The organism is Paraburkholderia sp. LEh10 (assembly GCF_017814945.1).
Taxonomy (GTDB): Bacteria; Pseudomonadota; Gammaproteobacteria; order Burkholderiales; family Burkholderiaceae; genus Paraburkholderia.
Genome location: NZ_JAGIPX010000006.1, coordinates 171,957 through 229,627 on the forward strand (window position 1 = coordinate 171,957; position 57,671 = coordinate 229,627).

A 57,671-nucleotide genomic window follows, 5' to 3' on the forward strand; every position below is an offset into this window, starting at 1 on the left:
TGCGATCGACTTCATCGACCAGCGAATTGACGGAAGCTTGACCTTGGCGGAATTAGGCGGCGCAGTCGGACTCTCGCCGATGCATTTTGCCGCGCGGTTCAGAGCCGCGACGGGGACTTCTCCTCATACCTTCATCTTGCGCAGACGGGTCGAACACGCGAAGACGCTGCTTGCCACCACGAGATCGACCGTTGCCGATATCGCGTTCAGCGTTGGATTTCGTACCCAGGCTCATTTCACAACGGTGTTTCGACGTCACGTCGATGACACACCTCATCGGTGGCGGGCCAAACACGGCAGATCCGAGAGCGTAGCGGCGCGAGGCGTATGAAGTATTGTGATCGATCGGAAGCCGGCGGCGCGGTCCGCCGGCGATTCGCGTTTGAGTCTCATACCAGAGCGCAATATTTATCGCGCACTGCCGAACGTGGCGAAAAATCGATTAGATCTTTCAACAACGCCAGAGTGCGAGGACGTCAATGATGCATCGCTGCTGCAACGAGGAAGTGAAAAGGCATGGCGAGCAGCATGGTTCCAGCGAACCCGACTAGCCAAAGAATGACAAACCACATCATGCGTTTGCCGACCGTCGTGGACTCGGAGTCGGAAGTTGGATTGGACATGATTGATCCCCTTCAATGGTATTGGCTTCCCGCTTCCAGTTTTCCGCGGAAAACCCAATAGCCAGCAGTGGTGTACACCACGATGATCGGGATGATGATCACCGCACCGACAAGGGCAAAAAGCTGGCTCGTCCGAGGCGACGCAGCGTCCCAGAGGGTGACGCTGTTGGGTATGGCATAAGGCCATATGCTGATCAGAAGGCCGATGTAGCCAAGCAAAATGAGAACCAGGCACAACACAAACGGCGCAAGATCCGAGCCGCGTTTTACCGCGATGTACATCAGCGCAGTTGTGATTGCGACGAGGAAGGGCACGGGATACAACCTGTAGCGAAACGATGATTCGAACCAGCGCGCTGCAATCTGCGCATCAGTCAGCGGTGTCCAGATACTGACGGCTACGATAAACCCGAGCAAGGCGATCGTCAGCGGCCATACCAGCGCACGGAGGCGATCCTGAAACTCGCCATCTGTCTTGAGCACCAGATAAGTCGCCCCTTGCAGCGCATAGGTGACCATCAAACCCATACCCGTAAAAAAGCTGAACGGTGTCACCCAAAAGAACGGATCGCCGGAAAAGACTCCGTTCCTCACGGGAATGCCGTGGAGATAGGCGCCCAGAATCACACCTTGAAAAAACGCAGCGCCTGCGGAACCGCAAATGAACGCAAGGCTCCACATGTTCTTCGTGCGACTGGCCTTGCCGCGGACTTCGAACGATACGCCACGAAAGATCAGGCATACCAGCATGAACGTAACCGGCAGATAAAGTCCGGATAGAGCGACCGAATAGACCATCGGAAAAGCCGCGAACAACGCTGCCCCTCCCAACACCAGCCAGGTTTCATTGCCGTCCCAGACGGGCGCGATGCTATGCATCATCATGTCTCTCTCGCTGTCGACCGGGAAGAACGGAAAGATCATTCCGATGCCCAAGTCGAACCCGTCAAGAGCAATGTACATAAAGAGGCCGAGTGCGATGATGGCGGCCCAAACTACGGTGACGTCCATGCGATGCTCCGGGTGCGTGAAGGATATGGATTGCGGGGAACTATTCCGTTGCGGCGGCGAGAGGACGCCGCCCGGTCGCTTGTGCAGGATCGACGGGTTCTGGCGCTGGCGTGTCATGCTCCGCATGCCCCGGTCCGGCGTGAATGAGCTTCATGATGTAGTAGATGCCCGTGCCGAACACGAGAAAGTAGACCATCACGAAGACAAGCAGGGACACGCCGGCGCTTTGTGCTGTCACGGGCGAGACGGCATCTTTCGTTCGCAGCACACCGTAGACGACCCAGGGTTGGCGGCCGGCCTCGGTGGTGATCCAGCCTGCAATCAGCGAGACGATGCCCGCCGGTCCCATCAGCACCGTGAGCCATTGGTAAGGACGGAACTCGAAAAGCATGCTGCCTTTGCGCAGGATGACGCCGACGATCGCAGTCAATATCATCAACACGCCAAGACCCGCCATGATGCGAAACGTCCAGAAAATGAGCGATGAGTTCGGACGATCTTCTTTGGGAAATTCCTTCAGTCCACGAATTTCGCCATCCCAGCTGTGCGTAAGAATCAGACTGCCGAGATGCGGTATCTTGATTGCGTAGCGGGTTTCTTCGGCCTGCATGTCGGGAAAGCCAATGAGGTTCAGCGCAGTGCCGCCTTTCTCGGTCTCCCACAGCCCTTCGATAGCGGCGATCTTTGCCGGTTGGTAATGACGCGTGTTCAGCCCGTGCTGATCGCCGACGAACGCCTGGATGGGGGCAAGAAACAGCAGCAACCACAGCGCCATCGAGTACATCGTTTTCACTTCGGGATCGCGGCGTCCGTGCAGCAGATGCCAGCCTCCCGTTGCTGCGACGATAAGCGCGGCGACGATAAAGGCGGCCATCGTCATATGCGCCAGCCGATACGGAAAAGATGGGTTGAAAACCACGGCGAACCAGTCGGCAGGCACGACGTGTCCGTGCTCGACGGAAAAGCCTTGCGGCGTTTGCATCCAGCTATTCGAGGACAATATCCAGAAGGTCGAAATCAGCGTGCCGATCGCGACCAGTACCGTGGCGGCGAAATGGGCCTTCGGTCCCACTTTTTGCCAGCCGAAGAGCATGATTCCAAGAAACCCTGCCTCCAGGAAAAAGGCGGTCATCACCTCATAGGTCAGAAGCGGACCGGTGATCGGTCCTGCGAAGCTGGAGAAACCGGACCAGTTGGTCCCGAACTCATAGGCCATGACAACGCCGGACACCACGCCCATTCCGAAACCAACGGCGAAGATCCTGGACCAGTAAATGCACAGTTCCTTGTAGTGCGGTTTGCCCGTTTTCAGGTAGCAGCCTTCGAGCACTGCCAGAAAGCTGGCCAGCCCTATGCTGAGTGCCGGAAACATGATGTGGAAGGAGACTGTGAAGGCGAACTGAAGCCGTGAAAGATCGAGCGCATTGGCATCCATCGAAATCACCTTTAACCACGCGCGCCTGTGTTCCGGGACGTAACACGCTCTTTTCCAGAGGTACGTGCGTGCGTCGCAAGAAAGTACGGCGTCGCTCAAAGATTTGTGCCGCCAGTTTCAGAGATCGACTTTCCGCTTTGGAGACGTCGGGGTCGAAGGTTCCTCGAGAGGGAAAGGTGTAAGGTCTGCCCGGAATGCGAGTGCTCTCGATGGCAACACACTAGCGCGACAAACCGGTGCGGGAAAATAGTACTGCGGTATGGGCGCGCCTTAAGGTGGCATCGGAACCCTATACCGTCGTATAGATTTGGACGTGAGCAGCGTCGTGCCATCTCGGGCGACGGGCCCTGCAGTGTTACATTCGTGCACGCAGCTATGGCTTACCCACCGCTTGCTGAATCCTGGCGAGTATCACGTTCGAATCGAGAGGCTTTTCCAGGTATGCAATCGCACCGTTGGCAAGCGCCACGGCCTCGTCCTGCACATTCGGATATCCCGTGATGAAAATCGTTGGAGGCGCGATTCCTCCGGAAGCCAGTTGCGCGTGCATTTCAATGCCCGACATCCCCGGCATGGTGACATCCGAGATCAGCAATCGCGTATTCCGGGCGGCGCCAGAGCGAAGGAACGCATCGGCGCAATCGAAAGAGGCGACATCCCACCCTATGGAGCGAATGAGATTCTCGATCGCCTCTCGAACCGATTCGTCATCTTCTACTATCGAAACAATAGCGGTAGGCGTCACGGAAGCCCCTCGGACGGGTTTCACAGGTGGACTGCACGGCGACCCTGTTGGTGTGGACGGTTATTTTTCTAGAATAATAGGCCCCCTTCGGTGCGGTAACCATACATTGGTATAAAAATACGCATGGTTTATGTAAGACCTTGCAGGCAAGGTGTAATCAATATCGGTGCCAAGCGATCGCCCGTGTATTGACAGAGCAGCGACAGTCAACGAAACCGGCCCTTACGACGTGAAGCGTTGCATTTGGAGCCGTCCGGCGCAACACCCGCATCGAGCGGATAATTGGACGACAAATGTTGTGAGAGGGGATGCAAATGACGACCACCGGCAAATCGACTTCGGGTGATGGCGACGGTTCGCTGACGCCGTCGATCGTCTACATCATCGACGACGATGAAGACGTGAGGGAGTCGCTAGGCAGTCTGTTGCGCTCGGTGGGGCATCGCGTCGAAGCCTTCAGCTCCCCAGTCGAATTCATCGCGTTTCGTCGAGAGAATATTCCAAGTTGCCTGATCCTCGATGTGCGGCTGCGCAGTGAAAGCGGACTCGCTTTCCAGCAGTCGATCGCAAATCTCGCGCCCCATATTCCGATTCTTTTCATCACAGGTTTTCCAGACGTCGAGATGTCGGTCAAGGCGATGAAGGCGGGGGCGATGGATTTCTTCTCCAAGCCTTTCCGCGAGCAGGATATGCTCGACGCTGTCACCCAGGCGCTGCGTCGCGATGCCGAACGTCTGGCATTCGAGTCTTCCATTGCCGAATTGCGCGGCCGGTACGAATCGTTGACGCCCAAAGAGCGCGACGTCCTCGAGTATGTGCTTGCCGGGCTGCTCAACAAGCAGATCGCGGATGAAATGCACCTCAGTGAAATCACGATCAAGCTGCATCGCGGCCAGGTGATGCGCAAGATGGGTGCGCGATCAGTGGTTGAACTGGTTCGCCACGCGCAGGTGCTGGGTGTGAATCCCCGGGCGCGCCGCACCTGACTTCCGTGCCTGTCACGAAGCACTCCGTCAAGGCTCACTAACCAAAAGTATAAGGTCCAGCCATTTTCCTCACGAGGCGCAACCCTTTGTAGGTCTGGCATCGCTCGCGATGCGGCGATATCTTGAATGGGCCGCGTTCGCTTCATGCAGTGCGCCCGCAAGGCCCGCCCGAAGCCGAAATCGCGTTTGATCCGCACCACGACCGCGACGGATCATCTCCGCGACAGCGCGCGGCCCCGTTTGAAGGGGAGGCTGTGTCAGCGGCTCACGCTTCGTGATTCCGCCGACATCGGAATGCAAGTGTCGAATGGAGGCGCAGATGCTGCTAGACGCAAACCTCGTCGATCCGTGGACCCGGACAATCAATCTTCTGTCTTTGCCTTCGGATCCACCGTGCACGATTGAAGAGCCCATTGACCAGCCTCCACGGCGCAGGGCGCCCACCGAGAGCAACGCCGCGACATGGGAACCAAGCGTGAGCGTCATCGATCGACCAAGTGCATTGACCGTCGTGCTCGATTGGCGTGATCCGACAAAGTGCTGCTATCGCGAGCAGCTATGGGTAGCCGCGCGTGCGCGTGTGTCGGGCCGCTGCGCAATGACAGGCGCCGCGATCGAACCGGGAGACGACATCTTCCGTCCACGCCCGGCGCGTCCCGCGCCGCGCAACGTGACGGCAATGGTGCTCGCGTCGGCGGTGGAAGCGCGCGCCGCTTCGCTGCCACCGTTGCTCGAGCAGCGCTGCGGGCCGTGTTCCGCCGAAGATGTGCGCCGATATGCAGAAGAGCCGGCGCTAGACGCCGCCGGGTGAAACGCTGTCGTCGGTTGATTAAGTGGAGAGGCACAGACGCGATTCTTCGCACATTAGTCTGCCGCATTAAACATGCGCTCAGCGTGTATGTAAATGAGGGTGCCTTCGGGAATTTTTATCTGTCTCCAGACGCATTATTCGGAAAATAAAGTGGTCCTGCTGCGCGGCGGTGAGTAGTATTAGATTGGGATCGTTTCACGGGACAAGACAGTGAACGGCAATCTGGCGGGTCAGCGTGCAACCGAAAATCCAACCGTGTTCATCGTCGACGACGACGAAGACGTGCGCGACGCGCTGCAGCAATTGTTGAGATCGGTTGGCACCAAGGCTAGCGTCTTCTCCAACGGAGAAGCGTTGATCGAGGCGCTGAAAGACGGAGCTCTGAATGACGCACCCGCGTGTATCGTGCTCGACGTTCGTCTCAAAGGCCAAAGTGGTCTGATGGTGCAGCAGGAGCTTGCACGACGCGGCGTGTCTCATCCAGTGATTTTCCTGACTGGGTACGGCGACATCGTCATGACCGTCAAGGCAATGAAGGCGGGCGCGGTGGATTTCCTCACGAAACCATTGCGTGATCAGGATCTACTCGACGCGATCGCGGAAGCGATCAGCCTGGACCGCTTGAGGCTGGCCGATGCGTCGGCCTTGCAAGACCTGCAGGACCGCTGGATCGAGCTGACACCGCGGCAAAAACAGGTGATGCATCGTATCGCGCGCGGCATGCTGAATAAACAGATAGCCAGTGAACTCGGCGTCAGCGAAATCACTGTGAAGATATACCGCGGGGAAGGCATGAAGCGCCTCGGAGTGAAGACGCTCGGAGAGTTCATCCAGAAAGCAAAACTGCTGGGACTCGCCGTTGCGCCATCCGAGTCCGCATCGTGGGAAGGCGCTGATCGCTAAGGCTCGGGCGGCGAGTGAGACACGGTGTCGCTATCATAGTCGTCGCCAACGCGATCCAGCATGAACGAAAACCGGCTTCCGTGAGGCTCGGCGTTGTCGTGCCATAGTTCACCGCCGTGTGCTTCGATGATTCTCTTGCACACGGATAGGCCAATTCCCATACCAAGCGTTTTCGTGGTCACGAAAGGGAGAAACAGCTTCTCTCTGCGCTCCTGAGAAATGCCGAGCCCTGAGTCGGCGACAGAAATGACGATCGCTTGTCCGCGTCCGGCTTCCGATGAAATCGTGACCACCCGCGCGCGGTCGGTGACGTGAGACATTGCATCGAGCGCGTTGGCCAGAAGATGCTGGACGACCTGTTGAATCTGCAGGCGATCACCCAGCACGGATCGTATGTTATCCATGCCGGTGAGCGTGACTTCTGCGCGATGATCGTCGATGCGCTTGCGTGATAGCAGCACCACTTCGCGTATCGCAGCGTGGATATCAAATCTCTGGAACGATCGATCAGGCTGCCGGATCAGCGCGCGAAGTTCGTCAATCGATTTTTTCGCTCTTGCCGTGCAGCTTCGAACCTTGTCAAGGCTGACCTTGACCTCATCGAGGTTGGGCACATCGCGCTGGAGCCAACGGAGCCCGGCGCCTGTCGAGGCGTCGATAGCGCTGAGCGGTTGGCTCAGTTCGTGAATGATCGACGCGAGAAGTTCGCCCATGTTCGTTTCGCAAAATGCCTCGAACAGTTCGTCGCGTGCATGATGCAATTGATTTTCTGTGTAACCCAAAGGGTGCTTCTGAGCGTCGTGTGCCGGCTTCACGATTGCATGTGCGAGAGAAGTACCGATTTGCGACGCCATGCGTTCTATCAGGGCACGCGTATCGGCGGAAAAGGCGGCATTAGATTCGTTGCTTTGCAGGTAGAGAACAGCGATGAGATCGTGCTCGCAATATAGCGGAAGGCCGAATCCGGTATGCGGAAGGCAATCTTGAGCAATGTTGCCGCTGTTCAGTTGATTGCATTGAGCTCTCGCATCGACCATTGATGTCATCCCGGTGCGCAGTACTGAATGTCCGATAAAAAGGCTGAGTGGTTCCGGTTTGATCGATGAGCCGAATTCGACGACGATGTCGTGCTCCTGTTTCGCTCGTGCCCGCACACACAAGCCGCTCTCTGCACGGAACATCAATTGACACACGGTGGCACCCGTGCTGACAAGGACCATGCGCATGATCGTTTCCATCACGCGTTTGAGTGCGATATCATCGGACTGGTCAGCCTGAACCGTAGCGGGCGCTTCTGTGTTTGCTTCACGGTAACTCGACATGTCGCCGCCCTCCCGATCCAGAAAAATCAGCACCTTTGCATGCGCCGCCTGCTTTCTGCTTCCGCTCGTTCGCTTGCCATATTGCAAATCATTTGCCGAGTATAGATCGCTTGAGTCGACCGTTAGTTCTAGTGTGTTGGTGAGTCCACGTTAAGAATGAAGACACTTGAATACCGTGACGCAGAGGCTATACACGGCATTACCGCTTCCGCCGCTGATAAAGACGTCTGGAACATACACATATCCGTGCGCATTGAAAAAATCACGTTTCATATCAGATCGATTTTCATCAACAACAATGGCAATCTCTCTCATGTGGATCGTTTGATCGATGACGAGAAAGCGAAATGCACGTACCTGTCAATTCAGACGGAGTTACCCATCCAAAGAGGTGCGTATGGACAAGCTTCGGAACATGCGAGTTTTTGCACGGGTGGTCGAAATGGGCAGCTTCACGAATGTGGCCAGACAGCTGAACAGCACTACCGGTAACGTATCGAGAGCGGTCACGGAACTCGAACAGGATCTCTCTACGCGGCTCATACAGCGAACAACAAGGCGTCTCGCGGTGACGGAATCCGGTCAACGCTACTACACGAGATGCAAGAAAATCCTCGAAGAAGTCGACTACGCCGATGCGGAAGCGCGCGAAGCGATAAGCGAGCCGCGTGGCGTGTTGAGGGTGCACTCGATTCCCGGTCTCGGTCAAAAACACGTGACAACGGCGATCATCGCGTATCGAAAGGAGCATCCGTCCGTTTGCGTGGAGCTGACCCTCACTCAGGACATGCCGGATCTGGTCAGCGACGCGATCGACGTGTCGATTTTCTCTGCGATTACGCTGCCCGACTCGGCGAATGTCGCGCAGATCATTGGTTCGAGCCGTTCAGTTCTCGTTGCATCGGCGGACTACATCGCCAGAAGCGGCGCGCCTGAAACGCTCGATGATCTCTCTCGGCACACCTGTGTGCGCATCAATACGCCGCCCTATCCATCGGACGACTGGATTCTGTGCAGCGCTTCCGAAGAGTTCGTTTTCACGCCATCGGATTCGTATTTCTCAGTCAATGATCATGAAGCGATGTCTGTTGCTTTACGGGCAGGCGCAGGTATCGGCTTGTTGTCCGTGTACTCGGTTATGGAGGACTTGCGCCTCGGGAGTCTGGTGCGCGTCCTGCCGGAACTTTCCACGCATCCACGCTTTGTCTACGCGATATACCCGTCACGACAATACCTTGAAGCGAAGATCAGAACGTTTGTCGAATTCATCAAACAGAGCGTTGGGCATAGCCTATCCGAGGAAGAAGACGCCATCGGCGCATGGTCGAACGATAAAAGCGCGAAAGAATAATCAGTGATGCCGGAAAGTCCAGGCTTGGCTCGACTGCTTTGCGCTTTCGCCCATATCTGAGCTTGACGCAGCAACGCCACCGACATCGCCCGCGTAACTGCTTCGTTCGTTCATACGCTCAACCGCGAGCGTCTGCGAGTTCTGGCCGCTCTGCGATGCCGGTGCGCCGACATAGGGCCGATAGAATGGCGCTGGCCCATATCCGCTCCCGAACGCAGAAGGGGCGACGGAAGTCGCCGTTGCAGCGATGATGAGTCCCGCAAACAATGCTCGTTTCATGATCGACTCCGGAAATGCTATCTGGGACCATGGAATCGCGGTCCCACTCACGACAATCCCATCAATCTCGATGCTTCAATTGCCGGGTTCGGAAACGTGTAGGTCGTTTGTCACGCCCGTCACGCCCGCGACCTTGCTGGCAGCCGATCCCGCTGTCTGTATTTGCGAAGCATCCGGTACCTCACCCAGCAATGTGACTTCGCCGCCGCGAGCCAGAATCATGACGCCGGAAGAGTCGAGATGCTTGGTCGCGGTCAACGCATGTCGTACCTTTATTTCCAGTTGGTGATTCTGCTTTCTGATCGCTTTTTTAGTCGGTGGAGCAGTGGCGGCACTCGCTGCTGCAGTGTCGGTCTGTGCATAAGCGGGCGCCACGCCAGCCATAACCGCCGTAACGACCACGACGATGATCGAGTTCTTGATGGAAGACATAGCGATTCTCCCTCGTGTCGGGTTGAAATCTGCAAATCGGCACAGCGCGTGCATGAGCCCGCCGTATTGTCCGTCGAATGCATTGTCCAGGACGCGAGATTGCGACGTCTTTTCTGAACACACGTTATTTACATTCGGGCATTGAGTGATTGCATGCCTCGACCCTAGAGCATCTTCAAGCGGAGATTAACGAGGGATTCGCGATAGAAGACTTGCCGATGGAGAACAAGTAGCGCGCGACTAACGTCTATATGAATCCACCGTAGCATTCACATCAAACGCATATCGAATCCTAGTTTGCTGTGGAAAATTTCCGTGCGGAGGCGAAAGAATGGGCAAATCCGCAGCGTTAATATGAACCGCGCACCGCGTCAGGCGATACGGTCGGCATAGGCGGCGGCATCCCACAAAAATTCGATGCGACAAGGTCGAACGGACATGATTGCGACTCTCCGTGGTCTTTTGAAAGAGGCCGTTGTCTATCGAAACGATGATTTCCCGCGTTTTCTGCATGCATTCAAAGCTGCGTTGGCGATCATCCTGAGCATGCTGATCTGCATGCGGCTGGAACTGAGAGCGCCCGGAACATCGATGGTGTCCGCTGTAATCGTGATGTTGCAGCAGCGCAGCGGAATGGTCATTGCGCGCGGCTTCTATCGGATGCTGGGGATCGCGTGTGGAAGTTTCGCCGGATTGACGCTGATCAGCCTTTTTTCGCAGCAACCGTCGTTGTTTATCGTCGGCCTGTCGATATGGGTGGGGCTGTTCGTTGCGGGGTCGTCTTACTACAAGAATTATCAGTCGTATGGCTTTGTGCTGTCGGGCTACGCTGCGTGCATTACGACTATCCCCGAATGGTCCGTTCCGTATGACGTCGTCACGAACCTGATTCACATCGTCAGCGAGGTCATGATAGGCGTTGCGACGGGCAGTCTCGTGAGCGCGCTCGTGTTTCCACAGAGAGTCGTCCCTGCATTGGTCATCTGGCGGCAAACCGCATTGGCCAAACTGTTGCCCGCGCTACGCGCCGCAGCTTTGGGCAATAGTACAGACGATCCCGTCGGAAACTACATGAAGCTCATACACGAGAGTGTGTCGATCGAGGAATTGCGCACGGCTGCCGTGTTCGAAGATCCCGAGATGCGTCTGCGCAATGATGCATTGACAACGCTCGATAGCACTTTCCTTGACGCGGTCACACGCCTCTACGCGTTGGACCGTGCGAGGCATCTCACACAGCATCTCCGTGTCGAGGTGCGGGATGAGATCAACAGCATGTTCGCTTTGCTAGCGAATGTTACAGTCATCGAGGATGCCGATGTTCAGCAGAGCGAGTACCGGTTGAACGAACTTCAGAGCCGGCTCTCTTCGATAAAAGACGCATTGCCCGAACTAGTGGGGCTCCAGCTAGGCAAGGTGAGTGCCGATAGCGATGATTTCCGTTTGATAGAAATGGCAGGAGCCCAAGTCTATACGGCAACGACTTCGCTATACGAGTTCTGCTGCGCATCCAGCATCGTACTGAGTCCGCCGAAGATCCAGTTGTCGTTGCCGATTGTGCAAGCCATTGCATTCATGCGTAATGCACCGATCCGGTGCAGTGGTCTGTCGGCGTTGCTGTCGGGACTGCGCGCGGCTGTCGCGACGGGCACTGTCGGGGCAGCGTGGATCGCCTCGGGGTGGACCAACGGATACATTGCCGTCGTGTCCGCGGGCATCACGAGCGGATTTTTTTCACTGAGCGCAACACCCGTCGCCGCGAGCTGGCAAGCCTTCGCAGGCTGTGCAATCGCGTGCGTGGTGGGTTTCGTCGTCAACTTTATACTGATGCCCGGCTTTGGTGACGTTTCGCTACTGGCGCTGTGCTTTGGCATCCTGTTGTTCTTCAGCAGCTACGCCGCCACGTTTCCACGCTTCGCGAGCATGGGCGCGGGCTTCAGCATTTACCTGTGTTACCTCCTGACGCCAACGAACGTGGCCGTTTATGATCCGCCTTATCTTCTTGATCGCGGATTTGGCTTGCTGATCGGGATCGGCGTGGCGGCGATCGCGTTTTCCCTCGTCGCGCTCAAGGAAGGCGAATGGCTAACGAAGCAATACGCGCGGCGCATCGGGGACGTTCTGTCGCATGCTGCGACCGCTCCGGTTGATGCAGGGACATCGAGGCAATTGGGTATGTCGATGCGCGATCTAATTGTGCGTATCGTGACTGTGCCGGGCGTGTCGCAGGCGTATCGCGAGAAGAGCGCGAAATGGGCTTTCGGCCAGCTCTGGATTGCCAACGCGTTAAATCATGTCAGGGCATTGGCTGAATCGGAAGCGAATGCGTTGCCACGCGCATGGGAAGCAGCGCAGCGCGAATGGCTGTACGCAATGGAATGTGTGGCAGCAAAAGATGACGTCGGTGCACTAGAAGCAGCACTCTCTCAAACCGAACATGTGCTCGACCTGCTAAGAAGGCATGCGGGCTTGCGGTCGACGGGCAGCAGCCGCGCGATATTCGAAATGCGAGCAGGACTCTATTCCACGCGAGCCGCCTTGATGGACCAATTGCCGGGCGCAGCGAAGATTCAGGCCATCGCGTCATGAAAGCGCCCGTTCGACACATGTACGACGTATTGAGCCTCCCACTCGTCCTGACTCTGACGTTGCCGTTCCTTGTGAGTTGCATTAGCGGTGCCGGCATCAAGCCGGAAGCATCATTCATCGACCCGGCATCGATCGACGCCGGCGCTGCGCTGCGCGAGACTCAAAGCGACGCGAATTGGCCCACGAAGGAATGGTGGCGCGCCTGGCACGACCCGCAACTCGACCGGCTGATGGCGCAGGCGGTCGCAGGGAGCCCGACATTGGCGATTGTCAGGTCGCGCGTGACGGCCGCGATCTGGCAGGCGCGCGCGCTGCGGGCCAATGAACTGCCGGATGTCGAGGGTGACGCTGCGCTTGCGCGCACCCGTTTCCCGCGCTACGCAACGCCAGCGCCGCCTGGCGGAACGACGGTCTGGGACAACTCGGCGGCGGTCACGCTCTCTTACGACCTCGATCTTTGGGGAAAAAATCGCGCCATCGAAAAGGGCGCGCTCGACGCGGTGCAGGCATCGGCAGCCGATGCACAATTCGCGAAAGTGGAACTACAGGTTGCCGTGGCTCGCACCTATACGCAGCTCGCGCTTCAGCACGCTCTGCTCGACATCTACCAGTCGATCAATGAAGAGGAGCGGCGCAATCTCGATATCGCCACGAGGCGCCGTCAAGCCGGAATTGTCGGCGAAATCGATGAAAGCCAGGCAAGAACACAGTATGAGGCTGGCATTACCGATATTCTTCGGGCCAGGGACGATATCGCTCTCGCCCGGCTTCAGATTGCGTATCTCGTCGGCGCAGGGCCGGGCTTTGGCGACGAGTTGACGCGTCCGGCTTTGCCGTCTGATGTTAGCGTCGCGCTGCCGACCTCGCTGCCGGCGGAAATCATCGGGCATCGTGCCGATGTCGTCGCACAGCGCTGGCGCGCAGCGGAAGCGGCGAAAAAGGTAGAGGCCGCGCACGCGGACTTCTATCCCAACATCAATCTCGTCGCGAGCGCGTCGCTTGCTTCCGTGGCGCCATTCGGCGGGTTTTTCAATTTCATCAACAGCGATGCGGTGGGGCATAGCGTCGGGTTGGCGGGGTCGTTGCCGATCTTCGACGCGGGGCGCCGTCGCGGCCGCTTTGGCGTCGCAACGGCTGAATACGACGATGCCGTGTTGAAGTACAACGATACCGTGTTGTCGGCGATGCAAAACGTCGCGCAACAGGTGACATTGCTGAGGTCACTCAAGGAGCAGGAGACCTCTGCCTATGTCGCACTGAAATCATCGATGCGTTCATACGATCTTGCGAACCGTGGCTATCGCGGTGGCATTACGGAGTATCTCGACGTACTGGTTGCACAGAAAGTCATGCTTCAACAACAGCGGGATCTCGCGCTGATCCGAGCCCAGCGGGTCGATGCATGGGTGCTACTGATGAAGGCGCTTGGCGGCGGCGCCGATGTCGATGCCGCGCCAGCGAATATCGATCGAGGTGAAGACGATGCCCGTCGAAATTGAGCTGTTCGGATTCTTTGCGCCCGTCCTGTTGCTTGTACTCGTTGCGTGCGTGTTCGCTTTCATCGCATTGGATCTGCTGCTCGCAAGGTGGGGTGTTTATCGGCTTGCATGGCACCCGGGGCTGTTCAGAGTCGCGCTGTTTGCCGTGCTGTTTTGCGGTGTCGCGCTACTGGTCCAAAGAACATGACCGCGAGCCGCGCAAGGGGCGTCATCTACAGCGAACGGGGGCGAAAGATGAATAAGCAGTATCTCATTCGAATCGCCATGACGCTGGTCGCGGTGATGATCGCCCTGTGGCTCATGCACGCAATCTGGTTGCGCTATATGTATTCACCGTGGACGCGCGACGGACGCGTCCGCGCAAACGTCATCAATCTTTCTACCGATGTCTCGGGACTGGTCAAGGAAGTTCGCGTCAAGGATAACCAGTGGGTGCGCAAGGGCGATGTGCTCTACGTGCTCGATCCCGACCGGTTCAGGTACGCCGTCGATCAGGCCGATGCGGACGTCGCGCGAGCAACGGCGCAGTTGCAACAGGCCGAGTCGCAGATGAACGCGAGCCTGTACGAATCAAAAATGCGCAAGAACCAGGCGTCCCGGCGGGAAAAGCTGTCGGGCGACGTCGTATCGGAAGAAATCCGGACGGACTATGCATTGCAGTCGCGGCAATCGCAGTCGTCGCTGGAGGCTGCTCGGGCCGCCTATACGGCAGCGCAAGCAGCGCTGAAAGGGGCGCTTGCCCGCAGGGAAACGGCGCATCTCGATCTGGTGCGAAGCGAAGTCCGTGCGCCGACCGATGGCTACATCGTAAATCTCAACCTGTATCCAGGCGACTATTCGAGCGCGGGCGTGGCGCGCATCGCGATGATAGATTCGAACTCGTACTGGGTTTATGGCTATTTCGAAGAGACGAAGATCCAGGGTGTGCACGTCGGCGATCACGCAGTCGTGCGCCTGCTCGGCGGCAACGTCGATATTGGCGGACACGTCGACAGTATCGCGAGCGGGATCGTGGATCGGGACAATCCAACGGGTTCAGGCGAGCTGCTCGCCAACGTCGATCCGATTTTCACCTGGGTGCGCCTTGCGCAACGCGTACCCGTGCGCATTCATCTGGACAGCGTGCCAAAGGGCATCCATCTCGCGATGGGCATGACGTGCACGATCACGCTCAGTGCCAGACGATAAAGGCGTAACGGTCGCATGCTGGTCGGGTCGATCCGTGGATACTGAATATCCGCACGCTTTTCTGGAAAGACACCCATGCACGCGCTGATTACTCTCGATGCGTGATCATGTCGACAGAAGGGGAGCGCGTCATGTTGCAGAAGAGTTATCCGTATTACCTCGCCAATGAAGCCGTCGCGGCGAATACCGATCTCGAAGTGACCGACAAGTTCAGTGGCGAAGTGGCAACCCGTGTTGCGCTGGCTGACGCTAAAGCGATCGACAAGGCGATTGGCTTCGCCGTCGAAGCAACGCCCGAGATGCGCGCGTTTCCGCCGTTCAAACGTCAAGCCGTGCTGGAACATTGCGTCGCGCGCTTTCGTGAGCGTTTCGATGAACTCGCGATGGCGCTGTGCATCGAAGCGGGCAAGCCGATCAAGGATGCCCGCGGCGAAGTCTCACGGCTCATCGATACATTCAAGGTAGCAGCGGAAGAGTCGGTGCGCATTGGCGGGGAAATTCTGAATCTCGAGATCTCACAGCGTGCAATGGGTTATCACGCTTACGTGAAGCGGGTGCCGATCGGCCCGTGCTCGTTCATCTCGCCATTCAATTTTCCGCTCAATCTTGCGGCGCACAAGGTCGCACCGGCGCTCGCAGCAGGCGTGCCGTTCGTGCTGAAGCCTGCAAGCCGCACGCCCATCGGTGCGTTGATCATCGGTGACGTGCTGGCTCAAACCGATCTCCCGAAGGGCGGATTCTCGATTCTCCCGGCCCATCGTGACGGCGCCGATCTTTTCACCACCGACGAACGCTTCAAGCTCATGTCATTTACCGGTTCACCCGTTGTTGGCTGGGATCTGAAGGCGCGAGCCGGCAAGAAGAAGGTCGTGCTCGAACTGGGCGGCAATGCGGCTGTCATCGTCGATGGCGACCAGGGCGACAAGCTCGACTATGTCGTCGAGCGTCTCGCGTTCGGCGCGTTCTATCAGTCGGGGCAAAGCTGTATTGGCGTGCAGCGCATTCTCGTGCACGCATCGGTCTACGATGCGCTGCGCGAGAAGCTGATCGCGAAGACGAAGTCGTTGAAGATGGGCGACCCGAAGAACGAAGACACGTTCGTCGGGCCGATGATCTCCCTGTCTGAATCGCGGCGGCTCGCGGGCTGGATGGAAAGGGCGGTCGGGGCGGGCGCGAAGATCATCGCGGGCGGCAGGGTCGATGGCGCGATGTTCGAGGCGACGCTGCTGGAGAACGTCGGGCACGACACCGATCTGTATCGCAAGGAAGCGTTCGGCCCGATTGCGATCCTCGAAAAATTCGACGACTTCGAGCGCGCCATCAAGACGGTCAACGACAGCGATTTCGGCTTGCAGGCAGGTGTCTTCACTGACTCGCTTGCGCATACGCATCTCGCCTGGGACGAACTGGATGTGGGCGGTGTGGTGATCAACGATGTGTCGTCGTTCCGCGTCGACAACATGCCCTATGGCGGTGTCAAGGACTCTGGTATCGGACGGGAAGGCGTGCGCTACGCAATCGAGGACATGACGGAATTGCGCCTGATGGTGGTGCGTCAACTGTAAACAGCGACACGCGCTCGGTCCGACAGGACGGGCGCGTATGAACTGGTCGGCGAACAATCAGGCAGCACGCATGGGAGCAATCAGATGACCCAACTCAACGTCAACGGTCAGTCGCACGATATCGATGCGCCGCCCGACATGCCTGTGCTCTGGGTGCTGCGCGACATCATCGGTCTGACGGGGACCAAATTCGGTTGCGGCATCGCGCAGTGCGGCGCGTGCACGGTTCATCTGGACGGCGTTGCCGTGCGCTCGTGTGTGCTGCCCATTGCGGCTGTCGGCGACAGAAAGATCACGACGATCGAAGCCATCGGCGATACACCCGTCGGCAAGCGGGTCCAGGTGGCGTGGCGCGAACTCGACGTCGTGCAGTGCGGCTACTGTCAGTCCGGACAGGTGATGCAGGCGGCCTCGCTGCTCACACAGAATCCCAGGCCAAGCGACGCCGACATCGACGCCGGCATGGCGGGCAATATCTGCCGTTGCGGCACGTATAACCGCATCCGCGCAGCCTTGAAGCAGGCCGCGAAGGAGGCGTGACATGTCGCAAGGATTGCTCGAAGCACAGAATGGCAAAACGCCCGACTGCGCGTCGGCCCTCGTCACACGCCGCGCGTTTCTGAAATTCAGCGCAAGTGTCGCAGCGATGACGGGCGGCGGCCTGTTGCTGGCTTTCACCATGCCCGCGCGCGGGCATGGTGACGTGCGTAAGACGGTCATCGGCGGCGACGGCGTAGAGACGCCGCAAGACGGCGTGTTCGCACCGAATGCGTTCGTGCAGATCGACAGGGCAGGCAAGGTCACGCTCATCGTCCCGAAAGTCGAAATGGGTCAGGGCGTGTACACGTCGATTCCGATGCTGATCGCGGAAGAACTCGAAGTGCCGCTCGACAACATCACGATCGACCACGCGCCACCCGACGAGAAGCGTTTCATGGACCCGCTGCTCGGCGGTCAGTTGACGGGCGGCTCGACGTCGATCCGCTACGCGTGGGAACCGATGCGGCGCGCGGGCGCGACTGCGCGCGTGCTGCTGATCAACGCGGCCGCGCAGCAATGGCAGGTCGATCCCGCGTCGTGTCGCGCGGAAAATGGTCAGGTGATTCATGCCGACACGAAGCGCAGCGTCTCATACGGCGAGCTGGTCGATGCAGCCGCGAAACTATCCGTGCCGCAGAACGTACCGCTGAAAGACCCGAAAGATTTCAAGCTGATCGGTACCCAGGCAAAGCGTCTCGATTCGCCGGAGAAAGTGGACGGCAGCGCGGTCTTCGGCTTCGACGTGCGTCTGCCGGACATGGTCTATGCGGCGATCGTGAATTGCCCTGTGTTCGGCGGAACGCTCGCTAGCGTCGACGATACGGAGGCGAAAAAGATTCCCGGTGTGCGCCAGATCGTGAAGATCGACAACGGCGTCGCTGTGATCGGCGATCATACGTGGGCCGCGAAACGCGGCGCGGCGGCGTTGAAGATCGCCTGGAACGAAGGCGCTGGCGCGACGGTGTCGACGAAAACAATCGTCGATGATCTGGCGGTCGCGTCGGAGCGCGATGGCGCCGTCGCGCGCAAGGACGGCGACGTGAGCAACGCGTTCACAAAGGCGAGTACACGCGTCGATGCCGTCTATCAGCAGCCGTTCCTTGCGCACGCGACGATGGAGCCGATTAATTGCACGGTGCATGTGAAGCCCGATAGCTGCGAGATCTGGGTCGGCACACAGGTGCCGACGCGCGCGGTCGATGCCGGCGCGCAGGTGACAGGGCTCGCGCCAGACAAGATCGTCGTGCACAACTTTTTGCTAGGCGGCGGCTTTGGGCGCAGGCTCGAAGTGGATGGCGTCACGCAGGCCGTGAAGGTGGCAAAGCAGCTGAACGTTCCCGTCAAGGTGATGTGGACGCGCGAGGAAGACATCCAGCACGACATGTATCGGCCGTACTACTACGACAAGATCTCGGCGGCGCTCGATGCGAATGGCAAGCCGGTGGCCTGGCAGCATCGCATCGTCGGATCGTCGATATTCGCGCGTTTCGCACCGGGCGCGATGAAGAACGGCGTGGACCCGGATGCCGTCGAGGTCGCCGCTGACCTGCCCTACGATGTCCCGAACCAATTGATCGATTACGTGCGGCAGGAGCCGCGTGCGATCCCGACGGCATTCTGGCGCGGCGTGGGGCCGACGCGCGGCACATTCGTCGTCGAGAGCTTTATCGACGAACTGGCGGCGCAGGCGAAGATCGATCCCGTCAAATACCGGCGTGACCTGCTCGGCAAAACGCCGCGTGCGTTGAACGTGCTCAACGTCGCGACGCAGGCCGCCGGTTGGGGCGGCACGATGCCGAAGGGACAGGGGCGTGGCGTGTCGGTGATGCATGCGTTCGGCAGCTTCTTCTCGATGGTCGCGGATGTCACCGTCGATCAGGGTGAAGTCAGGGTGAACCGGGTGGTGTGCGCGGTCGACTGTGGGATGGTGGTGAATCCGAATACCGTCGAAGCGCAGATCCAGGGCGGTGTCATCTTCGCCATTACGGCGGCGCTCTACAGCGAGATCACGATTGATCGCGGCCGCGTGCAGCAGAACAATTTCACCGACTATCGCATTCTGCGCATCCACGAATCCCCGGTGATCGACGTGCACATCGTCAAGAGCAGCGAGGCGCCGGGCGGCATCGGCGAACCGGGCACAGCGGCGGCGATGCCTGCCATCGCGAACGCGATCTACGCGGCGACAGGTAAGCGCTTGCGTCAGTTGCCGGTTGGCAACCAGCTTGTCAGTGCATAAGCGGAGGCCGACGATGAAAACCACATTGAAGGTGGCCGCGCGTATCGCTGCCATGCAATCGATGATTGCCATCTCCGCGCACGCGGCCGGCGCCGATGATGCACTCATCAAACGCGGCGAATATCTCGCGAAGGCGGGCGATTGTATTGCATGTCATTCAGCGCCGCATGGCAAGCCGTTTGCAGGGGGCTTGCAAATGTTGACGCCGATGGGCGCGATCTACTCGACCAACATCACGCCCGATCCGGACACGGGTATTGGGCGCTATAGCGAGGAAGAGTTTGGGCGGGCGTTGCGCGACGGCGTCGCGAAGGACGGTCATAATCTGTATCCCGCCATGCCGTACCCGTCGTACGCGAAAGTCAACAACGACGACGTGCACGCGCTCTATGCCTATTTCATGCACGGAGTCGCATCTGTCAGGCAGCCGAACCGCGAGCCGGATATCAAATGGCCGCTCAATATGCGCTGGCCGCTGAAATTCTGGAACATGGTGTTTCTCGACAAGGGCGTGTATCAGGACAAGCCTGGCAAGGACGTGGCATGGAATCGCGGCGCCTACCTGATCCAGGGCCTCGGGCATTGCGGCTCATGTCATACGCCGCGCGGCATCGCGTTTCAGGAGAAAGCGCTCGATGAAAGCGGCAGCGCATACCTGTCGGGCGGCCCCGTCGACAACTGGTTTGCGTCCAATCTGACGGGTGCGCATAACGCGGGTCTTGGACGATGGTCTGAAGCCGATATCGCGCAGTTTCTGAAGACGGGCGCAAACCCGCATGCATCGGCGTTCGGTTCGATGACGAGCGTGATCAACAACAGCACGCAGACCCTATCGGATAGCGATCTTGATGCAATTGCGCGCTATCTGAAGTCGCTGCCCGCCGTGAACGATTCCGGCACCACCGCGTATGCCTATGATGCAAAGGCGACGAAGGTCTCTCTCAACCGCCCGGCGAACGACGCGGGCGGGCGCGTCTATACGGCTTTCTGCATGCATTGTCACGGTGTCGATGGGCGGGGTTTCGCACCACTGCTTGCGCCGCTCGCGGGCAATCCGAACGTGCTGGAGAAAAATTCGCTTTCACTGATAAACGTGACCTTGAACGGCACGGAAGATATTGTCATCGGCGGCATTCCGGCTGCGTATCCGATGCCGAAATATGCACCCGTTCTGAATGATCAACAGATCGCCGACGTTTTGACATTCATCCGTGCCGGTTGGAACAACGGTGCGCCTGCAGTCAGCGCCAGCGAGGTTGCAAAATTGAGGAAAGCAACGCACGCGCCGTGATCGGTCACAAAACCCACGTGCCCTTTTTCTGGGGCACGACGCAATACCATCATGACGAATCCGTGTTTGCGCAGGCTTGCTCCTGTTAACGGCGGCGCTCGCGCCGGCGAGAAGTACTATCCCGCCCTGTGCTGCGCGCACCACCCCACCTGAACGACCTTTACCATGTTTAACCACGCTTAAGCAGCGGCTAGCCAGCGCTCGTGCCAAAGTATAGCCATGGAGCGTGGCGTATCTCTGTCGGACATACACACGGATTAACCGACATACGCCTCTTCCTGGTTACGCAACGACTGGCCGTTCGAAAGCACATCGCGGTACAAGCCGCATCAACGCGCCTTTCATCATACGTTTGGCTGACTTTTCGACAGACGTACAAAAAGGATTGTTCATGATCAAGCTCGTTCACCACGTGAAGAGAATCTCGCCGGAGCTGGACGTGGGTCGCATCGACATCAACCAGAGCGAGTTGCGCGCGGACATCATCCTCGACCACCCCCTGTTCAATCTCGTATCGGGCATGCAATGGGAACAGTTGCGTGCCGCATTCGAAGTACTGGACGACGACCCGAGAGTGCGGGTCATTGTCGTGCGCGCGCAAGGCGAACACTTTTCGAGCGCAAGCGATATCGACGATGCGACGGGTGCGTCACCCGAGCATATCGCCAGATTCATATGGAACATCGAAGCGCCCGCGCGTTGCAGTAAGCCCGTCATTGCGGCGAATCGCGGCTATTGCTTCGGCGCAGGCTTTGGGCTTTCGTTGGCATGCGACTTTCGCATCGCAACCGAAACCACGATCTACGCGCTGTCCTCGCAAAACGCAGATCAGGTGCCCGGCGCCGACGCCTTGGCGCGGCTTCAGAAACTGGTGGGCGCCGGGCGTGCAAAAGAGATCGTTATGCGCTCCCGGCAGATTCGCGGGGCGCAAGCCTACGAGTGGGGCATTGCGACGGAATTTGTCGTCGACAGCGACCTGGAGATGCTCACCGACAGCCTGGTGCGAGAACTCGTGGCCGTCCCGCAGGATGCACAACGCAAGGCTAAAAGGCTTTTAAACGCTATCGAAGATATTCCGCTGCCGGCGCTAACGGAAGCCGTCGAGCGCGGCCATCCGCTGTATCTGAATGAGGCTGCCAACACGAGACGGGCAGCATTCATGGATGGAAAATGATGAATGGCGTGATACACAAACCCACGATTGAAGATGGATTTAAACGGTGCGCGCACCAAGCGAGCATCCCATTTGAATTGCGCGTAGAGTAACGCGGAGGTCAATGCTTTGTCGTCGTTTGCGACGATTGCCGTCTTCGATGATTCGTCGGCACTGAGTGCACCATCGCACCGATTAGCGACCGAGCGGCAGGCGCACTGTCGTTTGCGGCCCACGCCGGGAAGGACCGCAGCCAAAATTTCGAAGGCCGCCGCACCCTACGCCATTGCGCGCCGCTGCTCTCAGGGAGTGTTTGTTGAATCTTCTGACCCCTCCCTCCGATGCCGTCGCCGTCGAACTCCTTGCGGATTCATGGGAAGACGGCGAATACATCATCTGTCGAGGACGACGTCGAACGGATGACGGCAGCTTCGAGGCTGTGCGCGTCGTGCGGCCCGCACGGGCGCATCCGCCCGCTGAGGTCATCGACCGGCTTGCGCACGAATTCGCGCTTGCAGACAAGCTGGATGCTTCGTTCGCGTTGCGCCCGCTGCAGCTACTGCGGGAACAGGGGAAAACAGCGCTTCTGCTCGAAGATTGGGTTGGCGAGCCGCTCGAACGACTCCCTGCACCATTCGATCCCGTCAGCTTCCTTCGCTTTGCCATCAATATTGCTTCGGCCGTCGGCAAGCTTCACGCGCGCGGACTTGTGCACCGCGACCTCAACCCGATGCATATCCTGGTCGAAAGAACGAGTGCCGTTGTTCGCCTGACGGGACTGGGCATTACGTCCGCGTCGCGTCAGGAGCGGCAGTCGCCAGATCCGCCGGAATTTATCGCTGGAACGCTTGCATACATGGCACCCGAGCAGACCGGCCGCATGAACCGCTCAGTCGATTTGCGCAGCGATCTGTATTCGCTGGGCGTCATCTTTTATCGGATGCTCACGGGGCGCTTGCCGTTCGGTACGACGGATCCGATGGAACTGGTGCACTGTCACATTGCACGGCGGCCCACCGCGCCCGTGGTGTTGGCGCCGGCACTGCCGCGTGTAATTTCGTCAATCGTGATGAAACTGCTCGCGAAGACGGCTGAGGACCGCTATCAGACAGCAGGCGGCGTAGCACACGATTTGCGGCGATGTCTGGCCGATTGGGATACGCATGGAAAAATTGCCGATTTCCAGCTTGGCGAATACGACACCTATGACAGTCTGCTGATACCCGAAAAGCTTTACGGACGCGAAGCCGAAGTGAACACGCTGCTTGCGGCGTTCAATCGCGTCGTCAAGGGGGAACGGGTCGGGCTGGTACTCGTCACGGGCTATTCGGGCATCGGAAAATCTGCTGTGGTGAACGAGCTGCACAAGGTGCTCGTGCCGCGGGGCGGCCTGTTTCTGGTTGGCAAGTTCGATCAGTACAAGCGCGACATTCCGTACGCGACGCTCGCCATGGCGTTTCAGGCCGGTGTCCGCGTGCTGTTGAGCAAGGGCGAAAGCGAGCTTGCGATGTGGCGCGACGCGTTTCGCGAAGCGCTCGGTCCGAATGGACGCCTGATCGTGGAGCTGGTGCCGGATCTGGCAATCGTGATCGGCGATCAGCCATCGGTTTCGGTGTTGTCGCCGCAGGACGCGCAGCGGCGCTTCCATCTCGTGTTTCGACGTTTCATTGCGGTCTTTGCGCGCAGCGAACACCCGCTCGCGTTGTTTCTCGACGATCTGCAATGGCTCGATGCAGCAACGCTGGATTTTCTCGAGGACCTGCTCATCCAGGGCGATCTGCGCCATCTGTTGCTGGTCGGTGCTTACCGTAACAACGAGGTCACGCCGGTTCATCCGCTGACCCGCACGCTCGAAAGTATCCGCGCATCGGGCGTTCCCGTGCAGGAGATCGTGCTACCGCCTTTGGGCGCCGAACATCTGGAGCAACTCGTCAAGGACGCGCTGCGCTGCTCGTCCACCAAGGCGGTGCCGCTGGCTCGCGTGATCTCCCAGAAGACGGGTGGAAATCCGTTTTTCGCGCTGCAGTTTCTTTCTTCTCTTGCCGATGAAGGGCTACTGACGTTCGACCACGCTGCTGTGCGCTGGTCATGGGATATCAGCCGCATCCATGCGAAGGGCTACACCGACAATGTCGTGGCGCTGATGGTCGGCAAGCTGTCGCGTTTGCCGGTGCGAACGCAGGTCGTGCTGCAAAAGTTCGCCTGCGTCGGCAATGCGTCAAAGCTTTCTGTTCTCGAGACGATCTGCGAGCAATCGCGTGAAGCCCTGGGCGATGCGCTGCTGCACGCCGTTCGTGCAGGGCTCGTGCTCAGTGCGGGAGAAAACTATCGTTTCCTTCACGACCGTGTCCAGGAAGCCGCTTATGCGCTCATCTCCGAAGAGGCTCGCACCGACAAGCATCTTCGCATCGCAAGACTCCTGTTGTTGCGCACACCACCGGGGCAACTCGAGGAGAAGGTCTTCGATATAGTGAGTCAATTCAATCGCGCTATTCACCTGATCACGAATCGCGCGGAGCGCGAGCGGATAGCCTCGCTAAATCTGATGGCCGCTCGGCGCGCCAAGGCATCGACGGCGTATGCGTCGGCGCTGACTTTCCTGTCGGCGGGCCGCTCGCTATTGATCGACGACGATTGGAACACGCAATACGAACTCAGTTTTTGCATCGAATATCTGCTTGCCGAATGCGAAATGCTGACGGGGAAAATGCGCTCGGCAGAAGTGCGCCTCTCGGAACTCGATGAACGCGTCAGGACGAACCATCATGTCGCGCTCGTTACGCGCTTGCGGATCGCGTTGTACACCACATTGGATCAAAGCGAACGCAGTGTTGAAATCTGTCTGGCGTATCTGCGCCGCGGCGGGACGGACTGGCTGCCGCATCCTGACATACGAAGCGTGCGAATCGAGTACGAGCGGATCCTGTCGTTACTCGACGGCCGGCAGATCGAACAACTGATCGATTTGCCCCTGCTGAGCGACACGGATGTCATGGACACGCTCGACGTGCTCACAGAAATCGTGACGCCAGCATTTTTTACGGACCAGAATCTGTGCGCGCTGGTCCTGTGCCGCATGGTCAATCTGAGTCTCGAATACGGCAATTCCGATGCGTCCTGTTACGCGTATGTGTGGCTTTCGACCTATGCCGGGCCGTTCTTCGACCAATACGAAATGGGCTACCGTTTCGGACGTCTGGGCTACGACCTCGTCGAGCATCGCGGTTTGACGCGCTTCAAGGCGCGAACCTCCACGTCGTTTGGCAACATCGCCGTGCCATGGGCGAGGCACGTGCGCGAAGGACGCGAACCCATACGGCGCGCATTCGACATCGCAAGCGAAAGCGGCGATCTGACCTATACGCTGTACACCTGTTGCGATCTGATCCAGAACCTCGTCTCTGTGGGAGATCCGCTCGGCGAAGTGGAAACGGAAGTCGACAAGGCGCTGGCCATTTCAGACCAGATACGCTTTGGCCTCGTCAATGACATGCTGGTGACGTATCGCGGGCTCGTGCGAACGCTGCGCGGATCGACCGCGCGTTTCGGCTGTTTCAACGATGCGCAATTTGATGAAGCCAGGTTCGAAGCGCATCTGTCCAGTTCGACGACGCTTGCGTTGCCGGAATTCGACTATTGGGCGCGCAAACTACAGGCGAGGTATCTCGCCGACGATTTCCCGGAAGCATTGGATGCCAAAACGAAAGCCGAGCGCGTGTTATGGGTCGCAACGTCCCAGTTCGAGACGGCGGAGTTTCATTTCTATGGCGCGCTGAGTCATGGCGCCTGTTGGAACGAGGCCGATGCGCAAGCGCGGCAGGGCCATGTGAATGCCATGGCACGGCACCGGAAGCAGCTCGAAATCTGGGCGCTTCACTGTCCCGAAAATTTTGAAAACCGTGCAGCGCTCGTGGGGGCGGAGATGGCTCGCGTCGAAGGTAATATCGACGAGGCTGAAAAGCTCTACGATCTCGCGATCCGTTCGGCGCGCGCAAACGGGTTTGTCCACAATGAGGCCATTGCCTGTCAGGCCGCATCGCGCTTTTACGCGGCGCGCGGTTTAGCACAGATCGCCGACATGTACCTGCGCAATGCGCGCCACGCCTATGTGCAGTGGGGCGCGAAAGGCAAGGTTAAACAACTGGACGACCTGTATCCCGAACTTGTGCAGCACGACGACCGCCACGCTGCAGCGAGCAGTATCGAAGCGCCTGTCGAACATCTGGATCTGACGACGGTACTCAAGCTGTCGCAAGCGGTGTCGAGTGAAATCGTGCTCGACAACCTGGTTCGCACGGTGATGCGCACGGCCATTGCGCACGCGGGTGCAGAACGCGGACTGCTGATCGTCGATAACGGTGCGCAATTGCGCGTCGAGGCCATGGCGGAGACCGTGGGTGAAACGATCACCGTCAATCTCGACAGACACCCTCTGCAGTCGGACACGTTGCCTGTTTCGATCATTCAGTATGCGCTCAGGACGGGTGAGAGCGTCATCCTGAACGATGCTTCGAGGCAGCACGAATTTTTGTCCGATCGATATCTTCGCGAGCACCACACGCTCTCGGTTGCGTGCATGCCGCTCGTGTATCAGGGAAAGCTGATTGCGCTGCTGTATCTCGAGAACAGCATCACGTCGCATGTATTCACCACGAGCCGCGTGGCGGCGCTCAAACTGTTGGCGTCGCAGGCTGCGATATCGCTCGAGAACTCGCGTCTGTATCGCGATCTCGCCGAGCGCGAGACGCGGATTCGCAGCCTCGTGGATGCAAATATTATCGGGGTGTTCATCTGGGACCTGCACAGCCCGATCTACGAGGCCAACGATGCGTTCCTGCGCATCATTGGCTATAGCAGGGACGACCTGTCAGCGGGGCGAATCAGTTGCCTTGCCATTACGCCCCATGAGTGGCACGAACAGAATGTGCTGGCCATCGCGGAGTTGCGCAAGACAGGCGTGCTCCCGCCTGTCGAAAAGGAATTCATCCGGGCAGATGGGAGCCGCGTCGCAGTGCTGATGGGGGCGGCCATGTTCGCGAGCGCGCCAGAACAGGTCGTGGCTTTCGTCGTCGATCTCACGGAACGCAAGCGCGCAGAAGCCCTTGCACGGGAAAGCGAGCGACGCTTTCATGAGATCGAGATCGAACTCACACATGCGAACCGGATATCCACGCTCGGCCAGCTGACGGCTTCTATCAGCCACGAAATACGGCAGCCTGTAGCGTCGGCCGTTCTCAATGCGCAGGCCGCGACGCATTGGCTGGATGCTCAACCGCCCAACCTCGCCGAAGTGCGAGCGGCGCTCGCGCGCGTCGTGAACAACGGCACACGCGCCAACGACGTTATCCGCCGCATTCGTGATCTGGTCAAGAAGACGCCCGCGCGTCGGGAACAACTCGCCATCAATGACGCGATTCGCGAGGTCATCGGGCTCACGCGCGCAGAGGCAGCGAAACATCGTGTGTCGATCTATGCCGACCTCGAACGGGACCTACCTACCGTGGAAGGCGACCGTGTCCAGTTGCAACAGGTCATCATGAACTTGACGATCAATGCCGTCGAAGCGATGAGCGATTGCGACGACGGCCTACGCGAGTTGACGATCTCGACATGCGCGCATGGTGAAAACCATGTGCGCGTCACGGTGAGCGATTCGGGGCCGGGAATCGCCGGGCGTGAGTCGGATATCGAGCGGCTCTTCGAACCGTTCTACACTACTAAAGAGACGGGCATGGGTATGGGCCTTTCGATTTGCCGCACGATCGTCGAGGCTCATGGCGGGACGCTGCATGTTTTTGCGAATACACCGCGGGGCGCGGTATTCCAGTTCGATCTGGCGACGAGAGCCGAGGAACTGGAATAACCGCCCATCGCATGAAATCTATTCGCTCTCGAACAGGTCCTTGAACCGTCTCGGTTGCGAACGAAGGTAGGGGTTTGGCGCGCGAACCTTTGCGCCGAGCTCCGCAGCGGCATGCCACGGCCAGCGCGGATCATAAAGTATGGTCCGTGCAATGGCGATCAGATCGGCGTCGCCTGTTCCCACGATGGCCTCTGCCTGCTCGAATCCCGTAATGAGTCCGACGGCGACCACGGGCATTTTCACAGCCTGTTTGACGGTGCGCGCGAGTGGGACCTGATAGTTCGGCCCGACGGGAATCTGCTGGGCAGGGTGCAAGCCGCCGCTGGTGACGTGAATCGCATCGCAACCGAGTTTCTCGGCTGCCTGCGCAAACGCGACGGTCTGTTCTATATCCCAACCGCCTTCGACCCAGTCCGTTCCCGAGATCCGGATCGTCACTGTTTTGTCGCCGGAAAACGCATCGCGTACTGCGTTGAATACTTCGAGCGGATAACGGATGCGGTTTTCCAATGATCCGCCGTATTCGTCGTCGCGATGATTGGACAGAGGAGAAATGAACTGATGCAGCAGATAGCCATGGCCCACGTGCAGTTGAATCGCGTCGATGCCGACTCTGTGCGCGCGGTGCGCCGCGGCGACGAAAGCCTCGCGCACCCGCTTCAGGCCGTCGCGGTCGAGCGCGTTGGGAGCGAGATTGTCCTTGGAAAAAGGCACCGCCGATGGCGCTTCCGTTTGCCAGCCCAACTCGGAACCGGGCGCAAACTGAGTGCTCTTTTTCCAGGGGACTTCGGTCGAAGCCTTGCGGCCAGCGTGACTCAACTGGATAGCAATGGGTATGTCAGAACAATAGCGGACGGCGTCCAGCGTGCGACGCATTGCCGCTTCCGTTGCATCGTCATACAGGCCGACATCCGCGTAAGTGATGCGGCCTTCGGGTAAGACGCCTGTGGCCTCGATGGTCAGCATCGCCGCGCCGGAAATCGCGAGATGGCCAAGGTGCATCAGATGCCAGTCATTCATGCAGCCGTCTGTCGCCGAGTATTGGCACATGGGCGCAATGACGATCCGGTTTGCCAGTTCGAGCTTTCCCAGTTTGATGGGCGTGAAGAGCGCAGGTTTTGCCAAGATAGCCTCCTTGAAATGCTCAACAAACCTCGGTATCGACGCACGACACGCCGGCATCTGAAGACCGCAGACGCAAACCTGTCAGCTGCCGAAGAAGATCGTGCAATAGCTGACGGGGCCGACGCACGAATCTTTCGCCTGAGCCGCCTTGATCTCGCGCAGAAAGCGATATGTGGCGCTTTGTTGCGCCTGATCGGCCTGGGATTGAACCGAACCCGGATTGGCCGGTTGCGGTTGTGATTGCGCATAGGCGGCCATCGGCACGAGTGCGCAGGCGACACAGACAGTATGGATGAGTTTCATGTCGACCTCCAATGCAGGGCAAACAGCCCAATTGCCAGTCAGGCGATTGATCGTTGGAAGAAAAGGTGCCCGCGCGGCAGCGCGGGGCACAAAGGGACAGATATGCATCTGCCCGAGGAGACGCAGCAGCAAGCATTCGCTCGATGTGGACCGATCTTGACGTATTTGCCATGGGGCGGCTTTCCTGATCAGAGGAAATTTGTCATTTCGCCCTGTAGGGATTCGAATAATCTGACGCGCGCTCGCGCGCTTGACTATCGCTGTCGCGCGATAACAAGCAGTCGAAGCGGCACCGATTGCAGCGGCTCAGCGCGATGAAGTTGTCGTGGCGTTCTTCACTCGGCTTGTGCATCACGCCGATCCACTTTTGCGCCGCGAGGTCGTCGGGCGTCAGACGCTTGACGCATTGATGGCAAACACAAGCAGGCCCGCAACGGGGTTTGATCGCGGCACGCGATCCCACCAGCGCGCCGATCGTGCACAAGGCCACTCTGACAAACAGAAGCCTTGCGACATAGAATCAATTGCCCTTTCTTTCGGGCCACACGACGAACAGGACTGATCTCACTTCAATGGAGTCGACACCGTGAATATCGATCTTTCTGGAAAAACGGCATTGGTTAGCGCATCGAGTGCGGGCATCGGTCTCGCCATCGCGGCAGCGCTCGCGGGAACGGGTGCGGAAACTATCGTGAACGGACGTTCAAAGGAGGCGGTCGATCGTGCGATTGGAAAAATTCGCGAGACCGTGCCAAACGCCAAACTGCAAGGTGTAGCGGGCGATCTCGGAACACGCGCGGGGGTCGATCAATTCGTAAAGACTGTGCCGGGTACCGACATACTCGTCAACAACCTCGGGGTGTTTGGCCCGGGCGATCTGTTCAGTTCAAGCGATGAAGACTGGGAGCGCTACTTTCAGATCAACGTCATGTCCGGCGTGAGGCTGACCCGCGCATATCTGCAGGGCATGATGGATAGAAAGTGGGGCCGTGTGGTGTTTCTCTCCTCTGAGTCAGGCCTCAATATTCCGCCTGACATGCTCGCATATGGGTTTTCAAAGACGGCCCAACTCAGCATCGCGCGCGGTATCGCGAAGTTCGCCGCAGGCACGGGCGTCACGGTCAATTCGGTACTTCCGGGACCGACCTTGTCGGACGGTGCGCTTGAAATGGTCGCCGAGGCCGCCAGGAAGGAAGGCATGACACCGGAGCAGAAACTGAACGAATTTGTCCTTGCAACGCGTGGATCGTCGATTATCCGTCGCGCGGCAAGCACGGAAGAAGTGGCCAACATGGTCGTTTATGCGTGCTCGATGCAAGCGTCCGCGACGACGGGCGCCGCACTGCGCGTGGACGGTGGCATCGTGGACACGATCGCCTAGTGAAGTGTACGCGGGCCAGTCCAACATTCATATCGCGAGCAACCGTGAAGTGGCGGGCTATACCGTGGTATAGCCCCGCTATGTCGACGGAATCCACCCGTATGCCACGGTAGAGTGGAACCCCCACACGGCAGTGACTATGCTACGGACAGTGCGAGTGCAAGGCTGCCTGATGTTTCATGGTCCTTACCCGTACGCCGGTTTGTCCTGGGAGCACCGTCATGCCACATACGCTTCACAACTGGATCATTATCTGCAGCAATGCATATGTCGAATACACGTACGTGTCGTGGCTTGATAAAAACGTCTACAGGCGTACGGTCGACTATCACGATATCTGCCTTCTCTAGCGCGTTTCGAAGCTATGTCAGGACGCAGCGGCGGGCGAAGCTGCCGGACCATTCAACCAATGAAACTGCGTCCTTTTAGAAAACTGCTTGCTGCGTGCGTTTTCGTTGCGCGAGAGGGGATGCGCAAGAACCAGAACAAAGTGGATGGATGGTTCGCGCAGTAGCGCGCCTGTGCGCCACGCCAAAGAACTTTGTTTTGATCGACCGGTTTTGTTGAGTTTGCTCTGCAACGCGGCTGCATTGAACATAGTCCGCTACATTTGGACATCGTCAACGAGAAGCGGAAGACTATCGTGCACGAGAAAGCCTATGAAGCGCAATGTAACGCGGTAAAGGTTCACTGCACTCGAGAGTCGGAGTCGAGAAGGCGTGGCCTGACGCTGTTCGCACTAGCGCTTGGAAGCTTCTGTATCGGGACCTCGGAGTTCGCGAGCATGGGCATCATTCAGCTTTTCGCCGCGAGTCTCGATCTCAGCATTTCCGAAGCCACTAATGCGATCACGGCGTATGCGTTTGGTGTCGTGATTGGCGCGCCACTCGTCACCTTGATGGCAAGCCGCCTTAACCGGCGCACCTTGCTGCTGTGTCTGATGGGCCTTTTCATCGTTGGAAATCTGCTGTCGGCGGCGGCGTTCAATCTGGGCATGTTCGCCGTAGCCCGCTTCATCAGTGGCATGCCGCAGGGCGCTTACTTTGGAGCGGGAGCCGTCGTGGCATCGTATGTCGTCGGAGAAGGCAGTTCCGGCAAGGCATTTGCCATGGTGATGCTGGGACTGACGATCGCGACCATCGTCGGGTCGCCGCTCGCGACGTTTCTGGGACAGCAGCTAGGCTGGCGCGAAACATACGTGATCGTCGCAGTTCTGGCAGCGCTTGCGTTCGGTGCGCTTTGGGCATGGCTGCCTCGCAGTGAGGCACTCAATGGTGGACCACTGGCGCAAGAGTTGGGCGCGCTAAGAAAGCCACGTGTATGGGCGACGATGATTGTTGCCGCCATCGGCGTCGCCAGCATCTTTTCGGTCTATACATTCATTGGCCCCTTCGTCACGGATGTTGCGAGGCTCAAGCCATCGACGATCCCGCTAGCGCTCGCGCTGTTTGGCGTCGGCATGACCGTCGGCAATCTTATCGGGGGGCGCCTCGCGGACGTGCACGATGCGCTCGGATTGATGCTTGGATTTGGTTGTGCGCTTGTCGTGCTAGCTGTGCTCGCGATTTTCGGAGCGCACGAGTCGGTGCTCATGCTGACGCTATTTGGCGTAGGGGCAACGATGATGGCGGCGATCCCTACAATTCAGGTACGTCTCACGAGGTATGCACCAGAAGCGCCGACCTTGATGGGTGCGATGAACCTCGCATCATTGAATGTCGGAAATGCAATTGGCGCAGCGGCGGGCGGCGTCGCTGTCGCCGCAGGCTGGGGGCTGTTGTCGGCAGTGTGGGCGGGCTTCGCACTTACGCTTGCCGGCCTCGTCATTTTCATCGTTACGTCGCAGGGAGCGCAGCAATCAGTCGCCGCATGATGCAGCGACCGACTGGCCCGACTATGCCAGTTGACCCGACGAGATGGAGCCTGGGGATCGTTTCGCTGTGCCAGATGTGCACGGTGGCTCAGGCACAAAGCAGCTTGACGCTCTACGGTCTGATCGACGTGGGCGTGACGTACGCCAATCATGCAGCGACATTGACGGGTCACGATTCGCTGATGCGGTTCGCAGAGGGTGTCGCGCAGGGGAACCGCTGGGGTATCCGGGGCGTCGAGGATCTGGGACAAGGGTTGCGTGCAATCTTCACGATTGAAAGTGGCTTTTCAGTAGGCAACGGAATTATCTTGCAGGGCGGCGCGCTATTCGGACGGCAGGCGTGGCTCGGCCTCGAAGCGACGCCCATAGGATCGTTGACATTGGGCCGGCAATACACGCTCTCGCGAGACTTCATCCGCAACTACACGATCGCTCACGAGAGTCCAGCAGGAAACTACGCGTATCACATCAATGACCTGGACCAACTGGTGACTAGCCGAATCAATAACGCGGTGAAGTTCACGAGCGCGAACGTTTCGGGTTTCCGGTTTGGCGTGATGTATGGCTTTTCGAATCAGGCCGGCGAGTTCGCCGGTTCGCCTTCGAGCACAGCCGGTACTGCGAACGGCGAGGGCTCGTCCAGAACCTATAGCATTGGCGTCAATTTGGACAACGAGTCGTTCGGGTTCGGCATTGCCTATACGAATATCCGCTTCCCGGCCAGCGCGACACCTCCTTTTACCGCGACGATTGCGAATGTCGATACGGGTCCGCTTCGCAACATCAAGACGCTTGGAATAGGTATCCGCTACGTTACCGACATGGGCGGAGTGTGGGGGAACTGGACGCATACGCAACTCGTTGCGCTGGTTGGGGAAAGCTCGACGCTGAATAACTATGAAATTGGCGGCGAGTACGCGTTCACGCCCGCCGTTGCGAGCGGATTGGGATACACCTTGTCGGCGTTGTCGGGCCGCTGGGGCGGGAGGTGGCATCAGATCAATAGTTTTATCGACTACAAGTTCAGCAAGACGACGGAGATCTATGCGCTCGCGGTCTATCAGAAGGCGTCAGGCAGCAATGTGATCGACGGACAGGACGTGCCTGTTCAGGCTGAAATAGGCGCAAGCTCCGCGTTCATCGGAAACTCCGGCATTGGCGCCAATGCCCAGCTCGTGCTGCGCATCGGATTGCTGCATAAGTTCTAAAGCGTGTTATCGGTCGTGCACAACCCAATCTACTCTTGCCTGATGCCACGTTCCTGCGATACAGCGGCAACCCGATTGCCGACGGGAAGCGGAGGCTGCTCGACGTTCCACGGCGCCATCGATTGAAAAACGCCGTCGCGCCTGATCAGAGCGTGAAAGAGAGCTGCAGCGGCATGAACCACAACGAGCGCGAAAAAGCACAGCGCAAGAAACCTGTGCGCGTTCCATAGGAGCGTATGCAGGTCGTTTCTATGTGGCGCAATCGGCGGCAACCGCAGGCCGGCTACGACGACGGGATAATCCGCCGCGGACAACATGCCCCAGCCGATAATCGGAAGCGCAATCATCAGCACGTAAAAGGCCAGATGCGATAGATGCGCGGCGAGTTTCATTGGCTGCGGCATCGATTGCGGCAATGGCGGCGCGCCGCGCACCCACCTCACGGCGAGGCGGACAAGGGCAAGCACCAGTATCACGACCCCGAGCGGTTTATGCACCGATACCAGCGTCAGATAGTCCGGGCGAATAGTCGACACCATGCCGACGCCGATGAAGAGCATCGCAAGGATGCATATCGCCATGATCCAATGGAGCGCGCGTTGTAGCGGTGTGAAGCGGATATCGGAGGGGCTCATTGTGCAGATCCTCGCGCGGCGGTGTGCGGATAGAACTTGTCTTCGGCAGTTCTTCGGTTGAACGAGACGGAGTACGCGGCTGAACGGGCGGCGGGAAACGGATCGTCAGATACGTGCATACCGGACGGAAGAACCGTCGGATCGAAGTTGAGATCTCTGCACGGTCCGTCGGCTTCTGGCTCGATGGCGCTCACTATCAGCGTGCCGGCCGTCACCTTGCGACGGTCGTCCGGCCACGCTTTGCTAGGATCGGCCGTGGGATCGCCGGGATTCGCCACGGTGACGACCATCGTCCACCGCTGCGACGTGGTGGCGACCCGTTGTGTTATGTCAGTGTCGAGAAAATCGGGCGCGCGCTGCTTCAATTCATCGGCGGACAAGGTTTGCGGTTTTGCTTCGGGCACGAAAGACCATCGAACGACACTGTCCTTTCCCGCCGCGTCCGTGAAGACGAAGCTATCGAGACTGTTGTAGCGCTCCTGCGCATAGGAAGCCGTCTTGGGTGTGGTCGTCAGCCATGTGTAGAAAGCGGGGAATTCCGGGTGTGCGGCAATGAAATGCTTGATCGCATCCGGGTCGTTCTTGTTCGCGAGTGCCTGCATGAGCGCGTAAAACGCTTCGGGCGTGGCGACGGCGAAAAAGGGTGCGTCGATCATCGCTGACCGCCATTCGCTCCCATCCGGCGTGACGACCCGCAAACCCATACCGCGTACGGGCACGGCGCCGTCTGCGGCTTTTGCGTCGGCTGTGCCCAGGTTGAACCGGCCTGTGACGGGATAGGAGCCGGCGGCAAACATCGGTGCTCTCGAGAGTGCCGCCGCATTGCCATTCGACTCGAACGTGCCCGTAAAGCAGATACCTTTCGCGTGATTGCGTCGGTACCCTAAGGCAGGGCCGCCGGGCGGCGCGAGACTGTCGACCAGCTGTGCCGGACTGATCCGCCCGGGCGAGAGCCATCCCGATGTGTAGATAAAAGCGGCGACCGCCACGGCCACCACGACCGCGATCAGTATGATCGACCTGGCGGCGGAGGGACTGGAACTCGGTTTGTCATCCATGGCTGTTTCCGCTCACGGGTTGAAACGTTTGAGGTCGGCGCGAAGGTCCATGCGCGCGACCCGGTTCGGATGAAATTAATTGAAGTACTCGAAAGATGCCGTTTGCAATGCGTGTTCAACAAACATGCAAATTGAAAACAAGCAGCAGATGGGAGCCATGTGGAGGCGGTCGGTATCCGTGTTGACCTGGAAATGGTGGACGACGTAATAGCCACTCTGTATGGAGAGGACGAGCGAAAACGCCATCACGCTAATCCGATGACGCATGACCACAACACGATGCTGACAACCGACCTCATGGCGGTGAACATATACGCAGGTGATGGAAGAAACAGTGTGCGAAGATACGTAAAAAGCGACGTCGAGCGCTTGCTTTGGCAATCTGCCGCACTGATTGCTGGATCGGACGTCTTGCTTACACGCACGAGGAGTCGACAAGGTTTCCGGAACTGAATTAGTTTTGTGCAACGGGGAGCGGTCGTGAACGCTTTATCGCAGCGGGCTTCGATGCTTCTTCACTGGCCTTTCACACCCGTGACGATAGCCGTTTCTCCGGAGGCGGCGAAGATCCATGCGCAAGTAGAGGATGAGATGCCACGATCCTGTGAAAGTCTGACGCTGGAGGATGCAAAACGAATGTTGTCGGCGGCGGAAGCAAAGGCGCGCAGTCTGGGAATTGCATACAACATCGCGGTGGTCGATTCGGGCGCGCGGCTGATCGCGTTTGTGCGTCAGGATGGCGCGTTGATCGGCAGTATCGATCTCGCTATCGACAAGGCCGTAACCGCGAGGATTTTCGACAAAACGACGTCCGAACTGGCGACGCTCGCCCAATCCGGCAAACCGCTTTTCGGGATTCAGCAGAGCAATGCCGGGACCGTGGTGATCTTCGGTGGCGGCATTCCCGTTTTCCATGAGGGCACGATCGTGGGTGCAGTCGGCACGAGCGCCGGGACCGTCGAACAGGACATCGAAGTTGCGGAGGCCGCGGTCGCCGCGCTCTGGTAGCAGCGGCGAATGAACAGGGCGTCGGTTTGGTCAAGTGTGCGGTCGCGTCCAACACGATGACTGCGTGGCAGCCTGATCAAGGAGCGAAATCGTGAGCACGTTATTGATCGGAGCAAGTGGACGTACCGGCCGACTGGTGGCCGAGAAGTTGCACAGTGCGGCAATGCCTTTTTGCGCGATGATCCGCAACGCAGCGAAGCGCGCGGAGTTCGAGCGGCTGGGCGCTCGAACAGTGGTTGCAGACCTCGCAGCCGACTTTTCGCATGCATTCGGCGGCACGGATACGGTGATCTACGCGGCGGGCTCCTCAGAAACTGAAGGTGCGGAGCAGGAACGTCTGATCGATCGCGACGCGGTGATGAAGTCGGCAGACTATGCGAAGCAACACGGCGCGAAGCTTCTGGTCGTTATCAGCGCGTTACTTGCCTATGACCCGGAGCAATCGCCACAGGCACTGCGGCATTACTCGGAGATGAAACGTGAATCTGACGATTACGTGATGGCGAGTGGCGTCGATTACCTCATCTTGCGCCCGGGCACCCTGACAACGGAACCTGCGGCTGGAACGATAGAACTCGTTTCCCATGCTGGATCTGCACTGGCTCCAGTTGCGCGGGAAGATGTCGCGATTGTCTTGCTCGAGGCCCTCAACGCGAAGCTGATGAACAAGGTCATCGGATTTGCGGGCGGCACAGTGCCGATACGCGATGCGCTAAAGCAAGCTTAAGCAGTCAGCCAGGAGAGTCTAACGTCGAACGCGCCTATCCGTACAAGGGCCATCAAAGAAGAACAACATCCCGACGCTGATTCTCCACGGCGATGACGATCAACTCGTACCCGTCGACATTTCGGGCAGGATGTCGGCAAAAATCATCAAGAACTCGACGCTGAAAGTGTATCCCGGCGCGGCTCACGGCATGTGTACGACGGCTGCGGATAGGGTCAATGCGGATCTGCTGGAGTTTCTCCGCAGTTGAACGGTATCGCAATGCGCGCGAGCGGCCTGTGGTCGATGGCGTGCTCAGTCGGCGCGTCGCTCCGCCTGAACGCAGTCGGACCCTTCAAGCGCCGTTCCTGAGAGACCGTTTACAATGAAATGGAGTCTACTGACGGAATAGACACTTCAGGTCATTCACTCCTATGGCGACGCCCCGAGGCAATTCCAAGAAAGTCGTCTACATTGCGCTGTTCGGCGACATTCTGATCGTCTGCACGAAGATTGCAGCGGCAATCGTGACGGGAAGCGCCGCCATGTTGAGCGAGGCGGTGCACTCGATCGTCGATTCAGCCAACGAAGCGCTGCTACTCTACGGTTACAGCGAATCGGAACGGCGCCCTGACACGATTCACCCACTCGGCTATGGGCGCGAACTCTACTTCTGGAGTTTTATTGTTTCGCTCATGCTGTTCGGTTTTGGCGCCGGTGTTTCTCTTTATCAAGGCACACAGCACGTCCTGTCACCGAAGCCAATCGAATATGCGTTCGTCAATTATGTTGTGCTGGCATTTTCGTTCGTGTTCGAAGGTGTGTCGTGGTTCACCGCTTTTCGTAGCTTGCGGGAAACGCGCGGCAAGCTTAGCTACTGGGAAGCGATTCACAAGAGCAAAGATCCGCCATCGTTCATGGTCCTGCTTGAAGACAGCGCCGCGTTGGTCAGCATCATCGCGGCTGCCACAGGAATTTTTCTCTCACATACGTACCACTTCTACGTGATGGATGGCTTTGCATCGATCATGATCGGATTGGTGCTTGCTACAGTGGCGGCCATCATTGCGAACGAGAGCAAAAGCCTGTTGATTGGAGAGGGCGCATCGCCGGCCCTGGTGACGTCGATATTGGATTTGACGGTTGCCGAACCGGGTGTCGTGAGCGCAAACGGAGTTTTCACGGTGCATCTTTCACCGGACCAGGTACTGGTTGCGCTGAGTGTCGAGTTCGATGACGCAATGCAGACGCCGCAACTCGAGCGATGTGTGGTGGAGCTCGAATCGCGTATCCGTTCGGCGCATCCGGAAGTGGTGATCCTGTTCGTCAAACCGCAGACGAAACACCGGTATCAGGAGTGGAAGGCTGCGCGCTACCGCGCGGGAACATTGCGCGAGAAATAGTGCTTGCCGCGGTCTTTGTATCTATACGCGCCGGGCAGCAACGAGCAGTGCATCCAAAAGACTTTCCGCGTCGTGCTGTCCGTCATAGCGCCGGCCGTTGATGAAGAGCGTGGGCGTGCCCTGCACGCCGCTCTGGAGCCCACTGTTGAAGTCGCGCTTGATCCGCTCGTCGTAATCTCCATTGAGTGCTGCGCGCACGCGTTGAGGCGGAATATCGATTTAACTTTCGGCGGACTAGCTAGCGAAGCCGCTCGAGCATCTGGTCGTAGCACATGTCTGCCGCGTGGAGCGGACTTCCGGTCATCTCGCCCACCGGAGGACGGCCTGCTATGGCGATGCCAGCCATCCGGCGTACGATGTGACGCTCGTTCGGGCGAGTAGTCAGGCCGCGCTCGTTGAAGTTTTAGTCGGAAACAGGACCTGGCAATTGCCGTTGAAGTCCATCCAGCACGACATCGATGTACCGCTCGTGGCTCTGTTTCAGCGACGGATTGGTACCACCTTTCCAACGCACGATGAATGCCTGATTCGAAAGTCGTTTGATATTCGACGTCAAAACGGGAAAGGCGGAGCGGTCCAGTTCTTCGAACCGCGTGCGCAATCTGCCTTCCCATGCGTCACGTTCATCAGCACCGTGGCTTGCGAATTCCAGCGTCACGAAGCCGACCATTGCGGTAATCACCGTGTTGTACACGTGAATCAGATCTTCGGATTTGAAGCCCGCGGAAAGCAAGGTCTGGAGAACAGCCTCGACCATCACGGGATTCATACTGGCATTCGAAATGATCTGCGAACCCAGTAGCGGTGCGATGTTCGGATGCCGCGCCACGGCATCGCGATAGCGATTGAACAATTCCTTCAGCCAGTCGCGCCAGCGCGCGGCTGGCAGTGTTGGAGGAGCAAGGTCACCCAATGCCACCGCGATCACTTCGACGAGTAGCTCGTCGCGGCTCGGCACGTACCAGTAGATAGCCGTGGGATAGACACCCAGTTCTCTCGCGACGTCGCGCAGGCTGAACGACGCGTAGCCTTTGGCATCGATCAATGCGAGGGCCGCTTCCACGATACGTTCCTTCGACAGCCCCTGATCTTTTGGGGCTCGGCCACGTCGCTTCTTCTCGGGCGCAGTCGCCGCCGCTGACTCTTCCTTTCTGCTCAACGTGAGTTCCCGCCAGTGAATTCGAACGAGCGTCACTCTACTGCAAACGGTGCGATCGTGCGAGATGTCCGGGAAAACCCGCAAACCTGCTCGCTTGCGCAATTTAATTGTACAGCGTACATTAAATTCACTTGCAGAGCGTCGCGGGTGACCCGCGACGGTTTTGACACGGTTCGCGCGTGACCGGGCGAGACCCCGCGTCGCTTGCGTCGACACGACTGCTGAATTCGAACGGCTGCCTTGCAGGCGGTCAATATCCCGTTGAATTAGCACTACTACATGATGGAAGGAGTATATGAAACCCAAAGCACTAACGTTCGACTACTTTGGCACGCTCGTAGATGTGACAACGGGCGGTATTCGCGGTATTGAGGCCGTATTGCAGCGTCTCGCGCTCGCGACGACGCAAACAGCGGCCGACGTCTATGCGGACTGGGACAGGCGCGCGGTGCAAGGCTATAGAAGCAACACGTATCAGCGATATCGCGATGTCGCACAGCATGCACTCACGGATTGTCTGGAGACGCTACATGAAGGAAGCACCGACGGTCAGGACATGGCCGCATTGACTGGGCTGCTGCTTACGCATCTGGTTGAATCTTCTCCGCCTTTCGCCGACGCCGTCGCGTTTCTCGACTGGGCACGCGACAAGTTCGTGCTGATGCCCATTACCAACATGGACACGGATCTGTGGCGTCGAAGCCGTCTGGTTGAGTACTTTCCGCAAGTGACGACGGCGGAAATGGCTCGTGCGTACAAGCCATCGGAAACGATCTTCAAAACAGGGCTTGCCATGCTTGGCATGCGAGCCGACGAAATCTTCCATTGCTCGATCGGTACGTGGGCTGATATCGACGGTGCAAAGCCGCTCGGTATCAAGGTGGCGTGGATCAATCGTGGCGCGGAGAAACTGGGCGATTTTCAGGCACGCCCGGATTACGAGTTCGCCACGCTCGAACCCGTGCGCAGCTTACTGGAACATCTCATTAACGAATGATGGGAGCATGATCATGCGTATTCCTGCAATGAAGATGCTTGTGGCCGGCTTGAGCGTTGCATTCGCATCCGCGATGGTTCATGCAGACACGCTGGTGAAGATTGGTGTCGCAGGGCCATTGACGGGTTCGCAGGCTGCGAGCGGCAAGGATAACGAGCGCGGCGCCAGACTCGCTGTCGATGACCTGAACGCAAAACATATGACGTTGAACGGCCAGCCGCTCAAGTTCGAATTGATCTCTGTGGACGATCAATCGGACCCGAAGACAGGTGTGACCGTCGCGCAGAAGCTCGTGGATAGCGGCGTGCTCGCAGTGATCGGGCACTGGAACTCCGGCGTGACGATTCCCGCTTCGAAGATCTACAACGACGCGAAGGTGATCATGATCACACCCGCGGCGTCGAATCCCGCATTGACGGCTCCCGGCTATCCGTACGTATTCCGTCTGACCACTGACGACAATGTACTCGGCGCAAAGATGGCTGATTATGCGGCGAACACGCTGCATCTAAAGCGTGTTGCCGTGATAGACGATCGCACGGCATATGGTTCGGGCGTAGCGGATGTGTTTGTCAATACGGCGAAGAAGCTGGGCATCGATATTGTTGTGCGCGAATACGCTACGGATCACACGGTTGATTTCAAGGCGGTGCTGTCGAAGGTCAAGCTTGAGAAGCCGCAGGCTATCTTCTACGGCGGTTACTACGGGCAAGCAGCCTATCTGGCCCGGCAGATGCGTGATCTCGGAATCAACGCGGTATTGATGGGTGGCGACGGGCTTTGCGTCGGCGAATTTCCGAGGCTTGCCGATGGTGCGCTCGACAAAAAGATGTATTGCCCGCAAGGTGGTGTGCCACTCGCTGCGTTACCTGATGGCAAACGATTCGAATCTCGTTTCAAGGCCGCATATGGTGTCGATCCAGATCAGAAGGCGCCGTCCTTCTATGCCGCCACGATGATGATGGGCGAGGCGATCGCAGCGGCGCAATCGCTATCTCCGGAGGCGCTCGACAAGACGCTCCATCAGACGACCTTCAACACCTTGTTCGGGCAGGTGCGCTTCGATCAGCGTGGCGAATGGATCAAGGCGCCGATGACAGTGTACTGGTCAGCGGGCGGCTCGATCGTGCCCGTCGAATGAACGATCTCGCAGAACACGATTCAGCACTAGACCTAGAATGAATCAGGAATACATATGTCGATAAATGACGTGTTGTCTTCGCGGCCGGATGTGGCCAAACTCACGCGTGCGGCCGCACTCGCCTCGGCCGCGTTCGCAAAGTCGAATCCCAGGAGTGAAGCGGCGCATCTTGAAGCGTTGTCGGTGATGCCGGGTGGCAATACCCGTTCCGTGCTGTTCTATTCGCCGTTCCCGCTGACCATTGCGCGCGGCGAGGGCAAGCGGCTGTGGGACATAGACGGTCACGCCTATACGGACTTTCTCGCCGAGTACACAACGGCGATGTATGGCCATAGTCATCCCGTGATTCGCGCAGCAATAGTCGAGGCGCTCGATAACGGTCTCAATCTGACGGGCCACAATACGCTGGAAGTGCCGCTTGCGCGTCTGTTGCAAGAGCGTTTCGATTCCGTCGAATCACTGCGATTTACGAACTCAGGTACTGAGTCGAACCTGATGGCCATTGCGGCATCGCTCATCTTCACAGGACGCAAGAAGGTCGTAGCCTTCAAAGGTGGCTATCACGGCGGGGTTCTGACTTTCGGTGGCGGCAATAGCGCGGTGAATGTGCCGCACGATTTCATCGTCGCGCCTTACAACGATCTGAGCGCTGTCGAAGCGGTCTTCGGTGCGCACGGCGACGATATCGCCGCGGTTCTTGTGGAGCCGATGCAGGTCGCAGGCGGATGCATAGTCGGCGAGCCTGAGTTCCTGAAAGGATTACGAGACCTGACGCAGCGACGCGACGCGTTGCTGATCTTCGACGAAGTCGTGACGTCGCGCCTGTCGAGCGGCGGACGACAGGCGCTGCTTGGCATTCGTCCCGATCTCACAACTTTCGGCAAATACATTGGCGGCGGCATGTCGTTCGGTGCATTCGGCGGCCGCAACGACGTGATGTCGCAGTTCGACCCGCGCTTGCCCGCAGCCACGCCGCACGCGGGTACGTTCAACAACAACGTACTGTCGATGGCAGCCGGATACGCCGGTCTCTCGGGCCTCTATACGCCGGGCGCTGCCGCTGCGCTGAACGAAAAGGGTGAACGGCTGCGTGCGCGAATCAATGGACTGTGCCGCGAACGCGATGTCGCGATGCAGTTCACGGGCATTGGATCGCTGATGAATCTGCATGCAGGCACTCAACCGATCCATTCCGTCAATGACCTCAACGAGGCCGACACGCCGCTCAAGGATCTGTTCTTCTTTCACATGATCGAACATGGATGCTACGTCGCGCGCCGCGGCTTCATCGTGCTGACACTGGTACACGACGAAGGCGATCTGCAACGTTTCGAAGAGGCGGTAGCGTCGTTTGTCGACCGTTATGAAGCGCTGCTGCGCACCCGGCATGCAGCCTGAGGAGAAAGCGTTGACATCTGATCCGTCGGCAGCGCCGAAGCCGCTGCGCAGCCGCCGTTGGTTCGACAATCCGTCGAACCCCGGCATGACCGCGTTGTATCTCGAGCGCTACATGAACTTCGGCATCACGCGCGAAGAGTTGCAGTCGGGCAAGCCGATCGTCGGAATCGCGCAGACAGGCTCCGATCTCGCACCGTGCAACCGGCACCACATCGAGCTTGCAAAACGCGTGCGCGACGGCATCCGCGACGCGGGCGGCATTCCGCTCGAGTTTCCTGTTCATCCGATTCAGGAAACCGGCAAGCGGCCGACGGCGGCACTCGATCGCAATCTGGCTTATCTCGGGCTGGTCGAAGTACTGCACGGCTATCCGCTAGACGGCGTCGTGCTCACTACAGGCTGCGACAAGACCACGCCCGCTTGCCTGATGGCAGCTGCGACCGTCAACATTCCGTCGATCGTGCTTTCGGGTGGTCCGATGCTCGACGGCTGGTATCGGGGGAAACTGGCCGGTTCCGGCACCGTCGTGTGGGAGGCGCGCAAAGAACTCGCGCGAGATGAACTCGACTACGCAGCGTTCATGGAGAAAGTGGCGTCGTCCGCACCGTCAGCGGGGCACTGCAATTCGATGGGCACGGCGCTCTCGATGAATTCGCTCGCTGAAGCGCTCGGCATGTCGTTGCCCGGTTGTGCATCGGTGCCCGCGCCGTATCGCGAGCGCGGCTGGTTTGCGTTCGAGACGGGCAAGCGGATCGTGCAGATGATCGGCGAAAATCTCAGGCCGTCGGACATCATGACGCGCAAGGCCTTCGACAATGCGGTAGCCGTCGCGGCTGCGATCGGTGCATCGTCGAATTGCCCGATCCACATGATCGCGATCGCGCGACACATGGGCGTGGCCCATTCGCTCGATGACTGGCAGCGTGTCGGCGCCGGCATTCCTTTGCTGGTCGATTGCCAGCCGGCAGGGCGTTTCCTCGGCGAAGCCTTTCATCGTGCGGGCGGGGTGCCAGCTGTGATGAAGGAACTGCTCGCCGCGGGCCGGTTGCACGGCGGCGAGATGACCGTCACCGGGCGCGTGCTGGCGGAGAATCTGGCGGAGGTCGCTGAGCCGGACCGTGAAGTGATACGCGCATTCGATGCACCGCTCAAGCCCGCAGGCGGCCATATCGTGCTCAGCGGGAACCTGTTCGACAACGCAGTGATGAAAGTCAGCGTGATCGACGCGCGGTTTCGCGAGCGCTTCCTGTCGAACCCCGACGATCCGGATGCGTTCGAAGTCACGGCTGTGGTCTTCGAAGGCCCGGAGGACTATCACGCACGCATCGACGATCCCGCGCTTGCAATCGACGAGAACTCGATGCTGGTCATGCGGAACTGCGGCCCCGTCGGCTACCCGGGCGGTGCCGAGGTCGTCAACATGCAGCCGCCCGCGGCATTGATCCGTCGCGGCATCGACACGCTGCCGACCATGGGCGATGGGCGCCAGAGCGGCACGTCGGGCAGTCCGTCGATTCTGAATGTATCGCCGGAAGCCGTGTCAGGCGGCGGGCTGGCACTGCTGAAAACGGGCGACCGGCTGCGCATCGATCTGAACATGCGGCGCGTCGACGTGCTGGTCTCCGATGATGAACTCGCTGCACGCCGGGCCGCGTGGTCTGCGCCGTCGCTGCCGAACCAGACACCGTGGGAGGAAGTGTATCGAAGCATGGTAGGTCAGCAGGGCGACGGCGCGTGTCTGGAACCGGCGACCTTGTTTCTCAACATCATCGAGTTGCGCGGCGAATCGCGCGACAACCACTGACGGAGCACGCATGACCCAGGCAAACGGGATACAGGCGCCGCGCGTGGCGATCGTGACAGGTGCGGGTTCGGGCATTGGCAAGGCTGCGGCGCTCGAATTGCTCAGGAACGGATGGTCGGTTGCGCTGCTCGGCAGGCGTATCGAGCCGTTGCGCGCGATTGCCAGTGACAATGCTTTCGAGCTGCGCGCGTTCGCCGTGCCGTGCGATGTATCCGATCCGCACGCGGTCGCGTCGGCGTTCGATGCCGTCGCAGCGCGTTTCGGCCGGCTCGATCTGCTGTTCAACAATGCGGGCGTCGGCAATCCGCCAGGCTCTTTTGAAACATGGACGCCTGAACAATGGCGCGGCACTGTCGACGTGAACCTCAACGGTATGTTTTTCTGTTTGCAGAGGGCCTTCAGGATCATGTCCACGCAAACGCCGCGTGGCGGCCGCATTATCAATAACGGGTCATTGTCAGCGTGGGTGCCACGACCGAACTCGATCGCCTACACGGCCACGAAGCACGCCGTGACGGGCCTCACGCGCTGTGCCGCGCTCGATGGCCGCGCGTACGACATTGCCGTGGGCCAGATCGATGTGGGCAATGCGCACAGCGCACTTGCCGGGCATATGGCGCGCGGGGTTCCGCAGGCGAACGGGGAACTGGCAGAGGAACCGTTGATCGACGCGGAAATCGTCGGGTGTTCAGTCGCGTATATGGCGAACTTGCCGCTTGACGCGAATGTGCTTTTTCACACCGTGATGGCGACGAAAATGCCCTTTGTCGGGAGGGGATGAAGGTTGGATCATCCCCAAGGCGCTTGCATGCCGTCGTGTGAGCGATCGCGAATGCTCGGTCGTGCGTTTCACCCGATAGAATGGAGGCCGGATAACGGGCCGTGACCAAATAACGGGCCGTGACCAATCGTCGTTCGGCAATCTGACAGGGCCTCCGAGGCTCGACTCCCGTTCGGTGAGATTGTCGGGCGGCTGGCTGCGATGAGCGTTCGAGTGCGGGCCTTAGGCCGCTACACTTCCAGACCGAAGAGCGGACGAAGACGCGTGCCTAACACGTTCCCCAAAAATGCCGCCACGAGCCACAGCCAGGCGTGCAGGCTCCCCGATACGATGCCGCTGAAATACGCGGCGATAGTGCATCCGTACGCGAGCTTTGCTCCGTAGCCAAGCAGCATGCCGCCCACGACAGCGGCGACGAGCAAGCGCGCAGGCAACCGCCATACGGGCGAATAGCGGCCAGCCAGCGCTGTTGCAAGCATGCCGCCCAGCACGATACCGACGTCGATTACGGTGTTCACGTCATGCGATACGGGCGCGGCGAGCGCCGCAGCCTGGTCCTTGCTCGCCCAGGATGACCAGCTTCCAACGTCGACGCCGAGGGCCGCTGCCATCTTCCCGCCCCACAGCGCGAAAGCCGACGTGAGGACTAAAGGCTGCCCTGACAGCGCCAGCACCACGAAATTGAGAACGGCGAGCGCAACCGCTCCCGCCATCAGCGGCCACGGTCCGCGTAGCCAGGTCGACGCGTTGCGGGCTGTTGAACCATGCGGTTCGACGAGTTGGCCGTGGCGTCGCCTTTCAATGTAGATGGTCAGCGCCGCGATGGCTGCGAAAACGAGCCAGTTGGCTGCAAGCGCGAGCCAGACGCCAAGCCCCTTGATCAGCGAAAACGCCTTCAACCCAGGCAGCGCGGCCCAAAATGCCATGTGCGCGGTCTCCAGGAACGCGCCTGCGATGAATGCGGCGAGCGTCACAATTTTGCGAGTACCGCCTCCACCCACGGTGTACAGCGTTCCGATCGCGCATCCGTCGGCGAGCTGCATACCGACACCAAACATAAAGGCCCCGATTGCTACCGGGATGCCCACCGGAACCACACGGCCCTTAACCGGCACGCCGAATAGGGAACCGGCGGCGAGCACAGGAAAAAATAGAGCGACTGCCACAGCGAGCATAACCATCTCTGCGCGCAGGCCAGCGCCCCGACCGTCGGCAATGAATACGCGCCATGCCGACGTGAAGCCGAACGCGGCGTGATAGAACACAATGCCAAGCAATACGCCCACCAAATAAAGCGCCGCCTGCCGGGCATTGACGGTTTGTGCGAGATACCATGCTCCAGTGATGATCAAGATCGCGGAGACGCCGAGCGGTTTCGGATTGAAGTCAGCTCGGCGCGGTGTCAGGTGGGCTACATCGCTCATTTGGGGCTCAGTGGTCAGTCCAGCACTACTACGACGCGACGCACCGGTCCAATCGGTGAGCCAGCGGAGGGCAGCGTCAGGCGCCTGATCCCGTTGACTGATGCACCGAATTTCATGGGTGGTCTTCGACATACTCAGCGAAAGGATCAGCGCTGCAGGAAACGACAGGTCACAACCAGTAGATGAGATGCATCCGTCGTGGCCAGATCGCGTAGCTGTGCAGATGACGGATCGCGCGATTCCTGTCCCTGACATCTGGTACAAAAGCGGCCAATGAGAACTGGCCATACTCACGAGCTAGTCTATTCAAACGCTCAACTATGATCCGGCTGACGTGCGAAACATGGGATCGTGCGAAACAGCAAAAAAGTCCTTTTGACTGTGCTGCCTGCCGGACACCCGTTTGCAATCCCGCCGGATTGCGCCTTCAGGCTCAACGGGTTGAGGATGCGATGCACCATCGAATACTAACGGGTTGATTCAGTCCAGACGATCACTTGCGTTTTCACACGGCCTCGGCCGTGAACTGTCGTTCGCCTCTGGCGACAACCCTCCGTCCGATCGACGATTGCATGAACGCTCCTGCAATCACACGATTTACGTCGATCGTGAACGACGTGGTCGAGGGCTCACACCAAGGAGTTGCGCGTTGCGCGTAAGGTCGACAAGCGACCCCACGCCCATCTTGCGCATGACCTGGCCGCGATGCATCTTGATGGTGATCTCACTGAGGTGCATTTCGTCGGCGATCTGTTTGTTGAGCAATCCAGCCAGCACATATTCAAGAACATCGTGCTCTTTTGGCGTCAATGATTCGTATCGCCTGCGCAACGTGGCAATGGAAGACTCGAACGCCAGACGCTCGGCGTCGCGACGAAGCGCTCTAGTGACTGCGTCGAGCAGATCCTGCTCGCGCAACGGCTTTGGAAAGAAATCCATCGCACCTGCTTTCATTGCTTTAACCGACATCTCGACGTCTGGAAATCCTGTGATGATGAGTATCGGAATGGGTGGCTCCCTGTTTGCAAGCGACTGCTGAAAAGCGAGCCCGCTTTCGCTGCGAAGCCTCACGTCGAGAATCAGACAACTTGGAATGCTCTCTCGCGGCAAAGTCAGAAATTCGACTGGCGAACTAAAGACCTGAACGCGATGTCCCACCGAGCGCAACAGACTGCCTAACGACACTCTCACGTCTTCGTCATCGTCAATGATGTAGACGATTGACGGCGTCAGCGGACCCTCATCGTCCTCCGAGGTTGATTTTGCGGTGGTCGTCATCACGTATCCCATCCATCAGTTGCGCTAACAGAGCGCATTCCGATCATCTCAGCGACGAATAGTTTTGCAACTGGCAGCAATTCTTTGAGTCGCGCAGGCTAAGCTGGAACCGGAGTACCGACGCGCCGCATGCTAGTGGCGGGCGCAGAAACTGGTGCTCTGATAAAGCGATTCCGTTTTGTCATCGCATCAAGCGCTGCTCGGTTTGAAAGGCACGGTGAACTGAAATTCGGCGCCGTGGGGAAAGATCCCGCTTACCCATATTTGCCCACCGTGTGCTTCCACAATCGACCGACAGATGGACAGTCCCATGCCCATCCCGGCAGCCTTCGTGGTGTAGAAGGCATCGAAGAGTCTCTCGACGTTTTGGGGAGCCACGCCTGGCCCCGAATCGCGCACGGCGATAAGCGCGTTACCCGACACGTCTGTGCTGGTGCTGACGGTCAGTTCCCGCGGCCCCTCGTCGACCGTGCTCGTCGCTTCGATGGCGTTGACGATCAGGTTCAGCACCACCTGTTGGAGCTGGACGCGATCCCCCTCAACGAGTGGCAGGGCCTCCGCAAGCTGAATCCGCACGGAAACACAGTGCTTGTCGGCCTCACCGCGCGTTAGCGCGATGACCTCACCAATCGCCTCATTGATATCCAGACCCTCCTTACATGGCGGAACGTTTTTGACGAGGCCACGAATTCGGTTGGTGATGTCGCCGGCGCGCTTCGCGCCCCGGAGAATCCGGTCAAACGCCTGCCGGGCTTCGTCCAGATTCGGCGGCTCAACGCTCAGCCAGCTCAGCCCCGCTTTCGCATTGGCTGAGTTCGAGGTAATCGGTTGCTGGATTTCATGGCTGATCGAGGCCGCGAGGTGTCCCATGGTCGTGACGCGGTTCGCGTGCGCCAGCGCCATCTGCACCTCGCGATACCGCTGCTCGCTCTCGCGTGCTTCGGCTTCGGCCCGCTTGCGCTCAGTCAGATCGAGCACGAACGCGACGCCCTGACTCTTCCTTTCTTCCAGGATCGCGGCGCCGATCAATACCGGGACGCGGCTGCCGTCCTTTCTGAAGTATTCCTTCTCGAATGGCTGCAATGTCCCCGTCGCCAGGAGCTCAGGCACCCACTCCCGCCTGTCGCGCTCGAGCCATTCGGGCGGCGTCAGATCCGTCCATCGCAGACGCCCCGATATCAGATCGTCGCCGTCATACCCCACGATACGCAGAAACGCGTCGTTAGCCTCAGAAATCCGACCGTCGAGATCGTAGATAAAAATGCCGACGATATTCGCGTCGACGAGACGCCGGATCTTCGCTTCGCGTTCAGCCAGATCGCCGTACAGTCGGGAATTCTCCAGCGTGATCGCGGCCTGCGAGGCCACGAGTTTCAGCACCGCGATCCGGGCCGGCACGAACACGCATGGCGTCAGGTTGTTTTCCAGATAGAGCACCCCGATGAGTTCGCCCTGGTTGATCAACGGCAGGCTGAGCACCGAGCGGACGCGGTGCTGCATGATGTAAGGATCCGCGCAAAACGGAGCCTGATTCATCGCGTCATCGAGAATGACGGTTTCTCTAGTGCGCATGACATAGTGCAGCACGGCTTCCGGCAACATCGCCGTTGTCACGGGCGCGTCGCGCATTTGCACGGCGACTGTCTCGCCGTCGATCGAGGCCTGCGCCTTGATGCGTGGCTCGCCGCTGCGTGCAAGCACCAGTAGACCGCGCTCGGCGCCCGCCTGCTCGATCGCCGTGCGCATGAGAGTGTCCAGCAGCTTGTCCAGCATCATCTCGCCCGAGACCGCTTGCGAGACCTTGATCACCGTCGCCAGATCCAGTTGCTCCACGGATGTCCCGATCGTGCTCGCCGGACCGCCAGCCGCCTTTTCCTCCCTGAGATGCGGATACGAGCTATCAAGTTGCCGGACCTTGCCGATGGCTCCCCAACGCGCATAGCCATAGCGGGCAGCACGCAAACAGGTATCCGCGATCCTGTCGAGACCGCGTGCCGCGTAAAAACGTGCGGCAAGCTCGTGCGCCAGTGCTTCATTGTGGACAAAGCCGTTTGCGTGCGCGAGGCGGATCGCCTGCTCATAGTGTCGCATGGCGTCAACGTCGCGGCCTTCTACGCGCGCGATCTCCGCTGACACTAGAGCGTGCTTGTCTTGAAACGTCACCGAGCACGTTTGCGCCCAGTCTCGCAACTGCTCTACATGCGCGGCGAGGAGCTCGCGCCACACGCTCTGCTGGTCCGGCGAACCTGTCTCGTAGACGGCCGCCACCGCAAGCGTGCTGTATAAGTAGTAGTCAAGCAACTGAATGTGCGCGTCGGAGGACCAGAGCAATTCCTTCGCCTTCCCAGCCGCTGCGTTGGCAATCTCATAGTCGCCGGACATGAAGCGCGCTTGAAGTTTGAGTATCCAGTACCAGCAGACCATCGTGCTCATGCGGTCTTCGCCCAGCCCTGCCTCGAAGACCGCTTCGTCGAACTCTGCGTCGCTGAAGGTGGAGAAGGTCGTCGTTTCTCCTTGCATGTTGCGAATAAATCGCTGCTGGCTCACGAGAATGTCGACAACGTCGCGGAATTTGCCCTTGCGGACGAAATCGAGGCCTCGCTCCGTGTCGGCCCATACCTCAATGAGCGGATCTCCGCGCATGAGCCGGTCCGTAACCAGGTGATTGCAGCTGTAGCAGGCCCGTGCAAGATCGCCCGTTTCGGCACCGGCGCGAAACGCTTCACGGATGTAGTCGAGGGCAGTAGCAATTGGCTCTGTCCAGACCACGATCATTTCCATGGTGAAGTAGGTCTTCGCCCTGTAAGCGATAAAACCATGCTTCTCGACGAGATCACAGGCAAGCTTTCCGAAACGATATCCTTCGGGATAGCGCCGGAAGTGCGGACCCAGCATCGTTCCGAACCAGGCATAGCTATGAGTTGCTGCACCGCTCGCGCCATGCTGCAGGCTGAGGCTCACCATGCGGCAGATGTGAAGGAGGGCGAGATTGGTATCGGTGTAAACGGCCGGCGCAGTAAGGACCGAGAGCACGCTCATTGCAGCCATGATCTCGGGGTCGGTCATGAGAGGCGCCTCAATCAGGTCCTCGATCGGCCGTCCGTTGAGGATCTTCCAGACTTCCTCGTATTGCGCTTGCACCTCTTCACTGGTGGGATGGGCCGGCATATCGATGCCGAACAGTCGCAGGCATTCAAGGGCGCAGCTGACAGCCTGTGCGTTTTCCGACTTCACGACATGGAGATCGATTTTGAGCCGATAGACAGACGCACTGTCTATTTTCGACTCGCTTCTGTCAAGAAGCCCAGAGATCAGCTTTTCGGCTTCCTCGAACTTGCCATTGAGGAATTCGCAGTCGGCGCGCTCGAACCATATATTGAAGGACAGCTCATAACGACTGTCCCATCGACCCTCGCCGAGCAGGGACATGGCCTGGGACAGGTATTTGCAGGCGGAAGCATAGGCTGTCGAAGCCTTGGCTCGTTTGCCGGCTATCAGGTTCAGCTCCGCCAGCCCGTCGCGTTCCTCGACAGACGTCATCAATTCGACGCCACGATTGAGCTGATTGACGATCTCGAAGATCGCTTCTTCCCGCTTTTCCGAAGGAATATTCGCCGCAAGCAACCGGCCGATCTGGAGATGCGTCCCGGCGCGCGAGCCAGTCGGAATGAGGGAGTACGCGCCTTCCTGCACGCGGTCGTGGAGGAACCGGTAGGACTCCTCCGAGCGGAAAACGAGCCCGGCTCGAACCGCTTCCCAAAGCCGGTCGTGCATCTGCTCGTCGCCAGCCTGGTAGACCATGCGAAGCATGGTGAATGCAGCACTGTTCCCGAGGCACGCGAGTCGTTGTAATGCCGTTTGCGTCTCGACGGGTAGGCGGCTCAACTTCGCTACCATCAGGTCCACCACATTGTCGGTGTAACCTTTGGCGTGAATCCGGCTCAGGTCCCACGACCAACTCGCGTGGGCATGATCGAAGGTGAGCAACCCCTCTTCGGCGAGCGAGGAAAGGAACTGAATGGCAAAGAACGGATTGCCTCCGGTTTTCTCGTGCAGCAATCGCGCTAGCGAAGTGGCATGGCCCGGCTCGCAGCGAAGAGAATCCCGGATTAGCTGTTCCAGGTCTTCGCGCGTCAGGGGAGCAAGGACGATCTCCTGCACTTTCCCTCCGGCCTGGCGGATCGCTTCCAGCTTGCGCATCAGCGGATGCGTGGGATCGACCTCGTTGTCACGGTAGGCGCCGATCAGCATCAGATGCTGCATGTCCGTCCGGCCCAGCAGGTGTTCGAGCAGATCAAGCGTTGCCGCGTCGAGCCACTGCAAATCGTCGAGGAAGAGAGCAAGAGGGTGTTCCGGCCGGGCGAATACGGCGATAACCCGCCGAAAGACGAGCTGGAAGCGGCGTTGCGCGTCCTGTGGCGAAAGATCGGCGACGGGCGGCTGCTCTCCGATGATGAGCTTCAACTCGGGGACGAGGTCCACGATGAGCTTTCCGTTCAGGCCCACCGCGTCGAGAAGTGCGCCGCGCCATTTAGCCAGTTCCGCTTCGCTCTTGCTCAGAAGCGGGCGGATCAGGCTCTGAAAAGCTTGCGCCAAAGTGGAATAAGGGATGTCGCGCTTGTACTGGTCAAATTTGCCCGATGCAAGAAGACCGCGCGGCGGCACAAGTGGTTTGTGGAGTTCGTTGACGACGGAAGATTTGCCGATTCCCGAGTATCCGGATACGAGCACCAGCTCCGGCCTGCTTCCGGCGACGACCCGGTCGAAGGAGGCGAGCAGGGTAGCGACATCTTTCTCGCGCCCGTACAACTTCTCGGGGATCACGAGCTGGTCTGAGGTATCCCGTTCGCCGAGTGGAAATTCATCGATGCCGTGCCGGGCCTCCCATGCAGCAAGACAGCGCCGCAGGTCGCTCTCGACGCCTGCCGCCGTCTGATAGCGTTCCTCGGCGGTTTTCTCGAGGAGCTTCATGACGATCCGGGAAACCTGAACCGGGACAGTTGCGAACCGTTCGCTCGGTGCCAACGGCTTTCGTGCGATATGGCAGTGGACCCACTCCATGGGATCGGAGGCCGTAAAGGGAAGATCGCCGGTGAGCATCTGGTAAAGCGTGACGCCCAATGAGTAGAGGTCGCTCCGGGAGTCGATCGAGCGGTTCATCCGGCCGGTTTGCTCGGGCGCCATGTAGGCCAGGCTGCCCGCGATGGTTTCTGGCGGCTCGGGCGCCTGCCGCTCGCGGGCCAGTCGCGATGCGATACCGAAACCGGTGAACCTGACCTCCCCCGTTGTGCCGTTCACGAGGATGTTCGCCGGTTTGACGTCCTTGTGGATGAGGCCGCGCTGGTGGATGCCGGTCAGAGCCGTAGCGATTCCGATTGCGAAGCGCAGGAAAATTTCCAACGCCATCGGCGCGCCAGACATCCCGTCGAGCGGCTCGCCGCCCGGATCCTCGAGCACCAGTGTGGTCTGACCATATGCGCGCCCGAGTTCGATCGGTCGCGCTGCCCAAGCGCCGTCCAGCTCATCCTTCAATCGGTATTCGTGAGCGAGACTATCGACGGTTGCAGGCAACGGCTGCTCGGTGACAGGCGAAACCAGCAGCACTGGGCTCCGCTGCCCGGCGGCATCCAGACCCCAACCTCGCCGGAGGACGCGCTCGCCGTCCTGGTGCAGCGTTTGGCAGCTGAGATCCCCATCGGCGTCGAGCCGAATCGACATGTTCATTTGCCGGTCTCCGCCATCTGGGCTTTGTCGATGTCAGGCAGAGAAGGCTGCTCGAGCATTCTCCACCCGCCGCCCGAGTTGGATTGTGAGTTTGACACTAAGGTACTCGCCGTGCGTCTTCACGGTGAGCTGCTTGATTCCCTCCGACCCATCAATCTTTAGCGTGATTTCAATTGCGCGAAGTCCCTCGGCAACGTCACGGCTCGGCATGCCGCACGCGATCCGATGCTGACAAGCTTTGCGTTGGCGTCGGATCGACCCGTACGAAAGTAAAATAACCCGGCCTATATCCGTTCCACCAGTTAAACCAAATTAACTTTGGTAAAAGTGATCCGAGTTCGCCTGATAGCACTTGCTTGCCTGGGACGAGTGAGGGTCTCGATGCTAAAGCGTTTAAGGTCCGCAGACAGGCCACTCGCGCGAAGTTAACTACCAATTCGTTCCGGTCGACGGTTTGTCGGGAAACACGACCGGCCGTGCTGCTTGACGCTGTCCAGCACCGCGAGCGTGGGGTGCGTTACCCGTAGAGATCGTCTCGATCTCAAAGGGGGTGAAGGATGAAGGCAAAGTCTCTGTTCAGGGAGAGACAAGTATGCCGTGAGCGCGGCCAAGAACTTCCGACAGCGATAATTGACGAAGGGGCCGATCGACCGAAAGGCATCTGAAATCCGCCATTGCTCCCCTCTGACGACTCGACCGGCGGCGACGTCCAGCCGTCGGCTTCCCACGAAGACGGCCATTGGCTAACGACTTCAACACTTGGACGGCCAGCCGGGGCACTTGGACGAGTGCTGGTACACGCTGTTGTAGACCTCACTCACGGCGGCAGCGCCTGCGTTCATCTGATTCTGGTAGTTCAGCATCGGGCGTGGCCCCTGTACTCGCGATCCGTACAGAGCCAGGCGCCACAGTTGACGCCGTGCATGATGTCACTGTGGTCGCGTGACTCACACCAGTGGTGTTTAGCGTGACTGGTTCGAAAGATATGCGCTTGGCCATCTCCGGCCAGTAGCAGCCTTTCGACAATCTCCCGGAGATCGTCGACAATTCCCGTGCACGCCGTTAGTGCGAAGTCTGACGAATCGCTAGTTTGAAGCAAGCTTCGATTACTCCACTCGCCTCGCGCCCGCGCCTATGAATCCTGTACGTCTTGTTGTCACGCTCGCATTGTTCTGCACAGCTGTGACTGGAAGCACAGCGGAGCCTTCGCCTTCGATCACGCTCGAAGGAACTCTGTTGGTCGGCGATTATTTCGGACCGCCCGGCTATGGCGAAAATCCCAGCGAAGACCATAGCGAGCACTCGCTGTTTTTGCAGCTACCGGCACCACCAGTGACGCAACTCGCTGACTCCAGGTCATTGGATTCGTTCGGCCCGGAAGCTCAGCGGACATACTTCGCTCAGGTTGTTATTGACGGCCCTGACCGATCTGAGGTGGAGAAGGCAATTGGACACAAAGTAGAGGTCGCAGGCGTTCCATTTGCGCCGCTGACGGGCCATCACCGAACTCCGCTGCTAATCCATGTGAAAACACTCAAGCCGATTGATGCGTGGCGCTGGTAGACCGCCCGCTCGCGAGAGCACACGATTCCACGTGAAAGACTGCTTTCAGCCTATTTCAGCGCGGTCAAAGGCGGACGATCAATGGATTGCGCTGCCAGCACCGAATTGGATTTGCAATCAAGCAGCATCGGGCGGCTAGGCGCAGAGACTAAAGGCCGGTTCGGCGGTCACCCGTGGCAACCGCAATCGGCAGTAACACGCCACCAACCATCAGTTCGATAAAGCCTATGGCTGGAGCGACGGCGCCGCCGCCAACGCTAAACAACCAGAAGTCGGTGGCGACGAAAAACAACAAGGCGGCTAGGCATATCCACGTAGTCCGAAGCCCTGAAATTCTGACGCATACGTACAAGAGCGCGCCGGGCATGAAGATCATGAACAGGAACATCAGGAACGCGTCTGGGTGGACAAAGAATCTGTGATGCTTATTTGGCGAGAACTGGAGCCACAACGCGTAAAGGACAGGTAGGCAGGCTAATATTCCTGCGAGTTTGGTCGGCGTTGGAGAGTTTTGGGAACGTGGATGGAATGGTCCCTGTGGAAAGCGGCTGGGCATTGCAAAAGTGCCTCCGACGATATTTTCAGTCGTCTTCGAAATTGCTTGTTTTGCCCGTTTTGTTCAGCACATGTGTCGCCAACGGATTGGCGTTTGCATGCATGATCTCACGCTCCGTCGCGACTGAATGTCTGCTTTCGATCATAGTGGGTGACCGCTTAGGGTCGACATAAGGCATCCACTGACGGGTTGCTAGCGTCATGGTCACGCGATCGCTTGGCGGAGAGCGGCCATTCGTCCGCCGACACGGTCGTGCGTGATTTGCGCGGCTTACGGTGACGTGGCGCTACCGCCAATCATTGAGCGACGGCAGGCGGAGGTGCCGTAGTGACATGCGTACCGTGCCCGAACCTCGTCGGTGATCTCGCATCAATGACAAGCCCATAGTCTATAAACAGCTTCTCGCCGGCGTTGATCGCACTGAGCGCATGAATGAACACGCGATCGCCCATTTCGATAGCCTCACAGTTGGGTTCGCACGCGTGATTCAGAAATCGGGCGCTGTTGCCGTCCCGGCTGCCGTCGATGACCCGTCCGCCCGAAAGGCCGAAAGCAAACATGTGCCCGGCATCCAATCGCTGACGAGCGGCCGTGCGTCGCCAGCTCGTGACCTCGCCCTTGTATTCAATGAGAAGCTCGCCCGCGGGGGACTGGCTGAAGGGCCAACAGCCCCGTGCCGTGTACGGGCGAACGTCGCGCCGAGATGCGTCGCGTTCGGCGAATGGTGACGTTTCCTTCCGTGGTCGCCCGGGCAGATGGTCCCGGTGCAGCCAAATCATACATTGCTTCCGGCCGCTCTCAGCAACGCAACGCGCAACTAACTGTCAGATGCCCCAGCAACCTCAGACTCGCTTCGCCACAACCCCGGCTTGCAGAAAAAGACCCGCAGCCGGTGTCGGGTGCATCCTCCCGCCCGTCGCCGAAATTGCCCGATCTGCGCTAAGGTGTGCGCTCCGGCCCGTTCTACGTCCAACTCCGAAAGGAAATGATATGAACAAGCAGGAGCTTAGCGACGCAGTCGCCGCCAGTACCGGTGATAGCAAGGTCAGCACGGGCGAGGCCATTGACGCAATTCTCGAGGCGGTCACATCCGCCGTCACGCGTGGCGGACACTGCAGTTGATCGCTTCGAATCAATTTCGACGGGCGCCCGTTCAGAACGCACGGGACGCAATCCCTCGACGGCCGAAACCAAATGCGCCCGCGAACCTGGCGTTGCAGCGGCCAGGTTGTGCCTGCACTACGGCCTTATGCTGAAAGTGCGCCGAGCGTCATGGGTCGCATCGCCGCCGGGCATCGCTTGGCAAGTGGACGCGCGCCGG

General features: G+C 58.9%; 48 protein-coding genes and 2 pseudogenes (1 of these 50 only partly in view). 30 read left to right on the plus strand and 20 right to left on the minus strand.

Going from position 1 to position 57,671, the window contains the following annotated elements:
- On the plus strand, window positions 1–331 hold the 3' end of the coding sequence (locus J8I87_RS07385; protein ID WP_209930785.1) for a helix-turn-helix domain-containing protein. Its footprint begins 446 nt before the window's first position; 331 of the gene's 777 nt are visible here — the last part of the coding sequence; its start codon lies beyond the left edge, outside the window; the stop codon is at window positions 329–331.
- 145 nt (window positions 332–476) lie between these two features.
- Here the strand turns inward: J8I87_RS07385 and J8I87_RS07390 are convergent, their stop codons facing one another.
- The 4 genes from J8I87_RS07390 to J8I87_RS07405 form a co-directional block, all read right to left on the minus strand.
- A complete protein-coding gene (locus J8I87_RS07390) occupies window positions 477–623 on the minus strand; it encodes a hypothetical protein (RefSeq protein ID WP_209930786.1) in 147 nt (48 codons plus the stop codon).
- Between the two features lie 12 nt (window positions 624–635).
- Window positions 636–1,634 carry a cytochrome d ubiquinol oxidase subunit II gene (gene cydB, locus J8I87_RS07395; RefSeq protein ID WP_209930787.1) on the minus strand — a complete coding sequence of 333 codons (999 nt, stop codon included), beginning with the start codon at window positions 1,632–1,634 and terminating at the stop codon, window positions 636–638.
- Between the two features lie 40 nt (window positions 1,635–1,674).
- Window positions 1,675–3,069 carry a cytochrome ubiquinol oxidase subunit I gene (locus J8I87_RS07400; protein ID WP_209930788.1) on the minus strand — a complete coding sequence of 465 codons (1,395 nt, stop codon included), beginning with the start codon at window positions 3,067–3,069 and terminating at the stop codon, window positions 1,675–1,677.
- Between the two features lie 373 nt (window positions 3,070–3,442).
- The gene (locus J8I87_RS07405; protein WP_209930789.1) at window positions 3,443–3,814 is read right to left on the minus strand and encodes a response regulator transcription factor; all 372 of its coding nucleotides are present in this window, start codon (window positions 3,812–3,814) and stop codon (window positions 3,443–3,445) included.
- Window positions 3,815–4,128: 314 nt separating this feature from the next.
- On the opposite strand from J8I87_RS07405, the gene J8I87_RS07410 reads away from it, so the two are divergent.
- From J8I87_RS07410 to J8I87_RS07420, 3 genes are all read left to right on the plus strand, one after another.
- Window positions 4,129–4,800: a response regulator transcription factor gene (locus J8I87_RS07410; protein WP_209930790.1), complete on the plus strand. Its 672-nt coding sequence runs from the start codon at window positions 4,129–4,131 to the stop codon at window positions 4,798–4,800.
- Window positions 4,801–5,119: 319 nt separating this feature from the next.
- Window positions 5,120–5,611 carry a DUF3331 domain-containing protein gene (locus J8I87_RS07415; protein ID WP_245253750.1) on the plus strand — a complete coding sequence of 164 codons (492 nt, stop codon included), beginning with the start codon at window positions 5,120–5,122 and terminating at the stop codon, window positions 5,609–5,611.
- Between the two features lie 210 nt (window positions 5,612–5,821).
- Entirely contained in the window at window positions 5,822–6,514 is a 693-nt protein-coding gene (locus tag J8I87_RS07420; protein ID WP_313064143.1) for a response regulator transcription factor, read from the plus strand.
- On the opposite strand, the gene J8I87_RS07425 is transcribed toward J8I87_RS07420, so the two are convergent.
- Window positions 6,511–7,923: an ATP-binding protein gene (locus J8I87_RS07425; protein ID WP_209930792.1), complete on the minus strand. Its 1,413-nt coding sequence runs from the start codon at window positions 7,921–7,923 to the stop codon at window positions 6,511–6,513. The genes J8I87_RS07420 and J8I87_RS07425 overlap by 4 nt on opposite strands.
- Window positions 7,924–8,233: 310 nt before the next feature.
- Between J8I87_RS07425 and J8I87_RS07430 the strand changes: the two genes are divergently transcribed.
- Window positions 8,234–9,187: a LysR family transcriptional regulator gene (locus J8I87_RS07430; RefSeq protein WP_209930833.1), complete on the plus strand. Its 954-nt coding sequence runs from the start codon at window positions 8,234–8,236 to the stop codon at window positions 9,185–9,187.
- Here J8I87_RS07430 and J8I87_RS44510 read toward each other — a convergent pair whose 3' ends face one another.
- The 3 genes from J8I87_RS44510 to J8I87_RS44515 form a co-directional block, all read right to left on the minus strand.
- Complete coding sequence (locus J8I87_RS44510) at window positions 9,188–9,466, minus strand: hypothetical protein (protein ID WP_245253752.1); 279 nt, start codon at window positions 9,464–9,466, stop codon at window positions 9,188–9,190.
- 75 nt (window positions 9,467–9,541) lie between these two features.
- On the minus strand, window positions 9,542–9,898 hold the full coding sequence (locus tag J8I87_RS07435) for a BON domain-containing protein (protein WP_245253753.1): 357 nt from the start codon (window positions 9,896–9,898) through the stop codon (window positions 9,542–9,544).
- A 479-nt stretch (window positions 9,899–10,377) separates the two neighbouring features.
- Entirely contained in the window at window positions 10,378–10,539 is a 162-nt protein-coding gene (locus tag J8I87_RS44515; protein ID WP_245253777.1) for a hypothetical protein, read from the minus strand.
- Here J8I87_RS44515 and J8I87_RS07440 point away from each other — a divergent pair.
- The 10 genes from J8I87_RS07440 to J8I87_RS07485 all read left to right on the plus strand — a co-directional run bounded on the left by J8I87_RS07440 (window position 10,463) and on the right by J8I87_RS07485 (window position 27,825).
- On the plus strand, window positions 10,463–12,487 hold the full coding sequence (locus J8I87_RS07440) for an FUSC family protein (protein WP_245253772.1): 2,025 nt from the start codon (window positions 10,463–10,465) through the stop codon (window positions 12,485–12,487). The genes J8I87_RS44515 and J8I87_RS07440 overlap by 77 nt on opposite strands.
- Window positions 12,484–13,986 (plus strand): efflux transporter outer membrane subunit, encoded by a 1,503-nt coding sequence (locus J8I87_RS07445; protein ID WP_209930794.1) that lies wholly within the window; start codon window positions 12,484–12,486, stop codon window positions 13,984–13,986. The genes J8I87_RS07440 and J8I87_RS07445 overlap by 4 nt, the downstream gene beginning before the upstream one ends.
- On the plus strand, window positions 13,970–14,173 hold the full coding sequence (locus J8I87_RS07450) for a DUF1656 domain-containing protein (RefSeq protein ID WP_209930795.1): 204 nt from the start codon (window positions 13,970–13,972) through the stop codon (window positions 14,171–14,173). Before J8I87_RS07445 ends, J8I87_RS07450 begins: the two co-directional genes overlap by 17 nt.
- Before the next feature lie 47 nt (window positions 14,174–14,220).
- On the plus strand, window positions 14,221–15,174 hold the full coding sequence (locus J8I87_RS07455; RefSeq protein ID WP_209930796.1) for an HlyD family secretion protein: 954 nt from the start codon (window positions 14,221–14,223) through the stop codon (window positions 15,172–15,174).
- 131 nt (window positions 15,175–15,305) lie between these two features.
- Complete coding sequence (locus J8I87_RS07460) at window positions 15,306–16,739, plus strand: aldehyde dehydrogenase family protein (RefSeq protein WP_209930797.1); 1,434 nt, start codon at window positions 15,306–15,308, stop codon at window positions 16,737–16,739.
- A gap of 84 nt (window positions 16,740–16,823) precedes the next feature.
- Window positions 16,824–17,279, plus strand: coding sequence for a (2Fe-2S)-binding protein (locus J8I87_RS07465; protein WP_209930798.1), 456 nt, complete (start codon window positions 16,824–16,826; stop codon window positions 17,277–17,279).
- Between the two features lies 1 nt (window position 17,280).
- Complete coding sequence (locus J8I87_RS07470) at window positions 17,281–19,518, plus strand: xanthine dehydrogenase family protein molybdopterin-binding subunit (protein ID WP_209930799.1); 2,238 nt, start codon at window positions 17,281–17,283, stop codon at window positions 19,516–19,518.
- Window positions 19,519–19,531: 13 nt separating this feature from the next.
- Window positions 19,532–20,809, plus strand: coding sequence for a c-type cytochrome (locus J8I87_RS07475; RefSeq protein ID WP_209930800.1), 1,278 nt, complete (start codon window positions 19,532–19,534; stop codon window positions 20,807–20,809).
- A gap of 391 nt (window positions 20,810–21,200) precedes the next feature.
- Window positions 21,201–21,983 (plus strand): enoyl-CoA hydratase/isomerase family protein, encoded by a 783-nt coding sequence (locus tag J8I87_RS07480; RefSeq protein WP_209930801.1) that lies wholly within the window; start codon window positions 21,201–21,203, stop codon window positions 21,981–21,983.
- Window positions 21,984–22,278: 295 nt separating this feature from the next.
- A complete protein-coding gene (locus J8I87_RS07485) occupies window positions 22,279–27,825 on the plus strand; it encodes an ATP-binding sensor histidine kinase (protein ID WP_245253754.1) in 5,547 nt (1,848 codons plus the stop codon).
- Window positions 27,826–27,843: 18 nt separating this feature from the next.
- On the opposite strand, the gene J8I87_RS07490 is transcribed toward J8I87_RS07485, so the two are convergent.
- From J8I87_RS07490 to J8I87_RS07500, 3 genes are all read right to left on the minus strand, one after another.
- Complete coding sequence (locus J8I87_RS07490) at window positions 27,844–28,950, minus strand: NADH:flavin oxidoreductase/NADH oxidase (protein WP_245253755.1); 1,107 nt, start codon at window positions 28,948–28,950, stop codon at window positions 27,844–27,846.
- 81 nt (window positions 28,951–29,031) lie between these two features.
- Window positions 29,032–29,385, minus strand: a complete 354-nt coding sequence (locus J8I87_RS07495) for a hypothetical protein (protein ID WP_209930803.1) — start codon at window positions 29,383–29,385, stop codon at window positions 29,032–29,034.
- Window positions 29,386–29,455: 70 nt separating this feature from the next.
- Complete coding sequence (locus J8I87_RS07500; RefSeq protein ID WP_209930844.1) at window positions 29,456–29,737, minus strand: hypothetical protein; 282 nt, start codon at window positions 29,735–29,737, stop codon at window positions 29,456–29,458.
- Between the two features lie 102 nt (window positions 29,738–29,839).
- Between J8I87_RS07500 and J8I87_RS07505 the strand changes: the two genes are divergently transcribed.
- The 4 genes from J8I87_RS07505 to J8I87_RS07515 all read left to right on the plus strand — a co-directional run bounded on the left by J8I87_RS07505 (window position 29,840) and on the right by J8I87_RS07515 (window position 33,715).
- Window positions 29,840–30,634 carry an SDR family NAD(P)-dependent oxidoreductase gene (locus J8I87_RS07505; protein ID WP_209930804.1) on the plus strand — a complete coding sequence of 265 codons (795 nt, stop codon included), beginning with the start codon at window positions 29,840–29,842 and terminating at the stop codon, window positions 30,632–30,634.
- A gap of 221 nt (window positions 30,635–30,855) precedes the next feature.
- Entirely contained in the window at window positions 30,856–30,984 is a 129-nt protein-coding gene (locus tag J8I87_RS45635; RefSeq protein WP_280923058.1) for a hypothetical protein, read from the plus strand.
- A 293-nt stretch (window positions 30,985–31,277) separates the two neighbouring features.
- Window positions 31,278–32,507, plus strand: coding sequence for an MFS transporter (locus J8I87_RS07510; RefSeq protein WP_209930805.1), 1,230 nt, complete (start codon window positions 31,278–31,280; stop codon window positions 32,505–32,507).
- 74 nt (window positions 32,508–32,581) lie between these two features.
- Window positions 32,582–33,715: a porin gene (locus tag J8I87_RS07515; protein WP_209930836.1), complete on the plus strand. Its 1,134-nt coding sequence runs from the start codon at window positions 32,582–32,584 to the stop codon at window positions 33,713–33,715.
- A 29-nt stretch (window positions 33,716–33,744) separates the two neighbouring features.
- Here the strand turns inward: J8I87_RS07515 and J8I87_RS07520 are convergent, their stop codons facing one another.
- Window positions 33,745–34,350, minus strand: coding sequence for a cytochrome b (locus J8I87_RS07520; protein ID WP_209930806.1), 606 nt, complete (start codon window positions 34,348–34,350; stop codon window positions 33,745–33,747).
- Window positions 34,347–35,408: a catalase family peroxidase gene (locus tag J8I87_RS07525; RefSeq protein WP_209930807.1), complete on the minus strand. Its 1,062-nt coding sequence runs from the start codon at window positions 35,406–35,408 to the stop codon at window positions 34,347–34,349. Before J8I87_RS07525 ends, J8I87_RS07520 begins: the two co-directional genes overlap by 4 nt.
- A gap of 591 nt (window positions 35,409–35,999) precedes the next feature.
- On the opposite strand from J8I87_RS07525, the gene J8I87_RS07530 reads away from it, so the two are divergent.
- The 4 genes and pseudogenes from J8I87_RS07530 (at window position 36,000) to J8I87_RS07545 (ending at window position 38,525) form a co-directional block, all read left to right on the plus strand.
- The gene (locus tag J8I87_RS07530; RefSeq protein WP_209930808.1) at window positions 36,000–36,416 is read left to right on the plus strand and encodes a GlcG/HbpS family heme-binding protein; all 417 of its coding nucleotides are present in this window, start codon (window positions 36,000–36,002) and stop codon (window positions 36,414–36,416) included.
- A gap of 91 nt (window positions 36,417–36,507) precedes the next feature.
- A complete protein-coding gene (locus tag J8I87_RS07535) occupies window positions 36,508–37,143 on the plus strand; it encodes an SDR family oxidoreductase (RefSeq protein ID WP_209930809.1) in 636 nt (211 codons plus the stop codon).
- 55 nt (window positions 37,144–37,198) lie between these two features.
- Window positions 37,199–37,393: pseudogene (locus J8I87_RS07540) on the plus strand (alpha/beta fold hydrolase); the annotation flags it as partial.
- Between the two features lie 163 nt (window positions 37,394–37,556).
- A complete protein-coding gene (locus J8I87_RS07545) occupies window positions 37,557–38,525 on the plus strand; it encodes a cation diffusion facilitator family transporter (protein ID WP_209930810.1) in 969 nt (322 codons plus the stop codon).
- Between the two features lie 21 nt (window positions 38,526–38,546).
- Here the strand turns inward: J8I87_RS07545 and J8I87_RS44520 are convergent, their stop codons facing one another.
- Window positions 38,547–38,723 (minus strand): thioredoxin domain-containing protein, encoded by a 177-nt coding sequence (locus tag J8I87_RS44520; RefSeq protein WP_209930811.1) that lies wholly within the window; start codon window positions 38,721–38,723, stop codon window positions 38,547–38,549.
- 205 nt (window positions 38,724–38,928) lie between these two features.
- Window positions 38,929–39,588 (minus strand): TetR/AcrR family transcriptional regulator, encoded by a 660-nt coding sequence (locus tag J8I87_RS07555; protein WP_313064154.1) that lies wholly within the window; start codon window positions 39,586–39,588, stop codon window positions 38,929–38,931.
- 391 nt (window positions 39,589–39,979) lie between these two features.
- Here J8I87_RS07555 and J8I87_RS07560 point away from each other — a divergent pair, with 391 nt between their 5' ends.
- The 5 genes from J8I87_RS07560 to J8I87_RS07580 are packed head-to-tail and all read left to right on the plus strand — an operon-like array spanning window position 39,980 to window position 45,805.
- Complete coding sequence (locus tag J8I87_RS07560) at window positions 39,980–40,681, plus strand: HAD family hydrolase (protein ID WP_209930812.1); 702 nt, start codon at window positions 39,980–39,982, stop codon at window positions 40,679–40,681.
- A 13-nt stretch (window positions 40,682–40,694) separates the two neighbouring features.
- Window positions 40,695–41,822 carry a branched-chain amino acid ABC transporter substrate-binding protein gene (locus tag J8I87_RS07565; protein ID WP_209930813.1) on the plus strand — a complete coding sequence of 376 codons (1,128 nt, stop codon included), beginning with the start codon at window positions 40,695–40,697 and terminating at the stop codon, window positions 41,820–41,822.
- A 54-nt stretch (window positions 41,823–41,876) separates the two neighbouring features.
- Window positions 41,877–43,220, plus strand: coding sequence for an aspartate aminotransferase family protein (locus tag J8I87_RS07570; protein ID WP_209930814.1), 1,344 nt, complete (start codon window positions 41,877–41,879; stop codon window positions 43,218–43,220).
- Complete coding sequence (locus J8I87_RS07575; protein WP_209930839.1) at window positions 43,210–45,024, plus strand: IlvD/Edd family dehydratase; 1,815 nt, start codon at window positions 43,210–43,212, stop codon at window positions 45,022–45,024. The genes J8I87_RS07570 and J8I87_RS07575 overlap by 11 nt, the downstream gene beginning before the upstream one ends.
- Before the next feature lie 10 nt (window positions 45,025–45,034).
- A complete protein-coding gene (locus tag J8I87_RS07580) occupies window positions 45,035–45,805 on the plus strand; it encodes an SDR family oxidoreductase (RefSeq protein WP_209930815.1) in 771 nt (256 codons plus the stop codon).
- A 230-nt stretch (window positions 45,806–46,035) separates the two neighbouring features.
- Here J8I87_RS07580 and J8I87_RS07585 read toward each other — a convergent pair whose 3' ends face one another.
- The 3 genes from J8I87_RS07585 to J8I87_RS07595 form a co-directional block, all read right to left on the minus strand.
- The gene (locus tag J8I87_RS07585) at window positions 46,036–47,229 is read right to left on the minus strand and encodes a YeeE/YedE family protein (protein WP_209930816.1); all 1,194 of its coding nucleotides are present in this window, start codon (window positions 47,227–47,229) and stop codon (window positions 46,036–46,038) included.
- Window positions 47,230–47,826: 597 nt separating this feature from the next.
- On the minus strand, window positions 47,827–48,507 hold the full coding sequence (locus J8I87_RS07590) for a response regulator transcription factor (protein WP_209930840.1): 681 nt from the start codon (window positions 48,505–48,507) through the stop codon (window positions 47,827–47,829).
- A gap of 189 nt (window positions 48,508–48,696) precedes the next feature.
- Entirely contained in the window at window positions 48,697–54,231 is a 5,535-nt protein-coding gene (locus J8I87_RS07595) for a trifunctional serine/threonine-protein kinase/ATP-binding protein/sensor histidine kinase (protein ID WP_245253758.1), read from the minus strand.
- 1,236 nt (window positions 54,232–55,467) lie between these two features.
- On the opposite strand from J8I87_RS07595, the gene J8I87_RS07600 reads away from it, so the two are divergent.
- Window positions 55,468–55,794 carry a DUF4431 domain-containing protein gene (locus tag J8I87_RS07600; protein ID WP_209930817.1) on the plus strand — a complete coding sequence of 109 codons (327 nt, stop codon included), beginning with the start codon at window positions 55,468–55,470 and terminating at the stop codon, window positions 55,792–55,794.
- Window positions 55,795–55,942: 148 nt separating this feature from the next.
- Here the strand turns inward: J8I87_RS07600 and J8I87_RS07605 are convergent, their stop codons facing one another.
- Window positions 55,943–56,182: a hypothetical protein gene (locus J8I87_RS07605; protein WP_209930818.1), complete on the minus strand. Its 240-nt coding sequence runs from the start codon at window positions 56,180–56,182 to the stop codon at window positions 55,943–55,945.
- A gap of 438 nt (window positions 56,183–56,620) precedes the next feature.
- A pseudogene (locus J8I87_RS07610) lies at window positions 56,621–57,133 on the minus strand (SET domain-containing protein).
- Window positions 57,134–57,340: 207 nt separating this feature from the next.
- Between J8I87_RS07610 and J8I87_RS46270 the strand changes: the two are divergent.
- A complete protein-coding gene (locus J8I87_RS46270; protein ID WP_209930819.1) occupies window positions 57,341–57,472 on the plus strand; it encodes an HU family DNA-binding protein in 132 nt (43 codons plus the stop codon).
- Window positions 57,473–57,671: the final 199 nt, after the last annotated feature.

Bases quoted from the DNA above. Each gene is read 5' to 3' on its own strand.
- J8I87_RS07475 (WP_209930800.1), top strand. From the start codon at position 19,532: ATGAAAACCACATTGAAGGTGGCCGCGCGTATCGCTGCCATGCAATCG.
- J8I87_RS07595 (WP_245253758.1), bottom strand. From the start codon at position 54,231: ATGAACATGTCGATTCGGCTCGACGCCGATGGGGATCTCAGCTGCCAA.
- J8I87_RS44510 (WP_245253752.1), bottom strand. From the start codon at position 9,466: ATGAAACGAGCATTGTTTGCGGGACTCATCATCGCTGCAACGGCGACT.
- J8I87_RS44515 (WP_245253777.1), bottom strand. From the start codon at position 10,539: ATGACCATTCCGCTGCGCTGCTGCAACATCACGATTACAGCGGACACC.
- J8I87_RS07410 (WP_209930790.1), top strand. From the start codon at position 4,129: ATGACGACCACCGGCAAATCGACTTCGGGTGATGGCGACGGTTCGCTG.
- J8I87_RS07580 (WP_209930815.1), top strand. From the start codon at position 45,035: ATGACCCAGGCAAACGGGATACAGGCGCCGCGCGTGGCGATCGTGACA.
- J8I87_RS07515 (WP_209930836.1), top strand. From the start codon at position 32,582: ATGTGCACGGTGGCTCAGGCACAAAGCAGCTTGACGCTCTACGGTCTG.
- J8I87_RS07605 (WP_209930818.1), bottom strand. From the start codon at position 56,182: ATGTTCCTGTTCATGATCTTCATGCCCGGCGCGCTCTTGTACGTATGC.
- J8I87_RS07525 (WP_209930807.1), bottom strand. From the start codon at position 35,408: ATGGATGACAAACCGAGTTCCAGTCCCTCCGCCGCCAGGTCGATCATA.
- J8I87_RS07390 (WP_209930786.1), bottom strand. From the start codon at position 623: ATGTCCAATCCAACTTCCGACTCCGAGTCCACGACGGTCGGCAAACGC.
- J8I87_RS07570 (WP_209930814.1), top strand. From the start codon at position 41,877: ATGTCGATAAATGACGTGTTGTCTTCGCGGCCGGATGTGGCCAAACTC.
- J8I87_RS07455 (WP_209930796.1), top strand. From the start codon at position 14,221: ATGAATAAGCAGTATCTCATTCGAATCGCCATGACGCTGGTCGCGGTG.
- J8I87_RS46270 (WP_209930819.1), top strand. From the start codon at position 57,341: ATGAACAAGCAGGAGCTTAGCGACGCAGTCGCCGCCAGTACCGGTGAT.
- J8I87_RS07465 (WP_209930798.1), top strand. From the start codon at position 16,824: ATGACCCAACTCAACGTCAACGGTCAGTCGCACGATATCGATGCGCCG.
- J8I87_RS07445 (WP_209930794.1), top strand. From the start codon at position 12,484: ATGAAAGCGCCCGTTCGACACATGTACGACGTATTGAGCCTCCCACTC.
- J8I87_RS07565 (WP_209930813.1), top strand. From the start codon at position 40,695: ATGCGTATTCCTGCAATGAAGATGCTTGTGGCCGGCTTGAGCGTTGCA.
- J8I87_RS07585 (WP_209930816.1), bottom strand. From the start codon at position 47,229: ATGAGCGATGTAGCCCACCTGACACCGCGCCGAGCTGACTTCAATCCG.
- J8I87_RS07590 (WP_209930840.1), bottom strand. From the start codon at position 48,507: ATGACGACCACCGCAAAATCAACCTCGGAGGACGATGAGGGTCCGCTG.
- J8I87_RS45635 (WP_280923058.1), top strand. From the start codon at position 30,856: ATGCCACATACGCTTCACAACTGGATCATTATCTGCAGCAATGCATAT.
- J8I87_RS07470 (WP_209930799.1), top strand. From the start codon at position 17,281: ATGTCGCAAGGATTGCTCGAAGCACAGAATGGCAAAACGCCCGACTGC.
- J8I87_RS07460 (WP_209930797.1), top strand. From the start codon at position 15,306: ATGTTGCAGAAGAGTTATCCGTATTACCTCGCCAATGAAGCCGTCGCG.
- J8I87_RS07545 (WP_209930810.1), top strand. From the start codon at position 37,557: ATGGCGACGCCCCGAGGCAATTCCAAGAAAGTCGTCTACATTGCGCTG.
- J8I87_RS07450 (WP_209930795.1), top strand. From the start codon at position 13,970: ATGCCCGTCGAAATTGAGCTGTTCGGATTCTTTGCGCCCGTCCTGTTG.
- J8I87_RS07560 (WP_209930812.1), top strand. From the start codon at position 39,980: ATGAAACCCAAAGCACTAACGTTCGACTACTTTGGCACGCTCGTAGAT.
- J8I87_RS07415 (WP_245253750.1), top strand. From the start codon at position 5,120: ATGCTGCTAGACGCAAACCTCGTCGATCCGTGGACCCGGACAATCAAT.
- J8I87_RS07430 (WP_209930833.1), top strand. From the start codon at position 8,234: ATGGACAAGCTTCGGAACATGCGAGTTTTTGCACGGGTGGTCGAAATG.
- J8I87_RS07520 (WP_209930806.1), bottom strand. From the start codon at position 34,350: ATGAGCCCCTCCGATATCCGCTTCACACCGCTACAACGCGCGCTCCAT.
- J8I87_RS07400 (WP_209930788.1), bottom strand. From the start codon at position 3,069: ATGGATGCCAATGCGCTCGATCTTTCACGGCTTCAGTTCGCCTTCACA.
- cydB (WP_209930787.1), bottom strand. From the start codon at position 1,634: ATGGACGTCACCGTAGTTTGGGCCGCCATCATCGCACTCGGCCTCTTT.
- J8I87_RS07480 (WP_209930801.1), top strand. From the start codon at position 21,201: ATGATCAAGCTCGTTCACCACGTGAAGAGAATCTCGCCGGAGCTGGAC.
- J8I87_RS07530 (WP_209930808.1), top strand. From the start codon at position 36,000: ATGCCACGATCCTGTGAAAGTCTGACGCTGGAGGATGCAAAACGAATG.
- J8I87_RS07575 (WP_209930839.1), top strand. From the start codon at position 43,210: ATGCAGCCTGAGGAGAAAGCGTTGACATCTGATCCGTCGGCAGCGCCG.
- J8I87_RS07435 (WP_245253753.1), bottom strand. From the start codon at position 9,898: ATGTCTTCCATCAAGAACTCGATCATCGTCGTGGTCGTTACGGCGGTT.